53 protein-coding genes (1 of these 53 only partly in view) are annotated in these 56439 nt (G+C 63.7%); 22 read left to right on the top strand and 31 right to left on the bottom strand.

What is annotated here, in order from left to right; translation table 11 throughout:
• The 3 genes from LCL94_RS00005 to LCL94_RS00015 all read left to right on the top strand — a co-directional run.
• A partial coding sequence (locus LCL94_RS00005) for a DUF11 domain-containing protein (protein WP_224830456.1) occupies nucleotides 1-1650 on the top strand: 1650 nt, incomplete at its 5' end.
• 76 nt (nucleotides 1651-1726) lie between these two features.
• The gene (locus LCL94_RS00010) at nucleotides 1727-3457 is read left to right on the top strand and encodes a type I secretion system permease/ATPase (protein WP_224830457.1); all 1731 of its coding nucleotides are present in this window, start codon (nucleotides 1727-1729) and stop codon (nucleotides 3455-3457) included.
• The gene (locus LCL94_RS00015) at nucleotides 3454-4770 is read left to right on the top strand and encodes an HlyD family type I secretion periplasmic adaptor subunit (RefSeq protein ID WP_224830458.1); all 1317 of its coding nucleotides are present in this window, start codon (nucleotides 3454-3456) and stop codon (nucleotides 4768-4770) included. The genes LCL94_RS00010 and LCL94_RS00015 overlap by 4 nt, the downstream gene beginning before the upstream one ends.
• Before the next feature lie 100 nt (nucleotides 4771-4870).
• On the opposite strand, the gene LCL94_RS00020 is transcribed toward LCL94_RS00015, so the two are convergent.
• The 8 genes from LCL94_RS00020 to LCL94_RS00055 form a co-directional block, all read right to left on the bottom strand.
• On the bottom strand, nucleotides 4871-5599 hold the full coding sequence (locus tag LCL94_RS00020; protein ID WP_224830459.1) for a sulfotransferase: 729 nt from the start codon (nucleotides 5597-5599) through the stop codon (nucleotides 4871-4873).
• Nucleotides 5596-6534 carry an aminotransferase class IV gene (locus LCL94_RS00025; RefSeq protein ID WP_224830460.1) on the bottom strand — a complete coding sequence of 313 codons (939 nt, stop codon included), beginning with the start codon at nucleotides 6532-6534 and terminating at the stop codon, nucleotides 5596-5598. The genes LCL94_RS00020 and LCL94_RS00025 overlap by 4 nt, the downstream gene beginning before the upstream one ends.
• Nucleotides 6531-8384 (bottom strand): cation:proton antiporter, encoded by a 1854-nt coding sequence (locus tag LCL94_RS00030; RefSeq protein WP_224830461.1) that lies wholly within the window; start codon nucleotides 8382-8384, stop codon nucleotides 6531-6533. Before LCL94_RS00030 ends, LCL94_RS00025 begins: the two co-directional genes overlap by 4 nt.
• Before the next feature lie 27 nt (nucleotides 8385-8411).
• Nucleotides 8412-9596: an acyltransferase family protein gene (locus tag LCL94_RS00035; protein WP_224830462.1), complete on the bottom strand. Its 1185-nt coding sequence runs from the start codon at nucleotides 9594-9596 to the stop codon at nucleotides 8412-8414.
• Nucleotides 9597-9693: 97 nt separating this feature from the next.
• Nucleotides 9694-11106, bottom strand: a complete 1413-nt coding sequence (gene lpdA / locus LCL94_RS00040) for a dihydrolipoyl dehydrogenase (RefSeq protein WP_224830463.1) — start codon at nucleotides 11104-11106, stop codon at nucleotides 9694-9696.
• Between the two features lie 167 nt (nucleotides 11107-11273).
• Nucleotides 11274-11654, bottom strand: coding sequence for an acyl-CoA thioesterase (locus LCL94_RS00045; RefSeq protein ID WP_224830464.1), 381 nt, complete (start codon nucleotides 11652-11654; stop codon nucleotides 11274-11276).
• 1 nt (nucleotide 11655) lies between these two features.
• Complete coding sequence (locus LCL94_RS00050) at nucleotides 11656-11916, bottom strand: hypothetical protein (RefSeq protein ID WP_224830465.1); 261 nt, start codon at nucleotides 11914-11916, stop codon at nucleotides 11656-11658.
• Between the two features lie 13 nt (nucleotides 11917-11929).
• Entirely contained in the window at nucleotides 11930-13204 is a 1275-nt protein-coding gene (locus tag LCL94_RS00055; RefSeq protein WP_224830466.1) for a pyruvate dehydrogenase complex dihydrolipoamide acetyltransferase, read from the bottom strand.
• 130 nt (nucleotides 13205-13334) lie between these two features.
• Here LCL94_RS00055 and LCL94_RS00060 point away from each other — a divergent pair, with 130 nt between their 5' ends.
• Nucleotides 13335-13787, top strand: a complete 453-nt coding sequence (locus LCL94_RS00060; RefSeq protein WP_160607111.1) for a universal stress protein — start codon at nucleotides 13335-13337, stop codon at nucleotides 13785-13787.
• On the opposite strand, the gene rnr is transcribed toward LCL94_RS00060, so the two are convergent.
• The 9 genes from rnr to radA all read right to left on the bottom strand — a co-directional run bounded on the left by rnr (nucleotide 13784) and on the right by radA (nucleotide 24795).
• Nucleotides 13784-16093 (bottom strand): ribonuclease R, encoded by a 2310-nt coding sequence (gene rnr / locus LCL94_RS00065; protein WP_224830467.1) that lies wholly within the window; start codon nucleotides 16091-16093, stop codon nucleotides 13784-13786. The genes LCL94_RS00060 and rnr overlap by 4 nt on opposite strands.
• Before the next feature lie 12 nt (nucleotides 16094-16105).
• Nucleotides 16106-17488 carry a M20/M25/M40 family metallo-hydrolase gene (locus LCL94_RS00070; protein WP_224830468.1) on the bottom strand — a complete coding sequence of 461 codons (1383 nt, stop codon included), beginning with the start codon at nucleotides 17486-17488 and terminating at the stop codon, nucleotides 16106-16108.
• A gap of 37 nt (nucleotides 17489-17525) precedes the next feature.
• Nucleotides 17526-19067 (bottom strand): proline--tRNA ligase, encoded by a 1542-nt coding sequence (gene proS, locus LCL94_RS00075; RefSeq protein ID WP_224830469.1) that lies wholly within the window; start codon nucleotides 19065-19067, stop codon nucleotides 17526-17528.
• A 48-nt stretch (nucleotides 19068-19115) separates the two neighbouring features.
• On the bottom strand, nucleotides 19116-19664 hold the full coding sequence (phaR, locus tag LCL94_RS00080; RefSeq protein ID WP_222553322.1) for a polyhydroxyalkanoate synthesis repressor PhaR: 549 nt from the start codon (nucleotides 19662-19664) through the stop codon (nucleotides 19116-19118).
• Nucleotides 19665-19740: 76 nt separating this feature from the next.
• The gene (alr, locus tag LCL94_RS00085) at nucleotides 19741-20778 is read right to left on the bottom strand and encodes an alanine racemase (protein WP_224830470.1); all 1038 of its coding nucleotides are present in this window, start codon (nucleotides 20776-20778) and stop codon (nucleotides 19741-19743) included.
• The gene (locus LCL94_RS00090; protein ID WP_224830471.1) at nucleotides 20771-22408 is read right to left on the bottom strand and encodes an MFS transporter; all 1638 of its coding nucleotides are present in this window, start codon (nucleotides 22406-22408) and stop codon (nucleotides 20771-20773) included. The genes alr and LCL94_RS00090 overlap by 8 nt, the downstream gene beginning before the upstream one ends.
• Before the next feature lie 40 nt (nucleotides 22409-22448).
• Nucleotides 22449-22877, bottom strand: coding sequence for an iron-sulfur cluster assembly scaffold protein (locus LCL94_RS00095; protein WP_224830472.1), 429 nt, complete (start codon nucleotides 22875-22877; stop codon nucleotides 22449-22451).
• Entirely contained in the window at nucleotides 22874-23410 is a 537-nt protein-coding gene (locus LCL94_RS00100; RefSeq protein WP_224830473.1) for a CvpA family protein, read from the bottom strand. The genes LCL94_RS00095 and LCL94_RS00100 overlap by 4 nt, the downstream gene beginning before the upstream one ends.
• Before the next feature lie 17 nt (nucleotides 23411-23427).
• Entirely contained in the window at nucleotides 23428-24795 is a 1368-nt protein-coding gene (gene radA, locus LCL94_RS00105) for a DNA repair protein RadA (protein ID WP_224830474.1), read from the bottom strand.
• Nucleotides 24796-24866: 71 nt separating this feature from the next.
• Here radA and LCL94_RS00110 point away from each other — a divergent pair, with 71 nt between their 5' ends.
• A complete protein-coding gene (locus LCL94_RS00110) occupies nucleotides 24867-27182 on the top strand; it encodes a patatin-like protein (RefSeq protein ID WP_224830475.1) in 2316 nt (771 codons plus the stop codon).
• Between the two features lies 1 nt (nucleotide 27183).
• On the opposite strand, the gene LCL94_RS00115 is transcribed toward LCL94_RS00110, so the two are convergent.
• The 3 genes from LCL94_RS00115 to dnaK all read right to left on the bottom strand — a co-directional run bounded on the left by LCL94_RS00115 (nucleotide 27184) and on the right by dnaK (nucleotide 31250).
• A complete protein-coding gene (locus LCL94_RS00115) occupies nucleotides 27184-28071 on the bottom strand; it encodes an MBL fold metallo-hydrolase (RefSeq protein ID WP_224830476.1) in 888 nt (295 codons plus the stop codon).
• A gap of 61 nt (nucleotides 28072-28132) precedes the next feature.
• Nucleotides 28133-29257, bottom strand: coding sequence for a molecular chaperone DnaJ (gene dnaJ / locus LCL94_RS00120; protein WP_160607123.1), 1125 nt, complete (start codon nucleotides 29255-29257; stop codon nucleotides 28133-28135).
• A 67-nt stretch (nucleotides 29258-29324) separates the two neighbouring features.
• Complete coding sequence (gene dnaK, locus LCL94_RS00125) at nucleotides 29325-31250, bottom strand: molecular chaperone DnaK (RefSeq protein WP_224830477.1); 1926 nt, start codon at nucleotides 31248-31250, stop codon at nucleotides 29325-29327.
• A 179-nt stretch (nucleotides 31251-31429) separates the two neighbouring features.
• On the opposite strand from dnaK, the gene LCL94_RS00130 reads away from it, so the two are divergent.
• The 4 genes from LCL94_RS00130 to LCL94_RS00145 all read left to right on the top strand — a co-directional run bounded on the left by LCL94_RS00130 (nucleotide 31430) and on the right by LCL94_RS00145 (nucleotide 33894).
• Nucleotides 31430-31909 (top strand): copper chaperone PCu(A)C, encoded by a 480-nt coding sequence (locus LCL94_RS00130; RefSeq protein ID WP_224830478.1) that lies wholly within the window; start codon nucleotides 31430-31432, stop codon nucleotides 31907-31909.
• 59 nt (nucleotides 31910-31968) lie between these two features.
• A complete protein-coding gene (locus LCL94_RS00135) occupies nucleotides 31969-32442 on the top strand; it encodes a vgr related protein (protein ID WP_224830519.1) in 474 nt (157 codons plus the stop codon).
• The gene (locus LCL94_RS00140) at nucleotides 32439-33011 is read left to right on the top strand and encodes a hypothetical protein (RefSeq protein ID WP_224830479.1); all 573 of its coding nucleotides are present in this window, start codon (nucleotides 32439-32441) and stop codon (nucleotides 33009-33011) included. The genes LCL94_RS00135 and LCL94_RS00140 overlap by 4 nt, the downstream gene beginning before the upstream one ends.
• An 82-nt stretch (nucleotides 33012-33093) precedes the next feature.
• On the top strand, nucleotides 33094-33894 hold the full coding sequence (locus LCL94_RS00145) for a hypothetical protein (protein WP_224830480.1): 801 nt from the start codon (nucleotides 33094-33096) through the stop codon (nucleotides 33892-33894).
• A 7-nt stretch (nucleotides 33895-33901) separates the two neighbouring features.
• Here LCL94_RS00145 and LCL94_RS00150 read toward each other — a convergent pair whose 3' ends face one another.
• The 3 genes from LCL94_RS00150 to hrcA are packed head-to-tail and all read right to left on the bottom strand — an operon-like array spanning nucleotide 33902 to nucleotide 37320.
• Nucleotides 33902-35641, bottom strand: a complete 1740-nt coding sequence (locus tag LCL94_RS00150) for a DUF885 domain-containing protein (RefSeq protein ID WP_224830481.1) — start codon at nucleotides 35639-35641, stop codon at nucleotides 33902-33904.
• Nucleotides 35642-35664: 23 nt separating this feature from the next.
• On the bottom strand, nucleotides 35665-36264 hold the full coding sequence (gene grpE, locus LCL94_RS00155; protein WP_224830482.1) for a nucleotide exchange factor GrpE: 600 nt from the start codon (nucleotides 36262-36264) through the stop codon (nucleotides 35665-35667).
• A gap of 12 nt (nucleotides 36265-36276) precedes the next feature.
• A complete protein-coding gene (gene hrcA, locus LCL94_RS00160; RefSeq protein ID WP_224830483.1) occupies nucleotides 36277-37320 on the bottom strand; it encodes a heat-inducible transcriptional repressor HrcA in 1044 nt (347 codons plus the stop codon).
• A gap of 85 nt (nucleotides 37321-37405) precedes the next feature.
• Here hrcA and rph point away from each other — a divergent pair, with 85 nt between their 5' ends.
• Entirely contained in the window at nucleotides 37406-38122 is a 717-nt protein-coding gene (rph, locus tag LCL94_RS00165; protein ID WP_224830484.1) for a ribonuclease PH, read from the top strand.
• A complete protein-coding gene (gene rdgB / locus LCL94_RS00170; RefSeq protein WP_224830485.1) occupies nucleotides 38119-38745 on the top strand; it encodes an RdgB/HAM1 family non-canonical purine NTP pyrophosphatase in 627 nt (208 codons plus the stop codon). The genes rph and rdgB overlap by 4 nt, the downstream gene beginning before the upstream one ends.
• Here the strand turns inward: rdgB and LCL94_RS00175 are convergent.
• Nucleotides 38742-39311, bottom strand: coding sequence for a CAP domain-containing protein (locus LCL94_RS00175; protein WP_222553307.1), 570 nt, complete (start codon nucleotides 39309-39311; stop codon nucleotides 38742-38744). The genes rdgB and LCL94_RS00175 overlap by 4 nt on opposite strands.
• A 47-nt stretch (nucleotides 39312-39358) precedes the next feature.
• Between LCL94_RS00175 and hemW the strand changes: the two genes are divergently transcribed.
• Together hemW and LCL94_RS00185 are read left to right on the top strand one after the other, a co-directional pair.
• Complete coding sequence (gene hemW / locus LCL94_RS00180) at nucleotides 39359-40513, top strand: radical SAM family heme chaperone HemW (RefSeq protein WP_224830520.1); 1155 nt, start codon at nucleotides 39359-39361, stop codon at nucleotides 40511-40513.
• Complete coding sequence (locus LCL94_RS00185; RefSeq protein ID WP_224830486.1) at nucleotides 40510-41406, top strand: tyrosine recombinase XerC; 897 nt, start codon at nucleotides 40510-40512, stop codon at nucleotides 41404-41406. Before hemW ends, LCL94_RS00185 begins: the two co-directional genes overlap by 4 nt.
• On the opposite strand, the gene gshB is transcribed toward LCL94_RS00185, so the two are convergent.
• Genes gshB through rsmI form a run of 3 tightly spaced genes read right to left on the bottom strand, consistent with a single transcriptional unit; the run spans nucleotide 41407 to nucleotide 43590 of the window.
• On the bottom strand, nucleotides 41407-42375 hold the full coding sequence (gene gshB / locus LCL94_RS00190; protein WP_224830487.1) for a glutathione synthase: 969 nt from the start codon (nucleotides 42373-42375) through the stop codon (nucleotides 41407-41409).
• Between the two features lie 10 nt (nucleotides 42376-42385).
• The gene (locus LCL94_RS00195) at nucleotides 42386-42736 is read right to left on the bottom strand and encodes a YraN family protein (protein WP_224830488.1); all 351 of its coding nucleotides are present in this window, start codon (nucleotides 42734-42736) and stop codon (nucleotides 42386-42388) included.
• Entirely contained in the window at nucleotides 42733-43590 is an 858-nt protein-coding gene (gene rsmI / locus LCL94_RS00200; RefSeq protein ID WP_224830489.1) for a 16S rRNA (cytidine(1402)-2'-O)-methyltransferase, read from the bottom strand. Before rsmI ends, LCL94_RS00195 begins: the two co-directional genes overlap by 4 nt.
• 36 nt (nucleotides 43591-43626) lie before the next feature.
• Between rsmI and LCL94_RS00205 the strand changes: the two genes are divergently transcribed.
• From LCL94_RS00205 to LCL94_RS00215, 3 genes are all read left to right on the top strand, one after another.
• Complete coding sequence (locus tag LCL94_RS00205; protein ID WP_224830490.1) at nucleotides 43627-44769, top strand: penicillin-binding protein activator; 1143 nt, start codon at nucleotides 43627-43629, stop codon at nucleotides 44767-44769.
• A 62-nt stretch (nucleotides 44770-44831) separates the two neighbouring features.
• Nucleotides 44832-46808 carry a DNA topoisomerase IV subunit B gene (gene parE, locus LCL94_RS00210; RefSeq protein ID WP_224830491.1) on the top strand — a complete coding sequence of 659 codons (1977 nt, stop codon included), beginning with the start codon at nucleotides 44832-44834 and terminating at the stop codon, nucleotides 46806-46808.
• Complete coding sequence (locus tag LCL94_RS00215; RefSeq protein ID WP_224830492.1) at nucleotides 46801-47190, top strand: hypothetical protein; 390 nt, start codon at nucleotides 46801-46803, stop codon at nucleotides 47188-47190. The genes parE and LCL94_RS00215 overlap by 8 nt, the downstream gene beginning before the upstream one ends.
• Nucleotides 47191-47195: 5 nt before the next feature.
• Here the strand turns inward: LCL94_RS00215 and LCL94_RS00220 are convergent, their stop codons facing one another.
• Nucleotides 47196-48416 carry a bifunctional alpha/beta hydrolase/OsmC family protein gene (locus LCL94_RS00220; protein WP_224830493.1) on the bottom strand — a complete coding sequence of 407 codons (1221 nt, stop codon included), beginning with the start codon at nucleotides 48414-48416 and terminating at the stop codon, nucleotides 47196-47198.
• Nucleotides 48417-48488: 72 nt separating this feature from the next.
• Here LCL94_RS00220 and LCL94_RS00225 point away from each other — a divergent pair, with 72 nt between their 5' ends.
• The 3 genes from LCL94_RS00225 (at nucleotide 48489) to LCL94_RS00235 (ending at nucleotide 50517) form a co-directional block, all read left to right on the top strand.
• A complete protein-coding gene (locus LCL94_RS00225; protein WP_224830494.1) occupies nucleotides 48489-49016 on the top strand; it encodes an RNA polymerase sigma factor in 528 nt (175 codons plus the stop codon).
• Nucleotides 49013-49585: a hypothetical protein gene (locus tag LCL94_RS00230; protein WP_224830495.1), complete on the top strand. Its 573-nt coding sequence runs from the start codon at nucleotides 49013-49015 to the stop codon at nucleotides 49583-49585. Before LCL94_RS00225 ends, LCL94_RS00230 begins: the two co-directional genes overlap by 4 nt.
• 77 nt (nucleotides 49586-49662) lie before the next feature.
• A complete protein-coding gene (locus LCL94_RS00235; RefSeq protein WP_160607142.1) occupies nucleotides 49663-50517 on the top strand; it encodes an AAA family ATPase in 855 nt (284 codons plus the stop codon).
• 74 nt (nucleotides 50518-50591) lie between these two features.
• Here the strand turns inward: LCL94_RS00235 and LCL94_RS00240 are convergent, their stop codons facing one another.
• On the bottom strand, nucleotides 50592-51992 hold the full coding sequence (locus LCL94_RS00240; RefSeq protein ID WP_224830496.1) for a methyl-accepting chemotaxis protein: 1401 nt from the start codon (nucleotides 51990-51992) through the stop codon (nucleotides 50592-50594).
• A gap of 122 nt (nucleotides 51993-52114) precedes the next feature.
• Between LCL94_RS00240 and LCL94_RS00245 the strand changes: the two genes are divergently transcribed.
• Nucleotides 52115-53296, top strand: a complete 1182-nt coding sequence (locus LCL94_RS00245; protein WP_160607144.1) for a vWA domain-containing protein — start codon at nucleotides 52115-52117, stop codon at nucleotides 53294-53296.
• A gap of 58 nt (nucleotides 53297-53354) precedes the next feature.
• Nucleotides 53355-53687 carry a hypothetical protein gene (locus LCL94_RS00250; protein ID WP_224830497.1) on the top strand — a complete coding sequence of 111 codons (333 nt, stop codon included), beginning with the start codon at nucleotides 53355-53357 and terminating at the stop codon, nucleotides 53685-53687.
• 4 nt (nucleotides 53688-53691) lie between these two features.
• Here LCL94_RS00250 and LCL94_RS00255 read toward each other — a convergent pair whose 3' ends face one another.
• Both LCL94_RS00255 and LCL94_RS00260 read right to left on the bottom strand, forming a co-directional pair.
• On the bottom strand, nucleotides 53692-54894 hold the full coding sequence (locus tag LCL94_RS00255; protein ID WP_224830498.1) for an exo-beta-N-acetylmuramidase NamZ domain-containing protein: 1203 nt from the start codon (nucleotides 54892-54894) through the stop codon (nucleotides 53692-53694).
• Entirely contained in the window at nucleotides 54891-55433 is a 543-nt protein-coding gene (locus tag LCL94_RS00260; RefSeq protein WP_224830499.1) for a DOMON-like domain-containing protein, read from the bottom strand. Before LCL94_RS00260 ends, LCL94_RS00255 begins: the two co-directional genes overlap by 4 nt.
• Nucleotides 55434-55465: 32 nt before the next feature.
• On the opposite strand from LCL94_RS00260, the gene tyrS reads away from it, so the two are divergent.
• Nucleotides 55466-56439, top strand: partial view of a tyrosine--tRNA ligase gene (gene tyrS, locus LCL94_RS00265; RefSeq protein ID WP_224830500.1) — the 5' portion only. 256 nt of this gene lie beyond the right edge of the window; the window shows 974 of its 1230 coding nt (coding positions 1-974); its start codon is at nucleotides 55466-55468; its stop codon lies beyond the right edge, outside the window.

The following is a 56439-nucleotide window of genomic DNA, read 5'->3' on the forward strand; positions in this document are numbered from 1 at the left end:
CCCGACATCTCGATCCTGAAGGAGGTGGTGTCGGTCAACAACGAGGACGAGAGCCTCGACGAGGACGGCATCATCGACACGGCAGGCGATACGATCACCTACCGCATCACGGTTGCCAACGAAGGCAATGTGACGCTGAGCGATGTCGACGTGACCGACCTGTTCGAAGGCGCCGGCTACGACACCAGCGGCCTGGTCTATGTCGAGAGCGGCGACGAGAACGGCCTGCTCGACGTAGGCGAGACCTGGACCTGGGTGTTCACCGTCGAGGTGACCCAGCTGATGATCGACACCAACTGCTATGAAGGCGGTGACGAGAAGATCACCAACTCGGCCAGCGTCACGGCGCTGTTCGGCGAGCAGCAGGTCAGCGACGGCCCCTCCACCGTCAACACCCCGATCGACTGCAACCCCGCAATCGACGTCGAGAAGCTTGTTTCGATCAGCGGCAACACCTTCGATCCTGTACTCGACGATCACGACAGTCCGACAGGACCGCAGGCGACGACGGCCAATACGCCGATCTACTTCCTCGTATCGGTAGCCAATATCGGCAACGTCACGCTGACTGCACTCGACTTCAGCGATATCCTCTCGTCACCGGCAGGTTCCGTCTTCGCCGGAGAGCTCAACTACGCCGATCCCTCGATCGATGTGTGGGTCGATCTCAACGACAACGGATCGCGGGATGCCAATGAGGATTGGGACCTCAACGATGTCAATGCCGACGGCGTACTGGACACTGTCGAGCTCGCTCCGGGCGAGACGCTCAATGTCTACTACACCATGCCGTTCGAAGCCGGGCAGCACATCAACACGGTCACGGTTTCGACCGCGCAAGGTGTGTCCGACAGCGATGCAGCGCATTACTTCGGGCTCAACGATCCCGGATCGGGCGTCCGCACCCCAGGCTTCTGGCAGGGTCCGAACAATGGCCTTACCTTCTGGGACGGCATTGCCGACAACCAGGCACATGACGGTGAAGGATTCCCCGATGGCGATCCGTCCACACCCGGCAATCAGGACTTGCTCTACGCTGTCGACAGCAACGGCGACGGCGTAATTAACGGGGCTGACAAGCAGGGGCTGCTCGTCGGCGACTACAACGGGGATGGCCTGGGTACGGGTGAAGACGTGTTCTTCATCTCGCTGAAGGATGCTCAGGACCTGGTCGATGCATCGACTAAGAGCGGCAACGACGTAATCTCCAAGCTTGGCCGAGACGTCGTGGCAACCTGGCTGAACTTCCTTGCCGGGAACAGCCTGGGCGATGGTTCGGAAGGCACGGCAAAGCATTACCTCGATGATGCCATCGACTGGATGCAGAGCTTTGCCGACGGTAGCCCGAAGAGCCTCGAACTCGGTGAAACCTTCGACGATTACGTGGCCGGTTCGCGCATCAAGACGAGCGAGAACAGCTGGAAGTCCCCGCAAGGTGACAGCGATCATTCTGGCGCGGACATCCACAACGCACTCGCGGAATACAACGAGGGCGGCACGGTCAACGGCGTGTTTATCGCCGGCGACGGGGACAGCGCGGCATTCCAGGCAGCACTGTCCGACGCAGTGAACAGTGGGCTCTTCATGGTGGCACCGATCGGAGACGACCCGCTCGTGGTGGGAGATGGCATGACCATCGCCATCGCCTGAGGAGGAACTGTCCGGGACCGGCATCGCTGCCATCGCGGCAGCGGTGCCGGACCTTTCATTGGGGGGAGGATTGGACTTGGCAGACCTGGAACATGAATCGGATGGGCCGAAGCCGCGCATAGCGCCGTGGTTATCGGGTCCGCTGAAGAAGAACCGCCCGCTTTACATGCGGGTCCTCGTCGCGGCCTTCCTGATCAATTGCTTCGCCCTCGTCACCGCCCTGTTCACGATGACGGTCTACGATCGCATCGTCCCGAACAATGCGACCGAAAGCCTGATCGGCCTCGCCATCGGGCTCGGCATTGTACTGATCTTCGATTTTGTCCTGAAGCTCTTGCGGTCCTATTTCGTCGACATCGCCGGTGCGCGCGTAGACCGCGATATCGGGCGGGCCATTTTCGAACGCATCCTGGCCCTGCGCCTGGATCTCAGCCGGCACACAACTGGCGGGCTAGCAGGCCTCGTTCGCGAAATCGAAACGCTGCGGGACTTCTTCGCTTCCGCCACGATTACCGCGATGGTCGATGTGCCCTTCACCATCATTACGCTGCTGGTAATCGCCATGATCGGTGGTTGGCTGGTCATGGTGCCCTTGGTGATGATCCCAGTGGTTATCCTCGCAGCCCTCGCCACGCAGCCGGCCATGCGGCGGCTTTCGTCGCAGGCGCTGGACGAAGCGTTGGGGAAACAGGCCGTGCTGGTCGAGACCATCGGGAGCCTGGAAACGGTCAAGTCGTCGAACGCCGGCGACATGCTCAGCAAGCGCTGGGACGAGGCGATGAAAGGGCATGCAGGCGTATCGCTCCGCCAGCGCCTGACTGCCAATCTCGCCACTACGGTTGCAGGCAGCGCACAGACCATGGCCTATACCGGCATGGTGATCTTCGGCGTATTCGCGATTGCCGACCAGTCACTGACGATGGGCGGCCTGATCGCCTGTTCGATCCTTGCAGGACGCGCTGTCGCACCTCTCGGGGCGATTTCGGTCCTGTTGACGCGGATCCATGCCGCGCGCACCGCCTATCGCCGGATCGACGCAATGATGGAAATGCCCGCCGAAGGGCCCGAAGGCCTCGGTCTTGCTCCTGCAAAACTGGAAGGCGGGATAGAATTCCGCGACGTCGATTTCCGGTATCCGGGCGCAGCCGAAATGGCCCTGACAGGAGTCAACTTCAATATCCGGCCGGGCGAGCACGTGGCCCTGATCGGCCCGATCGGATCGGGCAAATCGACCGTCGCGCGGCTGTTGATCGGGCTTTACCCGCCCACAAGCGGCCTGGTCATGATCGACGGCACCGATATCCGGCAGCTAACGCCCAAATCGCTGCGTGCGAAAGTAGGCGCGCTGCTGCAGGACAATGCCCTGCTTACCGGCACAATCCGCGAGAACATCATGCTCGGCCGTCCTGATGCCGATGACGAGGAAATGATCAGGGCTGCCAAGCTCAGCCATGCCCACGACTTCATCTCGCGCATGCCGAATGGATACGACCTGAGGCTGGCAGACCGCGGTTCGGGGCTTTCCGGCGGGCAGCGGCAGGCCATCGCCATGGCGCGGGCACTCGTAGGGCAGCCGCCCATCCTCGTGTTCGACGAGCCGACATCGGCAGTCGATACCGAGACAGAGGCGCTGCTGATGAACAATCTGCGCCACGAGTTCCAAGGGCGGACGCTGATCCTGATTACCCACCGCCCTTCCCTGCTCGGCCTGGTTGACCGGGTCATCCTCATGTCGCGCGGGAGGGTGGCGATGGACGGCACCCCTGAAGACATCACGCGCAAGGTTACAAGGATAGCGGCACGATGAACGCCTTTTCCAAGATAACGAGCAGCCTCCTTGGCGAGGAAGAGGAATTCGAAGAGCAGGAGCTCAAGGCGAAGAAATCGTCGAACCTGATCCTGTGGTCGATCGCCGCATTCACGTTGATCGCGGTCGTCTGGGCAGCCTTCGCAACCGTCGAAAGGACAGTACGGGCGTCAGGCCGCGTCGTCCCGAGTTCCAAGCTACAGGTCGCCTCGAACCTCGAAGGCGGCGTGGTGGAAGAGATCCTGGTGACCGCAGGACAGGACGTCAGGCGTGGCCAGGTCCTCGTCCGCCTGAACCCTGCAATTACCGGCTCTGCGCTTGGCAGTTCGGAAGCCAGTGTCGACGCCTTGGAGGCGCGTATTGCGAGGCTTCGTGCCGAAGTTAGTGGCGGTGCGCCGGCATATGGCAACTTGCCCGACAGCCAGGTTACTATCGAGCGCTCGCTTCATTCTGCCCGGTCGGCGGAACTGAGCAGCCTCCGGTCGGCGGGACAGGCACGTGTCGTCCAGGCGCAGCGTTCGGTTGCGGAAGCGCAATCGATCCTCGCTGCACGCGAATCCAATCTCGTCACGGCAAACCGGGAGCTGGAAATGCTGCGGCCTTTGGCGGCTCAAAAGATCGTGCCGGAGATTGAGCTCATTCAGGCCGAGAACGCCGCCCAGATCGCCGCCAGTGAAGTCGCTGCGGCAAGGGCCTCCCTCGCCCGGTCGCAATCGAGCATCGCCGAGGCACAGGCGGCGCTGGCTCAACAGATTAGCGACTGGCGCAGCCGGGCGGGCATGGAACTCTCGCAGGCGCAGGCCGACTTGTCGGTTCAAAAGATGACTCTCCCCGGCCTCGAGGACAGGGTCGACCGTACGGTGATCCGCGCTCCCATGACCGGGCGGGTGAACCGCGTCTTTGTCACCACTGTCGGGGGAAGCGTCGGTTCGGGCGAGCCGATCGTCGAGATCGTGCCGACCGACGACGCTCTCTATATCGAGGCGATGGTGCGCCCGCAGGACATTGCCAACGTAGGTCTCGGCCAAAGAGCGTTCGTCGAAATCACCGCCTACAATCCGGCGATCTTCGGCAAGATGGCCGGAACCGTAACGTCGATTTCGCCCGATGCCGTCGTGAACGAGGAGACGGGAGAAAGCTTCTATACCGTCGAGGTCAGGACCACCGAGGTGCTGAAAGACCAAGACGGCGACCCGCTCGACATCGGACCCGGCATGGTGGCCAATGTCAGCCTGCTGGGCGAGGAGCGTTCGATCCTGTCGTACCTCTTCACGCCGATCACCTGGCTGAAGGAGAACGCCTTCAGGGAATAGGGGCGCGAATGGTCCCTGAACTGCTCGCGCGCATCGTCACCCATACTGTATTCCACGGCAGAGCTACTTTGCGCGTGGGTCGCGCAAAATTGTGCGAAACTCAGGCGGTTATGCGATAGGTCGCCAAGGCTTCGTAATCTGCCCGGCAAGCTTCGGCCACTGCTTCGAATTCCGGCGCGAGATCGGGGAGGCCACCCGGGGGGGAGCCAAACCCGGTCGAGGCATTTACCTTGTCATACCAGTGAGTGCCCCAGATCCCGTCTTCGGGATGCGGTCCTTTTGTCCAGGACAACATCGCCGGATCCCATTCGATGCCGAGCTTATCGCACAGCTTTGAAAGGAGGCCTGCGGGGTTGTCGAGGATGTCACTAGTGTCGACCACCGGCGGTGCGTAGCCCAGCCTGTCGGCCTCCATCTCGAAGTAGGATCGCTGCCTCGTGACCCCGAGATGTTCGGGCCGGATGGCAGTCCGCTTGTTGGCATAGCTTGCCGCGACGCGGCGAGGATCCCGGATGAGGAAGGCGTGCCTGGTCTCGGGGAAGTCCCGGATGTCGACCGGGCCTTCCATGTGATGAGGCATGTGCTTCTGGTACCAGATCGGACTGCCGTCCGGACTTTCGCCCCGCATCGCCTCGGCGACGGACTGCCAGTCGCAGTCCATATCGGCAATCACCGCATCGGCCATGGGTTGGGGATCGCCGGTCTTCTTCAGATAGGCGCCGTAGAAAGGCTCGTCGCTCACGAAGGTGTCCGGTCGAGCCCCGAAGCTGCGCATCATCGCCGTCGAAATGTTGCGCGGTCCCGACCACATGGCAATGCGGATGGTCACGGGCGCGCCCTGCCCTTCGTGTCCGCAGCCAGCCGCGCGAGGTACAGCTGCTGGAGGCGTTCGACCATCGGCCCGCGCTGGGTGCCAAGCACCCTGCCATCGATCTGCCCCACCGGGGCAACGCCGGCGAACGTGCCGGTCGTGAAAGCTTCGTCCGCGCCGTAGACATGCGTCAGCGAGAAGTTACGCTCATGTACGGTAATGCCTGCCTCGCGTGCGACTTCGATGACCATGCCCCGCGTGATGCCGTCGAGGCAGTAGTCGCCGCTGGAGGTCCAGATATCCCCGTTCTTCACGATGAAAAAGTGGGTGGAATTGCAGGTCGCAACGAAACCGTGCGGGTCAAGCATCAGCCCTTCGTCTGCACCTGCCTGCGCTGCCTGGATGCACGCCGTGATGCAATTGAGCTTGCTGTGCGAATTCAGCATCGGGTCCTGCACGTCGGGGTATCCGCGGCGGACATGAACCGTTGAGAGGCGCAGCATGCGCGTGGCGGTTTCGGGCGCGGGCTCCTTCCACTCGGGAATGATCACGATGGTCGCGGGCGTCACAACCACACGCGGGTCCTGGTAGGGCGTCGAGCGGATACCGCGCGTGCACATCAGGCGGACATGCACGCCATCTTCGGTCATGCCATTCGCATCGCAGACGGCGTAGAGCCGTGCTTCCAGCTCTTCCCGCGTGACGCCAAGGTCCATCAGGATTGCCTTTGCGCCCCGCCACAACCGGTCGAAATGGCGGTCGAGGAAAGCGAAGCGTCCGGCGTGCATCCGGATGCCCTCCCAGACGCCGTCACCCAGCATGAACCCGCTGTCGAATACGCTGATCTTGGCATCGGGCCGGCGGTAGTGCTCGCCGTTGATATCGATCCAGACGTTCTCGTTGCGGCTATCGGGGACGTACAGGTGCGTGCCGCGCTCTTCCTTGTCGGTCATTTGCCCCTCTTGAGGATTTCATCCATCTGCGCAGTCAGGATCGGATCCCATTCGCTGCGCAGTTCCTTGACCCGCTGCATCAGCGGCTCGTTCTCGTGATACGGAATGTCCAGCCGGTAGAGACTGGCAACCTCGGGCATGAACTTGCGGTCCATTTCCTCGAAGGCATCGGTCGCAGCCTGGGCCTGCTGGCGGTCCATGCCGAGCGCTTCGAAGGCCGAGCGACCCATGCGCAGGCTGCTGTCGTAGGTTTCGCGAATGATGTCGCGGCAGCCATAGGCCCAGAGCTCGTAGACATGGTTGCGGTCGATGGCGCGCGCGATGACGTGCAGTTTCGGATAGTGCTTGGTCGCGTATTTCACGAGCTTGTCGATCTGCTCGCGCTCATCCATCGCGACGACCAGCAGCCGTGCTTTGTCGATGCCGGCGGAATGCAGCAGGTCCGGCCTTGTCGCATCGCCGAAATAGGTGCGGAAGCCGAACTTGCGGACGATTTCCAGCTGGTGACTGTCATAGTCGATTACGGTGGTGGCATGACCCGCCGCTTGGAGCATGCGGTCGACGATGCCGCCTACCCTGCCCCTTCCCGCGATAATCACGGGGTTCTCTTCGTCGATCGTATCCGCTTCCAGTTCGTCGCCCGTGCAATAGGCATGCGCGATGAGCTTGTCGTAGAAGATGAACAGCAGCGGCGTGACCAGCATCGTGAGCGCCACGATGAGCAGCAACAGGTCCGCAAATTCAGGTGCGAAGACCGCATTGGCAACCGCAAAGGCGATCAGCACGAAAGCGAACTCGCCCGCTTGCGGAAGACTCAAACAGAAGAGCCAGAGCGCCTGCCGCCTGAGGCCGTAAAGCCGCCCCACCACAAACAGCACCGCCAGCTTCGCCACGATGGTGACGGCGGCCCAGAAGACTACGTCCTGCCAGACCTGCTGAGCCAGCACGAAGTCGATGCCCGCCCCAACCGTGATGAAGAACAGGCCGAGCAGCAGGCCCTTGAAGGGATTGATGTCGCTTTCCAGCTCGTGCCGGTATTCGCTCGTGGCGAGGACGACACCTGCCACAAAGGCGCCAAGCGCGGGCGACAGGCCAACGAGCGACATGAGCAGGGCAATCCCGATGACCACCACGAGAGCGGCCGCCGTGAACAGTTCGCGCAGGTTCGCCGCAGCGATGTAACGGAACAGCGGGCGGATGGCGTAAATGCCGATTCCGACGACCCCTGCCACCGCTGCGATGCGCGACAGGGCGGCGAGCCACACCGGCATGTTTGCCGTCAGGTCCAGGCCGCCATGTCCTCCCTCTGCGTGGCCGGCGCCGCCGGCGTAGAGCTCCGGCATGGCCAGCACGGGCAGCAGCGCCAGGATCGGGATGACCGCGACGTCCTGCACCAGCAGGACCGAAAAGCTGGCTTCCCCGCCTTCGCTTCGGAGCAGGTTCTTCTCAGTGAGCGTCTGGACGATGATCGCGGTCGAAGAGAGCGCCAGCACCATGCCGATCGCCATTGCAGTCTGCCATGGCTGCGCATCGATCAGGGCAATTCCCATTATGGCGAGCGTAGTCAGCACAACCTGCCCGCCGCCCAAACCCAACAGCTTCCCGCGCATTGCCCACAGCCGCTTCGGCTCCATCTCGAGGCCGATGATGAAAAGCATCATCACCACCCCGAATTCGGCGAAGACCTGCAAGGCCTCGACATCGACATTCAACGCGGCAAGCACCGGGCTGATCGCCATTCCGGCAAGGAGGTAGCCAAGTACCGATCCGAGGCCGAAGCGGCTCGCGAGCGGGACGGCAATGACGCCGGCAACAAGGATCAGGAAGGCGAGGACCAGAAACGATGTCATTGAGCCAGCCTTACCCCCAAGCGGTCGTCAGACCTCTGTACTTGCTGACGGACTAACATCTGTGTCCGGACTTGTCTTCCGCCGAGCGTGAAGTCGCTTTCTCAAGTTGAGGAAAGGCACCTCCAGCCAGTGATACGAGGCCGAGGAGACCGCGAAGCTCAACGCGAAATTCAGGACGATAAGCGCCGGTCGCGGCAAGTCGTCGCCGAGCGGACCAGTCAGGTAGAGAACGAGGAAATGCCACAGGTAGAGCGAGTAGCTCAGCTTCCCGATGTAAACCGGCAAGCGCATGTTCAACAAGCGCTGGACCCAGCCCAGCCGTGCCGAGAACAGCACGCTGACAAGCGCCGCGGCGATTGCGACTCCGACCAGCGAGTAGCGCCATGTCTCGCGGAAGAACGGCTCCCGGTAGAGAAGGCAGAACAGGACGATAGCTCCCGCAGCAACCAAAGTGACAGGGTTCGCAAGCCTTGCGAGGAAGCTCCTGCCCCATTCGGTTGCGCAGAGCGCCGCGACGCCAACTCCGTAGGCGATCGAATCCATGCGAAACTCGCTACGATAGTAGAAATGGTAACTGCCGATCAGTTCGGGGTGTCGGATCGCCATTCCAAGCCTGAGAGCCAGCGCTCCCACGATCACGCCGAGTACGATGAAGCCGAGACGTCTGGGGGCACCCTTCGCGAGCAGGAAGACGGTGGGAAAGAGGAGATAGAAGTGCTCCTCGACGCTCAGCGACCAGAAGATTACGAGCGGCATGACCTGCTGCGAAGGGTCGATGAAGCTCGCGAAATAGTAGTTGGAGAAGTAGAACAGGGCCGATGCCGGTTGCCACCAGTCGACCGTCTTTCCCTGTGCGAGATAGAGGGCGACGACAGTTGCAGTGAAGACCAGCGCGACGGGATAAAGCCGGAAGAAGCGCCTGAGGTAGAAGTTCGTCATACCGATCGAAGACGTAGCTTCCTGCTCGACAAAGAACTGCCGCGCGATCAGGAAGCCGCTGATCACGAAGAAGACATAGACCCCGAACCCGCCCGGGAAAATGTTGGTGACGAAATGCGACAGCATCACAATGAGGACGCTGATTGCGCGCAGACCATCGAGGCTGGGTATGTAGCGCGCCGTATTGCCGATATCTGCCCGCAATTCGGGGGCCGGGCTGGTCAGCCAGCTGCGAAGCCTGGCAAGTTTCGAGGGAGCGGTCAGATCGGACATAGTGAGGAAGCGCTGGGACCCGTTTTACGTCAGGAAACAAGCCCCTTAGCCCAGCCCCGCATAGGGGCAAAGCCGGGGCCAGCATCCTTCACAGTCCTCAGATGTGCAGCGCCCTGCCGTAGCTAGCAAGCACGCTCTCGTGCATGCTTTCGCTGATGGTGGGGTGCGGGAAGACGGTGTTCATCAGTTCCGCCTCGGTCGTTTCCAGCGTCTTGCCCACGACGAAGCCCTGGATCATCTCGGTCACTTCCGCGCCGACCATGTGTGCACCAAGCAGTTCGCCGGTCTTCGCATCGAACACGGTCTTCACGAAACCCTCCGCCTCGCCCAGCGCGATGGCCTTGCCGTTGCCGATGAACGGGAAAGTGCCTGCCTTTACCGTATAGCCCGCTTCCTTGGCTTTTTCCTCGGTCAGGCCGACGCTGGCGATCTGCGGGTGGCAATAGGTGCAGCCCGGGATGTTGCCGCGGTCGAGCGGGTGCGGATGGACATCCTTGTTGCCGAGTTCCTTGGCGATCGCCTCTGCAGTGGTGACGCCTTCATGGCTCGCCTTGTGCGCCAGCCACGGACCGGGCGTGCAGTCGCCGATGGCCCACAGGCCCTTCGACTTGGTGCGGCCATAGTCGTCGATCTGGATGAAGCCGCGGTCCATTTCGACCAGCTTTTCGAAGCCCACGTTCTCGGTATTCGGCACGATGCCGATCGCAACGATGCAGTGGCTGAACTCGGTCTCGGACACCTTGCCGTCTTTCGCCTTGATCTTGGCCTTCACGCCCTTGTCCGACACATCGAGCGCCTCGACACCCGCGCCGGTCATGATCGTCATGCCCTGCTTGGTGAGGCTCTTTTCGAGGAAGACGGAGACGTCCTTGTCTTCTACCGGCACGATGCGGTCGAGCATTTCGACCACGGTCACATCGACCCCCATGTCGTTATAGAAGCTGGCGAACTCGATGCCGATCGCGCCCGATCCGATCACGAGCAGCTTCTTGGGCATTTCGGCCGGCGTCATGGCGTGGCGATAGGTCCACACGCGCTTGCCGTCGGCAGGGGCGAAAGGCAGGTCGCGGGCACGCGCGCCGGTGGCGACGATGATGTGCTTGGCGGTGAGCTTCTCCTCGCCCTTCTCGCCCTTCACGGTGAGGCTGGTCGGGCCGGTCAGCGTGCCAGTGCCCATGTGCACCGTGATCTTGTTCTTCTTCATCAGGTGCGTGACGCCCTGGTTCAGCTGCTTGGCGACGCCGCGGCTGCGCTTCACGACCGCGTCGAGGTCCGCCTCGATCTTGCCCGCGACCTTGAGGCCGTAGGATGCGGCGTGTTCCATGTAGTGCTTGATCTCGGCCGAACGCAGCAGCGCCTTGGTCGGGATGCAACCCCAGTTGAGGCAGATACCGCCGAGCAGTTCGCGCTCGACGATGGCGGTCTTCAGGCCCAGCTGCGCACAGCGGATCGCCGCGACATAGCCGCCGGGTCCGGAGCCGAGAACGATGACGTCGTAGTTGGTAGCCATTTGGATTTAGCCTTCGGTTGGTCCGACAGGATGGAACACTTGGAACACGGTCCTGGCACTAAAAAGCCGCCCGGACGCGCGAGGGGAAACGGAATAGGTATTCGGGTGAAAATAGGGCGCGGTCATGCTGCCATTCATGCCACGCGGCGCGGTATGTAGGACAGCGCTCATGCCCACTGCCCCGACACCGCGCGGGGGCGATTGTTCTCGTCGAGCAGGACGAACTTGAACGTGCCCTGCGCCACCTTGGTTTCGGCCTCGCCATTGCGTTCGCGCGCGATGGCTTCGGCACTGATGGTGAGCGAGGTGTTTCCGGTCGCTGCGATCTCGCAATAGACCGAGAGTTCGTCCCCCAACTGCATCGCGCCGGGGAAGGCGAAATCCGTGGCCGAGACGACCACCGCCTTGCCCTTCCCCTCGCGGCTGGCGAGCGAACCTGCGCCAAGCGCCATCTGGCTCATCAGCCAGCCGCCGAACACCCCGCCATAGGGGTTGAGGTCGGTCGGCATCGCCGTGACGCGGATGAGAGGGGAGCGATCAGACGTCATTTCAGGCGAGAGTCCCTGTCTTCTTCAGTACGAGAGCGATGACCGGAACAGCCGGAATGGAAACGAACATCGAAAAGATGAGCGGCCAGCCGAACCGTTCACCCCAGTTCGATCCCCACATCAGACCGAGAAGGAGCAGCACGCCCCATAAAACTAGGAATGCGGCACCCGTCTGCAACCAGTTCGCGCCTACCAGCAGCTTGGCAAGTGCCATTGGGACCACCAGCGTCAGGGCGATGAAGTAGAGGGTGTTGCCGCTCACTCCCCGTTGAGCCTCAGACCACCAGACCCATCGGGTTCTCGCACAGCTGCTTGAAGGCCTCCATCAGCTGTGCGCCGTCGGCGCCGTCGATGGCGCGGTGATCGAAGCTGCCGGTTGCGCTCATCACGGTGGCGACGCCCAGTGCGCCGTCAATCACCCAGGGGCGCTGCTCGCCCGCACCGACCGCGAGGATCATCGCCTGCGGCGGATTGATCACCGCGTCGAACTGCTTGGTGCCGAACATGCCGAGGTTGGAGAGCGAGGCAGTGCCGCCCTGGAATTCATGCGGCTGCAGCTTGCCGTCCTTGGCCTTGCCCGCCAGTTCCTTCATCTCTGTGCTGATCTGCGCAAGGCCCTTGCGGCCCGCATCGCGGATGATCGGCGTGATCAGGCCCGAAGGCGCTGCCACGGCGACCGAGATATCCTCGCGCGTGTACTGGAACAGCTCGTCGCCCTGGAAGCTGACATTGCACTTGGGCACGCGCTGCATCGCACGGGCGAGCGCCTTGATAAGCAGGTCGTTGACCGACAGCTTCACGCCGTCCGCCTCCAGGCTCTTGTTGAGTTCGCCGCGCAGCTTGAGCAGCGCATCGAGGCGCACGTCCACGGTGAGGTAGATGTGCGGAATGGTCTGCTTCGCCTCGGTCAGGCGGCGCGCGATGACCTTGCGGACATTGTTGAGCTTCTGCGCTTCGTAAGGCGCATCGAGATCGCCGCCGAGCGTCGCAGGCTTTGCCGGAGCAGGCGCGGGAGCCGCCGCATCGGCCTTGGCCGGAGCTGCGCCGGGGCTCGCTCCCTCGACGTCCGCCTTGACGATACGGCCATTGGGGCCGCTGCCCTTCACGCCTGTAAGGTCGACGCCCTTTTGTTCGGCAATGCGCTTGGCGAGCGGCGAGGCAAGGATGCGATCGCCAGCGGCTTTGGGTGCAGCCGCGGCAGGTGCCGGAGCGGGTGCGGGCGCAGCAGCAGGAGCTTCTGCTGCCTTGGGCTCTTCCTTGGGGGAATCGCCAGCCGGGGCTGCGGATGCTGCAGCATCGACATCCTCGCCCTCTTCGGCGAGCATGGCGATGACCGTGCCGACCTTCACGCCTTCAGTGCCTTCATCGACCATGATCGAGGCGATCGTGCCTTCGTCCACGGCTTCGAATTCCATCGTCGCCTTGTCGGTCTCGATCTCGGCCATGATGTCGCCGGCTTCGACCTTGTCGCCCGGCTTCACCAGCCATTTGGCGAGCGTGCCTTCTTCCATGGTGGGCGAAAGGGCGGGCATCTTGATCGGCGTGGGCATGTGCTGACGTTACGTCCTCGCTGGAAATACTGTTGCTGCGACCTCTGGCCAAATCGCAGCCGCATCGCAAGGTCCTTGCGCAGAATACGAATTAGCGGATAACCCACGCGTGCGAGAGGGGAGCCGGGGCATGCGCGTTTATCTGGTGGTGATGGACGAGACGGAGGAAGCACAGCGGGCGCTGCGCTTTGCCTCGCTGCGGGCGCAGCAGACGGGCGGTTCGGTGCATATCCTCGCCCTCGTGCCGCAGCAGACCTTTAACGCTTTCGGAGGCGTGCAGGCGACGATCGAGCAGGAAGCGCGCGAACGTGCCGAGGTCATGGCCAACAATGCCGCCGGCAACATCTTCGCGGAAATGGGCAAGATGCCGGTCATCGCCGTGCGGCCCGGTGCGCCTGCCGATGTTATCAACAAGTACCTCGAAGAACACGGCGAAGTTGCCGCACTCGTCCTCGGCACGGCCAAGGCCGGCGGCAAGGATCCGCTGGTACAGCATTTCTCCGCCCGGGCGAGCGAACTGCCCTGCCCGCTCTATATCGTGCCCGGATCGCTGACGCGCGAACAGATCGACGCGCTGGGTTAGCGCTTCTTGCCGCGCCCCTGGTGGCGGATGTTATTGGGCCGCCCGCGCTGGCCCTGCGAATGCTTCTGGCGCGGGGCACCCTGCCCCTTCACGAACGGCTTCTTCTTGGGCGCAGGACGTTCGCCGCGCCGTTCGATCGGCGCACCGTCGCTGTCGGGCACTTCGAACTTGAGCGCGCCGGTCAGCGCGTTAGCCTCCGCCAGCTTGAGCTTCAGCCTGTCGCCCACGGCATAGGTCGTGCCCGAGCTTTCGCCGGTCAGCTTCTGCGCGGCTTCGTCATAGCTGAAATATTCGCGGCCAAGCGTTGAAACGGGCACGAGCCCGTCGCCGCCCAGCTTTTCGATCGTGGCGAAGAAGCCGAAGCCCTGCACGCCGGTGATGCGGGTGTCGAATACCTCGCCCACGCGGCCTGACAGCCATGCCGCAACATAGCGGTCGATGGTATCGCGCTCTGCCTCCATCGCACGGCGCTCGGTCTGGCTGATCGCATCGGTGATCTGGCTCAGCGCAGTCCGGTCGCGATCCGACAGGCCGGAGCTTTCCGGGATGTCGTGGTTCTCGGGGCGCGGCTGTTCCAGCTTGTAGGCATCGACCAGCGCGCGGTGGACCAGCAGGTCGGCATAGCGGCGGATGGGCGAGGTGAAATGCGCATAGCTGCCCAGCGCCAAGCCGAAGTGGCCCGCATTGGCCGGCCCGTAATAAGCCTGCGTCTGGCTGCGCAAGACGGCCTCCATGATAAGCGCCTTTTCGGCCGGATCGGCAATGTCCTTGAGCATGCGGTTGAACAGGCCGGGCGTGATCACCTGACCCAGCGCGAAACTCCGGCCCTGCGTGGCAAGGTAGTCCTTGAACGCGGTCAGCTTCTCGCGGCTCGGGGTTTCGTGGATGCGGTAGACGACAGGCGCCTTCTTCGCTTCCAGCGCCTTGGCCGCAGCCACGTTCGCGGCGATCATGAAGTCTTCCACCACGCGGTGCGCATCGAGCCGTTCGCGCACGGCGATTTCCTCGATCTGGCCGGCATCGTTGAGGCGCACCTGCCGCTCGGGCAGTTCGAGGTCGAGCGGGTCGCGTGCCACGCGTGCCCGGTGGAGCAATTTCCACGCGCCCCACAGGTTCTTCAGCACATCGTCGGCGCTGCCATCGTCGATCGCCTTCTGCGCGTCCTCGTAGGCGATGTTGCCCGAAATGCGGACGATGGCGCGGGTAAAGCGCCAATCGGTGACCTTGCCGTCCTTGTCGATGCGCATGTGGCAGGCCATCGCCGCGCGGTCCTCGCCCTCGACCAGCGAACAGACGTTGGCGCTGAGGATTTCGGGGAGCATCGGCACAACGCGGTCGGGGAAGTAGACCGAGTTGCCGCGCTTCCTCGCCTCGCGGTCGAGCGCGCCGCCGGGGCGGACATAGAAGCTGACATCGGCAATAGCGACGATGGCGCGGTAGCCGCCCTTGTCGTCGGGTTCCGCCCAGATGGCGTCATCGTGGTCGCGCGCGTCTGCGGGGTCGATGGCGACGATCGGCACGTCGCGAAGGTCCTCGCGCTGCTCCACGCTCAGCGGCAGGTCGGAGACGGCGTTCGCCTCTTCCAGCGCGCCATCGGGGAAGATGTGCGGGATGCCGTGCTTGGCAATGGCGATGAGGCTGAAGCTCTTAGGCGCCAGCGGGTCTCCGATGACCTCGATCACCTTAACCTTGGCGCGAGGGCTCTTGCCCATGCGCTCGGCAAGGACGAGCTCGCCTTCCTTCGCTTCGCCAAGGTCGCCGATGGGCGCGCTTTCACGCACGCGCTTGTCGACCGGGGCGAGCCACGGCTTGCCGCCGCCGTCCATCTCGACCACGCCCATTAGCCCTTCGGTGCGGGCCGGGAGCTTCTTCATCGGATGGGCGATCCAGCCGCGCTCTGTCTCTTCCGTTCGCGCAAGGAAACGGTCGCCGCGCTTCAATGCGGCAAGCTTCTTGCTTTCCTTGACCACGAGGCGCGGCGGTTTCTGGCCGCCGTCGGTCTCCCAGTTCTCGGGCACGGCGACGGGCGCGCCGTCCTCGATCTCGACGACCTTGAGCACGGTGACCTTCGGCACACCGCCCATGCGGTGATAGGCGGTGCGCTTGCCGTCGATCAGGCCTTCTTCGGCCATGTCCTTGAGACGCTTTTTCAGCGCGATCTTTTCCTGGCCCTTGAGGCCGAATGCCTTGGCGATTTCGCGCTTCCCCGCCGGTGTCGGCGAGCCCTGGATGAATTCGAGTATCTGAGTCTTGGAGGGCAGCCCCTGCGGGCGCCCTGTCCTGTTATGTTTTTTCATGCGCGCCATATGGGGACGCGCTTACTCGGTTTCACCCTCTGCCGCAGCAATTGGTGCGAATTGTCCGGCGGGCACGGCGCTGGCGAAGGGGCTGCAGGCTCCGCCGGAAGAGCAGGCGGCCACGCCGAAGATCCAGTCGTCGCCGCGCACCGGCTCGACATGGCTGAGCTTGCGGCCTTCCATGGACGTGCCTTCCCCGACAGGGGTTTCGAAAGACATGATCGCAACCTGGTCCTCGCGCCATGCGGGCTCGTCTGTCCGGCGCTTGCCGACGAGGTAGTAGCTCGCGCCCTTTACGCCCTGCCATTCGATCAGCGTGTCGGTGCGGACCGCAGCATTGGCAGTCACGACCGGCGGCTTGGGGGTGCTCGCCAACTTGTCGAGCGCACGGATGTTGAACTGCGTCACCTTGGCGAGATAGGGAAAATCCATCTCGTCGGGCGTGTCGCCGTAGACCGTGCCATCCTCGGTGCGCAGGTCCTGGTGCTGGTGCTCGTAATCCTCGACCGCGACGGTGATGCGCACGGCGGGATAGCCCTTTTCGAGGAAGGGGATCTGGTCGCCGCCCCGCCCCATGCGGTCGGTCCGCCAGATCTGGCGCACGTCGAGGCCGCCTTCGGCCTTGTCGGCAAGGCCATCGAGCCAGCGGGAAAGGTTGCGGCTCGGCGTATCGTTCTCGCCGCCTTCACGCCGCTGGGCAGCGCGCAGCTCCTCGGTCAGGTCGGCACGCGGGCCTTCGGAGAACACGCGCACGTGCTCGTCGTCGCAATATCCGTCACTGCCGCAGGACCCGCCGACGATATCGTTGTTGAGCACCGCCTTCACGTCCCAGCCTTGCTCTGCGGCATAATCCGCCATCAGGCGACCGCCGTAGAGGCCCTGTTCTTCGCCCGAGAGCAGCGCATAGACGATGGTGACGGGATAGCTGCGCTGCGACAGCTGCCGCGCCGCCTCAAGGACGAGCACGGTACCCGACCCGTCGTCGTTCGCGCCCGGCGCATCGACCTTCCAGTCGAGCGGATCGGAACCGCGGCTGTCGATATGGCCCTGGACGATCACGACCTCGTTGGGCCGTTCGGTCCCGCGCTGGATGGCGACTGCATTGCGCAGGCGCGTGGGCTGCGGAATGCGGCGGCCCTCGACCACGGTTTCAGGCGCCACGACTTCGAGGCAATCGCCGCAGGCAGCGCCGATCCGGCGGAATTCGGCAAGGCCCCAATCCACGGCAGCGCCGATGCCGCGCTTGGGATTGTCCTGTTCGGACAAGGTGTGGCGCGTCCCGAAACCGACCAGCGTGTCGATATCGGCACGAAGGCGCGCTTCGGAGACATCGGCAGCAGGATCGGTGTCCTGTGCAGCAATCGGGGAGGCAACGAGTGCGGCGAGAAGGGCGAGCTTTTTCATGCCCGCCTGTCTTCCGCAGAAGCGCGCTCAGATCAAGCTAGTATGCCTTGGCGAGCAGCACGCGCTCCACAGCCGGCTTGCCGGTGAAGATACACGCGCCGTCTGCGGGGCCCGAACCGATCGGGACATTGCGCATGGTCAGCTTGAGCGCCTTGAGGCGTTCGACGACCTGTTCCAGTTCCGCGCCGGTGGGCTTCGACCACTGGACCTCGACCCATCCCGGATAGCGGGACGCGGCGAAGAACTTCTCGACCTCGGCGAAATCGGTCACGCCGCGCGTGATGTTCGCCTCGCGGCGCTCCTGCGCTTCGGAGAAAATCGCCTCCTGCATATCGGCAAGAATGGCGGGGATGGTTTGCCCTGCTTCTTCGCGCGTCGGGGTCTGGAAATCGGGCTTGCCGGTCGCTTCGTCCCACAACCGGTCGCGGCGCAACAGGCTGACGACGCCGTTTTCCATGTCGCGGCCACCGACTTCGACGATGATCGGAGCACCCTTGCGCACCCAGTCCCAGCGCTTGGCGGCAGCCTTGCCCGGACGGGTGTCGAGCAGCACGCGCACCGGCTCACCAACGGCGAACTGGGCGGCGAGCGTTGCGCGCAGCGCTTCGCAGTATTCCACGAGCGCATCGTCTTCGGGCTTGTCGCGCAGCATGGGCAGGATAACGACCTGTTGCGGCGCGATCTTGGGCGGCAGGCGCAGGCCGTCATCATCGCCATGCGTCATGATGACGCCGCCCACCATGCGGGTCGAAACGCCCCAGCTGGTGGTGTGGCACAGGCTCTCGCCGCCTTCCTTGTTCTGGTACTTGATGCCGCTGGCATGAGCGAAGTTGGTGCCGAGATAGTGGCTGGTGCCAGCCTGCAGCGCCTTGCCGTCCTGCATCATGGCCTCGATCGACCAGGTCTCGACCGCGCCCGGGAAACGCTCGTTCTCGGGCTTTTCGCCGGCGATGACGGGCAGCGACAGGTCTTCTTCCGCAAAGGCGCGGTAGACTTCGAGCATGGTCAGCGTGTGTTCGCGCGCCTCGGCCTCGTCGGCATGAGCGGTGTGGCCTTCCTGCCAGAGGAATTCGCTGGTGCGCAGGAACATGCGGGTGCGCATTTCCCAGCGCACGACGTTGGCCCACTGGTTGAGCTTCAGCGGCAGGTCGCGCCAGCTCTGCACCCAGCGCGCCATGGCATCGCCGATGATCGTTTCCGAAGTCGGGCGAACGACCAGCGGCTCTTCCAGCTTCGCTTCGGGATCGGGGATCAGCCCACCTTCCGGCCCGGCAATCAGGCGGTGGTGCGTGACGACCGCCATCTCCTTGGCGAAACCTTCGACGTGTTCTGCCTCGCGCTCGAAATTCGACAGCGGAATGAAGATCGGGAAATAGGCGTTGGAATGGCCCGTCGCCTTGATGCGGTCATCCAGCAGGCGCTGCATGCGTTCCCAAATGCCGTAGCCCCACGGCCGGATGACCATGCAGCCGCGCACCCCCGATTCCTCGGCCATTTCGGCGGCGGAGATGACTTCCTGGTACCAGGCGGCGAAGTCGTCGGCGCGCTTGGTGTTCAAGGCATGGCGGATCTGGGCCACGGGGCAATTCCTGTATCTGGGTGGGTGTCGGCGCGCGGGCCGATGCAATTATTTGCCGAGTTCGTCCAGCTTCTTCTGCATGGCGGCCATCTGCTTGCGCATCTCGGCCAGTTCGTCGGCCTGGTCGGGCTTGGCCGGAGACTTGCGCGCCCCCGGGATCAGCGCCTCGGCGGCGTTCTGCATCATCTTGAAGTTCGCTTCCGCCATCTTGGCGAGCGGATTGGCCTCGATACCCTTGGCGAAGGCGGCTTGCAGCTGTTCGCGGTTCTTGCGGAAATTCGCCATGCTGGCTTCGAGATAGCTCGGCATCATCGACTGCATCGAATTGCCGTACATCGAAATGAGGTCGCGCAGGAAGCTGACCGGCAGCATCTGCTGCGATCCGTGGCTTTCCTCTTCCACGATGATCTGGGTCAGGATCGTATGGGTGATGTCGTCGCCGCTCTTGGCGTCGAGCACCTGGAAGTCGACATTCTCGCGGACCATCTTCGCCAGGTCGTCGAGCGTGATGTAGCTGGACGTGTCTGTGTTGTAGAGCCGACGGTTGGCGTACTTTTTGATCGTGATCGGTTCGCCTTCGGCGGTCCGCTTTGCCATGGATTGCTTCCCCCAATCTATTGTGCAGTGCAGCCCTGCTTAGCAGCCGCACAATGTGCAGCGCAACACGCGAGATTCATCGGGCGAAGCGGTGTCCCAGAATGGTCAGCAGTTCGTATTGGGAAACAGCGGTTTGCTGCGCAGCATCGGGCAGATAGTAGGGCAGTTCGACCCAGTCACCCTCCCCGATTTCGGGAGCTGTGCCGAGGTCGATGACGATCATGTCCATCGACACCTTGCCGAGGATGGGGAGCCTGCGTCCCTCGTGTTCGAACGCCGCCCCGCCCCATGCGCGCAATATGCCGTCGGCATAGCCGAGCGAAACGACGCCGGTGCGCATTGTGGCTTGCGCCGTGAAGGTGGCGTTGTAGCCCACCGTCTCGCCTGCTTCGATCGTCCGGGACTGGATGATCGCTGCTCGCGGAGTGGCGACCTGCCTGATCTGGCCTGCAAGCTCCTCGCGCGGGACCCCGCCATAGAGCGAGAGGCCCGGGCGGGTCAGGTCGAAATGATAGTCCGTCCCAAGGGCAATGCCGGCGCTGTTGGCAAGGCTCTTCGCCTTGTGCGGGATCCGCTGCGCCACGGCGTCGAACCGGTCGCGCTGGGCCGCGTTCATCGGGCTGTCCTCGTCCGCGCAGGCGAGATGGCTCATGAGGACCTCGACCTGCAACGAACGGATCACCGGGTCGGCAGCCTCGGCAGCGCTGATGCCGAGCCGGTTGATGCCCGTGTCCACCATGAGATGGCAGGCACCGCCGCCGCTCTCGCTCCACAGCCTCGCCTGCCTGAGGGAATCGATCACCGGCCTCACGCCCGTTTGCCTTGCGAAGGCCGCATCGGCGGCGCTCTGGGGGCCGTGCAGCACGGCAACCTGTTCGGGCGGCACGTGAGCGATGACCGCAGGAACTTCGGACCAGTGTGCTACGAAGAAGTCGCGGCAACCCGCATCGCGCAGGACCGGCACACAGTGTTCGACGCCCAGGCCGTAGCAATTTGCCTTAACTGCCGCCCCGGCACGCGCGGCCCCGCTCAACCGGTCGAGCGTGCACCAGTTGTGCGCCAGCGCCTCGCGATCGATATCGAGCCGGAGTGTGGGCGGCGGAAGCTCAGCCATTGGCCTCTTCAAAGTCCTTCGGCGGGCCGTCCGGAATGCCCCACCACGCGACCACCAGGCCGAAAGCGACAATGGCGATCGTGTACCACAGGCCCGAATAGACATCGCCCGTCATGGCCACGATGTAGCCGGCAATCAGCGGCAGGAACCCGCCGAGGTAGCCTGCGCCGATGTGGTAGGGGATGGACATGGAACTGTAGCGGATGCGCGCGGGGAACATCTCGCACAGCTGAGCCGCGACCGAGCCATAGGTCAGGGCCGACAGCATTCCGCAGACCAGGAGCAGGCCGATGATGCCGAGAATGCTGGACATCGGCGGGGACTGCCGTTCGAAACTGTAGCCGCCCTCTTCCAGCCAACCCTGGATTGTCGCGCGCCGGTCTGCATCGACCAGCGGGGCATAGCTGTGGCGCGTTTCGCCAACGCCGATCTCGGCAGCCACTTCGTCCGTCGCCGACGCGCCGGTGTCGATCGTATAGGGCACGCCCAGCGCCGTCAGGTCTTGCAGCACGCGGCCGCAGGCGCTCGCCTGCACTTCTGCAAAAGGATCGTAGTCGCACTCGAGGCCGCTGACCGTGACCGGTGCCGCCTTGGCGCTGGCCGACAGGCCCGGGTTCGCAAGCGCTCCCATCCCCCAGAACACGGGGAACAGCAGCACGAGCGAGGCAATCGCGCCGATGATGATCGGCTTCTTGCGCCCCACGCGGTCGGACCATTTGCCGACCATGATGTAGAACGCCATCGAGATGGTGCCAGCGATCAGCAGCATCCATTCGACGATGCCTTCCTCGACCCGCATCGGGCCACGCAGGAACGACAGGCCCGAGAAGAACGCCGTGTACCAGATCGTCGTCAGGATGCCCGTGATGCCGAACAGCGCGACGAAGATGCGCTTCGGATTACCCGGATAGGTCATGCTTTCCTTGAACGGGTTGGCCGAAGTCTCGCCCGCTTCCTTCATCGCCTGGAACACCGGGCTTTCGGACAGCTTCAAGCGCATCCACAAGGAGATGCCGAGCAGGATGATCGAGAGCAGGAAGGGGATACGCCAGCCCCATGCCGCGAAATCTTCCGCCGGGATCAGCGCCCGGCAGGCGAGGACCACGATGATCGACAGGACGAAACCGCCGACCACGCTTGCCTGGATGAAGCTGGTGTAGAAGCCGCGCTTTTCCGGCGGGGCATGTTCGGCAACGTAGATCGCCGCGCCGCCATATTCACCGCCCAGCGCCAGCCCTTGCAGGATGCGCAGTCCGATGACGATGATCGGGGCGGCAATACCGATGCTCGCGGCGCTGGGGATCAAGCCCACGCCCGCGGTCGCGATGCCCATCAGCGTTACGGTGACGAGGAAGGTATATTTGCGCCCGAGCCTGTCGCCAAGGAAGCCGAACAGGATCGCGCCAAGCGGGCGGAAACCGAAACCGACGGCGAAACCTGCCCAGACCAGCAGGACCTGCAGCGTCTCGTTGTCGCTCGGGAAAAAGGCAGCGCCGATCAGGCCGGCCAGCGTTCCGTAGATGAAGAAATCATACCATTCGAAAATCGTGCCGGCGCTGCTGGCGGCGATGACGAGACGGATTTCCTTTTCGGTCGGCTCCCTTTGCAGAGCCCCCTCACCTGCGGACATGCTTGCGCTCCCCTTCCAGTTCTCTCGAGCGAAGCGCGGTTTAGCGGGCGTCGCCAGCCTTGCCTAGCGCGTCCACCGCCGCTCTCCACGGCAGCAGGATCGCGCCATGGCGACCGGGATACTCTTTTGCCGGAACCAGCATCTCCAAGTCGGGCCACTCCGGCAGCGGCCCGTTGCCCGAAAGCCAGTCCTCGATATCGGACGGCATGGCCATCAACCGGTCGCGGCCCGCATCGCCGCAATGCCGTGCGAATATCGCACAGGCTGCCTGCCCCACGGCACAGGCCGTTACCTTCAGGCCGGGAGCGGTGAATGCGGGGTCGGCGGAAAGCGAAAGCGTGCTGCCGCAGCTGCGCGAGCGGCTCTCACCCTGCAGCGGCGCATCGGGATTGTAGGGGTATCGCGCCAGCTCGACCGCGAGAGACAGAAGAGCGGGTGAATAGAGTGCCCCGCCCGCTGCGGCGCTCACTCTTCCGTGACCTCTTCCGCGGCCCGTTCTTCGCCGAGCAGGCGGGCGCGGCGTTCGGCGAGTACTTCGACGAGCGTACGCGAGCCGCCGTCGACCAGTTCATAGCTGCGCGCGGTCGTGATCCATGCCGGACGGCCGCGATAATCCCACACGCTATCATAGCCGAGCACCAGCAGCGAGAAGGCGATGACGACGATAACCACGCCCTTCAGCGCGCCGAAACCGAAGCCGAGCACGCGGTCGATCGGGCCGAGGACGGAACCGCGCGAGGCCTTGCCGACGTTGTTGGCGATGACCTTCATCGCGGCATAGGGGATCAGCAGCAGCAGTGCGAAGGCGAGGACCGAGGTCGCAATCCCCTGCCCCAGGAAGTCCTGCATGGCGAGCGTCAGCGGCGTGTGCAGGAAACGGATCGCAAATGCGGCAAGGACCCAGGCGGCGAGCGACAGGACTTCCTGCATGAAACCACGCATGAAGCCGCCCACTGCGGCCACTCCCACGATCAGGAGAACGATGAAGTCAAAACCCGTCATAGACCCGAGGGCAGTGCTTATTGCGTCCCTATAATCCGGTCAACGAGGTTGGAGAGTTGTCCCAAGCCCGAGTAATCGAGTTCTGCCGAGCCGGTCTTTGCATCGGACGGACCGAAACCGCGCCCGAAGCCGAGCTTGGCAGCTTCGCGCAAGCGGACATTGCCATGCGCGACGGGCCGCACTTCGCCCGCAAGACTTACCTCGCCCAGCCAGACGCTGCGATCGGGTAGCGGCTTGTCTGCCAGCGCGCTGACGAGGGCGGCGGCAACGGCAAGGTCGGCGGCAGGGTCCGACAGGCGATACCCGCCCGCGACATTGAGATAGACTTCCGCCGAGCTGAAATTTAGCCCGCAGCGCGATTCCAGCACGGCCAGCAGCATGGCAAGGCGGCCATTGTCCCATCCGACTACCGCGCGGCGCGGCGTAGCGCCCGATTGCAGGCGCACGATAAGGGCCTGGATTTCTACCAGGACCGGCCGTGTTCCCTCCATCGCCGGAAACACCGCGCTGCCCGCCATGGGCCGGTCGCGTTCCGACAGGAACAGCATCGAGGGATTCTCGACCTCTTCCAGCCCCTCGCTCGCCATGGAGAAGACGCCGATTTCGTCGACTGCGCCGAAGCGGTTCTTGAGCGCACGCAGGATGCGGTACTGGTGCGAGCGTTCGCCTTCGAAGCTCATCACCACGTCGACCATGTGTTCGAGCACGCGCGGGCCGGCGATACTGCCATCCTTGGTCACGTGCCCGACGAGCACCAGCGCCACGCCGTTCTCCTTGGCGTAGCGGATCAGTTCGAACGCGCACCCCCGCACCTGGCTGACCGTTCCGGGCGCACCCTCGATCGTGTCGGAATGCATCGTCTGGATGGAATCGATCACGAGGAACTTGGGCGGGGCCATCGTGCCAAGCGTAGTCAGGATGTCGCGCACGCCGGTCGCCGCGGCCAGTTTCACGGGTGCATCGGACAGGCCGAGCCGCGATGCGCGCATCCGTACCTGTCCGGCCGCTTCTTCGCCGCTCACATAGACGACGCCGTGCCCTTCCCGCGCGACCTTTGCCGCGGCCTGCAAAAGCAGTGTCGATTTGCCGATGCCGGGATCGCCGCCCATCAGGATCGCGCTGCCCGGCACGAGGCCGCCGCCAAGGGCCCGGTCGAATTCGGCAAGGCCGGTCTTCTGGCGAACGGGCATTTCGCCCGGTTTGTCGAGGTCGACGAATTCCACCGCGCGACCGCCGCTCGACAGATCGTGCTTCAGCGAGAAGACCGTCGCGGGCGCATCTTCGACCAGCGTGTTCCATTCCGCGCAATCGGCGCACTGGCCCTGCCAGCGGTGCGAAACACCGCCACAGGCCTGACAGACATAGCGTTTCTTGGGTTTAGCCATCCACAAGAGCTAGCCGGAACATTTGAGGAACGCAATTGCCAATCCATGCGATGATGTGCACAAGGATGGCGATGCGGCAGAAGGAACTGAGGATCGCGCTCGTCTGCTACGGCGGGGTCAGCCTGGCGGTCTATATGCACGGCGTCACGCGGGAGCTGTGGCACCTCGCCCGTGCGAGCCGCGATTACCATTCCGGCGTAGCGCCGCGCAGAGGAGTGGACGGGGTCTACACCGAACTGCTGGCCGCCATCGAAGACAAGCACGCCCTGCGGCTGCGCGTCGTGCCCGACATCATGAGCGGGGCCAGTGCGGGCGGCATCAACGCGGTGTTCCTCGCGCAGGCTATCCATTCGGGGCAGAGCCTGGAGCCGCTGACCGACCTGTGGCTGGAAGTCGCCGATGTCGACATCCTCACCGATCCCGATGCCAAGCTGCGCTGGCGCGGCGGCAAGATCTGGGCGCAGCCGGTCGCCAGCTTCATCCTTAGCCGTCCGGGTACCGAACTGGCCGAGCAGGTCGCGCCGGAAACCCGCGCAGAGGTGCGGCGCAAGGTATCGCACCTAATCCGTGGCCGCTGGTTCGAGCCGCCCTTTTCGGGGCTCGGCTTTTCCAAGCTGTTGGAGCGTGCATTCACCGCCATGGCGGCCGCGCCGCACGAGGCACCGCTCCTGCCGCCGGGCCACCCGCTCGACCTCTTCGTTACGACGACGGACTTCCACGGCTATCGCGAACTGCTGCGGCTCAACAGCCCCGCGGTGGTGGAGGATACGGAGCACCGCCTGCCCATTGCGCTGAGGGCCAAGACCCCGCTCGAAGGCGGGCACGATCTGGCCAACCCGCTGGAACTGGTCTTTGCCGCCCGCGCGACGGCGAGTTTCCCCGGCGCCTTCCCTCCGCTGAGGGTCAAGGAAATCGACCTGCTAGCCGCCGAAACCGGCAGGCACTGGCCGGGCAAGGCGGAATTCCTCGACCGGATCATGCCGGTCCATGTGATGCGCGGGGAGACGCAGAATGTCTCGCTGATTGACGGGTCGGTGCTCGTCAACAAGCCTTTCGCCGGGGCGATGACGGCGCTGCGTGGCCGTCCTGCCCAGCGCGAGGTCGATCGCCGCTTCGTCTATGTCGATCCGCGTCCCGAGGGCTTGAACCCTCGTGATGAAAGGCTGGCGCGCGATGTCGGTTTCTTCTCCGCCATCTTCGGCTCGCTATCCACGATCCCGCGCGAACAGCCGATCCGCGACAACCTCGAACAGCTGCAGGAACAGAGCCGGGAGGCGGAACGGCTCGGTCGTATTGTCGCAGCGCTCCGGCCCGAGGTCGACGCCACGGTCGAGCGCCTGTTCGGACGGACCCTGTTCCTCGACCGTCCGACGCCAAAGCGGCTCAAGGCATGGCGGCAGAAGGCCCAGCAGGCAGCCGCGCAGCAGGCGGGGTATGCCTTCCACTCCTATGCGCAGGCCAAGTTCAGCGGGATCGTGACGCGGCTTGCGCGGCTCGCTTATGAGGTGGCGCCTTCGCTCCACCTGCCCGATCCCCTTGCAGTCGAGGAAGTGCTGCGGGAAGAACTGGGCCGCCGCGGCCTGGTGAAATTGTCGGAAGGCACTTCCGGTGCAACGCCCGAGGCAATCGGCTTCTTCCGCGAGCACGACATCGGTTTCCGCATCCGCCGCCTGCGTTTGCTGGCTCGCCGGCTCGCCCGCGACTGGGAGGCCGATCCCGACATCCCGGACGATGCGCTGGAGAAAGGTCGCGACGCGATCTACGCGATCCTCGCGCTCTATTTCGAGAAGGAAGGTGTTGCCTCGCTCGGCGACGATTTCGGGGACGTGGCGCAGCATGTCCTCGCCGATCCGGGGCGGCTGCTCGACACGCTGGATGCCAAGCGCCACCTGATCGAAACAGACGATGAGGCGGAAGTCATGCTGGCCGATGCACTCGAACTGATGCCGGCAAACCTCAAGCGGCGCATGCTGTTCGCCTATCTCGGCTTCCCGTTTTACGACGTTGCCACCTTGCCGCTGCTGCGCAACGAAGGGCTGACCGAATTCGATCCGGTCAAGGTGGACCGCATCAGCCCAGACGATGCGCGCAGCATACGCGACGGTGGCACCTCGGCCACCCTGCGCGGCATCGAGTTCTACAATTTCGGCGCGTTCTTCAGCCGCTCCTATCGCGAAAACGATTACCTGTGGGGCCGCCTCCATGGAGCGGAACGGATGATCGATCTTGTATGCTCCACCATGGAGCACGAGCATGACGAACCGCTGCTGCGCGCCTTCAAGCGCAAGGCGTTTCTCGCCATCCTCGACGAGGAATATGCCTCCGGACGATGTGCGCGCAGCCTGCTCGACGAAGTTCGCGCCGAGGTGCTGGAACGGGTCGTCTGACCTATTCCGCCTCGAGGCTCTGGTAGATCGCGCTGACGAAGGCATCGGGGCCGATGAACCCCTCGCCCCGGTTGAACCCGGCCAGAGGCTTGGCAGCGACCGCTTCTTCCACGCTGGCACCGCCATCCTTCAGCGTGCGAACCAGCGCGACTGCTTCGCCGATCATCGCGCGGTAGGCGACGAGGCCCGCCTTGTCGCTCATCGGGCCGTGGCCCGGAATGACCTGCGTCTTGTCGTCGATCGCCCTGATGACCGTGTCGAGCGAGGTTATGGCATGGAGCACGTTGCCGCCCGATTCCAGGTCGATGAAGGGATAGCCCGGGCTGTTGAAATAGAGATCGCCCATGTGGACGATGTTGTCTTCCTTCCAGAACACCACGCTGTCGCCATCGGTGTGCCCGCCGCCGACGAACATTACGTCGATCGTGTCGCCGTTGCGATGCATGCGTACGCCCTGTTCATAGGTCACCACGGGTAGCGCCGCAGCGGGTGCGGGCGGGACCTCGAAGCGCCCGGAGCTTCCCTCAATCATGCGCGCGCGCACGTTGTGATGCGCGAAGATGAGCGCGCCCTTCTCGCCGAAATTCTCGTTCCCGCCGGTATGGTCGAAATGCCAGTGCGTGTTGATGACGAAGGCCGGGGGCGATGCACCGAGCGCCGTAACTGCCGCCTCGATCTTCTCGCTGAGCGGGGCGAACTGGTCGTCGATCAGGATGGTGCCGTCCTCGCCATGGCTGACCCCGATATTGCCGCCTGCGCCGAACAGCACTGCGATGCCGGGCGCGAGCTGCTGCGCCTTGATTTCCACTTGGCTGAAATCGCGCTGGGCATGAACGGGCGAGGCAAGGAGCACGGCTGCCCCTGCCAGAATGATGGCTTTGCTGTTCATGAAGTCTCCCCTTTCGCAGCGACGCTAGAGGGGAGCAATCAACCTGTCGAGCCTGCGCGGATCAACCGCCGAAAGCGTCCTTCAGCTTGTCGAAGAAGCTGCGACTTTCCGGGCATTCGTCGCCGGTTTCCAGTTCGCGGAACTGTTCGAGCAGCGCGCGCTGTTCCTTGGTCAGCTTCGTCGGAGTTTCGACCGCGATTTCCACGACCATGTCGCCGCGCCCGCGTCCCTGGAGGACCGGCATGCCTGCACCGCGCTGGCGCAGCTGCTTGCCCGACTGGATGCCCGCCGGGATTTCCAGCGTGAGTTCTTCACCGTCGAGGCCGGGTATCTCGATCGAACCGCCGAGGGCCGCCTTGGTGAAGCTGATCGGCACGCGGGTCGCCAGCGTGGTCCCTTCGCGCACGAAGATCGGGTGCTGCTTTACATGGACGAAGATGTAGAGGTCGCCGGGGGCCGCACCGCGCGGACCGGCCTCGCCCTTGCCCGACAGGCGGATGCGGGTACCGGTATCGACGCCGGGCGGAATGTCGATCTGCAGCTTCTGCGGACGGTCGACCTGCCCTTCCCCGCGGCAATCGCGGCAGGGGCTGGTGATAATCTCGCCCGCACCGTGACAGTTGGGACAGGGCCGTTCGACGACGAAGAAGCCCTGCTTTGCGCGGACCTTGCCCTGGCCGGCGCACAGATTGCAGGTGCGCTTCTGCGTGCCCGGCGTAGCGCCCGAACCCTGGCAGGTGTCGCAGGTCTGGCTGACCTCGATCTCGATTTCGGAAGACTTGCCGTGGAAGGCCTCTTCCAGCGTGACTTCCATGTCGTAGCGCAGGTCTGCGCCGCGGCGTGCCTGGGCACGGCCACCGCCACCGAATGCGCTGCCGAAAATGGTCTCGAAGATATCGCCGATGTCGCCGAAATCGGCACCCGGATGGCCGCCGCCACCGCCGTTCATGCCTTGCGTGAAGGCGGCATGGCCGAAGCGGTCGTAGGCCGCTCGCTTCTGCGGGTCCTTGAGGCAGTCGTAAGCTTCGGAGACGGCCTTGAACTTGGCCTCGTTCTCCTTGCAGCCCTGGTTACGGTCGGGATGGTATTTCATCGCGAGCTTGCGATAGGCGGACTTGATCGTCGCCCCGTCGGCATCGCGGCTCACCCCGAGCTGCTCGTAATAGTCGATATCGGTCGCTGACATGGTTCAAATGCCTAGCCGCCACCGGGGCCAAAGGGCACCGGCGGCGACGAGGCTTTCATCAACAGTCTCAGTTCTTCGCGTCTTCGTCGACTTCGGAGAATTCGGCATCGACGACGTCTTCGTCGCTGCCTGCATCGCCGCTGTCGCCGGCCGGAGCTTCGGAGGAAGCTTTGGCCTGCTCCTGCTCGTAGATGGACTGGCCCATCTTCATGGCCGACTGCGAAAGCTCCTGCGCCTTGGCATTGATGTCTGCTGCATCATCGCCTTCGAGCGCGGTCTTGAGCGCTGCGACCTTTTCTTCGACTTCGCTCTTCAGCGAAGCGTCGATCTTGTCGCCGTGCTCTTCGAGCTGCTTTTCGGTTGCGTGGACGAGGCTGTCGGCCTGGTTGCGGGCTTCGGCACCTTCGCGGCGCTTCTTGTCCTCGTCGGCGAACTTCTCTGCGTCCTGCACCATCTGCTCGATATCGGCGTCGGTGAGACCACCGGAGGCCTGGATGCGGATCTGCTGTTCCTTGCCGGTACCCTTGTCCTTGGCCGACACGTTGACGATGCCGTTGGCGTCGATGTCGAAAGTGACCTCGACCTGCGGAACGCCGCGCGGCGCGGGCGGGATGCCGACCAGGTCGAACTGGCCGAGCAGCTTGTTGTCCGCGGCCATTTCACGTTCGCCCTGAAACACGCGGATCGTCACGGCCTGCTGGTTGTCTTCAGCGGTCGAGTAAGTCTGCGTCTTCTTGGTCGGGATCGTGGTGTTGCGGTCGATCATGCGGGTGAACACGCCGCCCAGCGTCTCGATGCCGAGTGACAGCGGGGTCACGTCGAGCAGCAGCACATCCTTGACGTCGCCCTGAAGGACGCCGGCCTGGATGGCGGCACCCATGGCCACCACTTCATCGGGGTTCACGCCGGTGTGCGGCTTGGAACCGAAGAAGCCTTCGACCACTTCGCGCACCTTGGGCATGCGGGTCATCCCGCCGACCATGATGACTTCGTCGATCTCGTCCTTCGTGACGCCGGCATCGGCCAGTGCCTTCTTGCACGGTTCGAGCGTGCGCTGGATGAGGTCGCCGACCATCTTTTCGAGGTCCGAACGGCTGATCGTTTCGACCAGGTGCAGCGGGGTGGACGAGCCACCTTCCATGCGGGCGGTGATGAAGGGCAGGTTGACTTCGGTGGTCTGGGCCGAGCTCAGCTCGATCTTGGCCTTTTCCGCCGCTTCCTTCAGGCGCTGCAGAGCGAGCTTGTCGCTCTTCAGGTCCATGTTTTCCTTCTTCTTGAACTGGTCGGCCAGCCATTCGACGATCGCGCTGTCGAAGTCTTCGCCGCCCAGAAATGTGTCGCCATTGGTCGACTTCACTTCGAAGACGCCGTCACCGATCTCGAGGATCGAGACGTCGAAGGTGCCGCCGCCGAGGTCGTAGACGGCAATCGTCTTGCCATCGTCCTTCTCGAGGCCATAGGCCAGCGCGGCCGCGGTCGGCTCGTTGATGATGCGCAGCACTTCGAGACCGGCGATCTGGCCGGCGTCCTTGGTCGCCTGGCGCTGCGCGTCGTTGAAGTATGCCGGAACGGTAATGACGGCCTGCGTCACGGTTTCGCCGAGATAGCTTTCGGCGGTTTCCTTCATCTTCTGCAGGATGAAGGCCGAGATCTGCGAGGGGCTGTAGTCTTCGCCGCCGGCCTTGACCCATGCGTCGCCGTTCTTGCCCTTGACGATGTCATAGGGGACCAGCTCGGTGTCCTTCTTGGTCACCGGGTCGTCGAAGCGGCGGCCGATCAGGCGCTTGACCGCGAAAACCGTGTTGTCGGGATTGGTGACCGCCTGGCGCTTGGCAGGCTGGCCGATCAGGCGCTCGCCATCCTTGGTGAAGGCGACGATCGAGGGCGTCGTGCGCGCGCCTTCGGAATTCTCGATGACCTTGGGCTTTCCGCCGTCCATCACGGCAACGCAGCTGTTGGTGGTGCCGAGGTCGATACCGATTACTTTAGCCATGGTTTCCCCATAAGTTTCACATTGTTGGACACCGCGCGATTGGATCCCCACGAAGGGCGGAACCGGTCGGCGGCTCGTTCGGGTGGTGTGTTACTCAGGCGATATAGGTGCGGTTTCGCTTGGCACAAGGGAGGTCCCCCGCTAGTTTTTTCGGTCTCAGACAGGAGGGAAAATTACCGATGATGAAACCCGTTTTTGCCGCCATGATGCTCGCCGGGACCAGCCTGGGCCTCGCCGCCTGCGGTGGTGCAGAGACCGAAGCGCCCGCCGCAACCGATGATGCCGCCGGCCTCGAAATCGCCAATGCACGCATGGTCCTGCCTGCTGTCGCCGGCAATCCTGCCGCGATCTATTTCGACCTCAAGAACAATGGCGAGCGCGGCGTGGCCGTGCGCAAGGCCGAAGTCGCCGGTGCCGGCAAGACCGAAGTCCACGGCACGATGGAATGGGACGGCAAGATGGAAATGAGCGAGACGGGACCGCAGGCCGTGCAGCCCGGCGAAACGCTCAAGTTCGAACCCGGCGGCCTGCACGTCATGGTGTTCGATCTCTCGCCCGATCTCGTCTCGGGCAGTGAAACCGCGATGACCCTGACCGTCGCCGGCGGCAAGGCCGCGACCTTCAACGTTCCGATCCAGGAAGCCGGGGACGATCGCTGAACGACTTGCGCGACACGCTCGGGGTCGAAAGCCACACCGCCGCTTCCGCGACTTGCGAGATCGGCGGGCAGCGGGCGCTGACCCCGGGCGAAGTCGCGCTTGCCCGCAGCGTGTTCGGGGATGCCATAGACTATGCCCGCGTGACCGTGCGCCGGCGCAAGTGGTTCCCCTTCCAGCCACGCCGCGTCACCATGGCGCCGCGCGGGCATCTGCATTTCCATCCACGCTCGGAAAACTACTGCGACGATTTCTCGCACGCCAATGTGCTGCGCCAGGGCCTTTTCATCCACGAGATGGTGCATGTCTGGCAGGTCCAGACCCTCGGCCAGTGGTATCTCGTGACAAGGCGGATGCCCTGGGCGCGCTATGACTACAGCCTCAAGCCGGGATGGAAGCTGGAACGCTATGGCATCGAACAACAGGCCGAAATCGTGAAGCACGCCTTCTGGCTGCGGAATGGCATCAAGGTCGCCGGTGTCGCCGATGCGGCCCCTTACGAAATGCTCGTTAGATTTGCCGGGGCGGACGCATGACCGAGTTCGAATTCGTCTTCCTGCTTTATGCCCTGCTGCTGGGCCTTTCGCTGATCGAATTGCTGGCCGGCATGGGCCGCGCGCTGGAACTCAAGTTCGCCAGCGACGCCGGAGGCCAGAGCTTCAAGATTGGGTGGTTGACCCCGGCCCTTGCGGTTTTCGTGATGCTGGACCTGTTGAGCTTCTGGATCTTCGCATGGCGCGTGCGTGACCTCATGACGGTCAGTGCATTCTCGCTCCTTGCGGTAATGATGTTCGCCTCGTCCTATTACCTTGCCGCGCGGCTCGTTTTCCCGAGCGAACCCGACCGCTTCGCCGATCTCGATACGCATTACCAGAGGGTGAAAGGTGTGGTCATGGCTATCCTGATCGCCCTGGTCGGGGTGCAATGGCTCTACCTGCTTTCTATCGAGAGCATCCGCGCCGGCCTGCTGACACCGCTCGCCGCGGGCATGACGCTGTTACTGGTCGGACTGATGGCGGCGATGATCTTCGTCCGCTCTCCTCGCTGGAGCCTGATACTGCTCCTCTTGCTGGTGGCGCGGTACCTCGTCATTTACGCGATCTGATCCTCGACAGGCACTGCGCGTTCATTCAGGTGCAAGGTCTCAGGGGCAAAAGTGCCCGGGCCCGGCAAGGTGGGAGGCATTCTTGGACAAACGGTACCTGTTTTCGGTCGCAGCAGTCTTCGCACTAGGAGTGCATCCCCTTCCTGCCGCTGCCCAGGACGGACCGGATTCCGCAGCCCTCGTGGAGCAAGCCCTCGCCGAAGCCCGTCGTGCGCAACCGAACATCGAGGTGCAGGCGCTCACCTGCGCGGAAAACCAGCGCCAGATCGCGATAAGCGACGGCGTGACGATCCTTTACCCCTGCGGCCTCAGGGACGTGGTCGAGGACAGATTTGACGCGACCATGCTCGTCACACTGTTGCTCGCAGAGCCTGCCGCGATCGTGCCAACCTTCGACAAGGGCGTTCCCCTGCCCGAAGCCGTTGCAGCGATCGGTGCGGCAGCGCTTGGAGCGGGGCTCGATCCGGAAACAGGTGTCGAGAAAATACAGCGCAATGCTGCAGCGCGCTCAGGCGAGCCCAGTCCGCCTCTTTCCGCCTATCTCGCCCGCGATTCCAAGGCTTACAAGCAAGAGGTCGCCCGCGCCGAGAGCGAGGATAACCTGCGCCGGACCTCCGAACGCAGCGAGGAACGTCGCCGTGAACGCGCTGCGGAAGAACGGGCCGAGGAGCAGGCACAGGAAGCCCGTTACCGCTCGGTCACCGATTTCCTCAATCTGGCCCATGCGCAGGGCTTCTGTCCGGCCGACGGTCGCGCCTTCCTGAAGCGTGCGACGGCCTATTCGACCAGTCCGTTACAGAACGACCGGCCGATGGGCCTGTGGGCGGACGACCGCCGCCATGCGCTGGAGCCCTATCTCAACGACATGACCCGCTGCCGCTGAGGCAGCCTCAGTCGTAGTTCACGCCGGGCAGCCCCTGCCCGCCATCGGCGATGAAGGCGTCGATCCGCTCTTCCAGCACCGGAAGCGGGACGGACCCGAGCGAAAGCACAACATCGTGGAACTTGCGGATGTCGAACGCGGGCCCAAGCTCGCTTTCGGCTTTCGCACGCACGCGGCGGATGGTCATTTCGCCGAGCTTGTAGGCCAGCGCCTGGCCCGGCCAGCTGATGTAGCGATCGACCTCGGTCCCGACCTCGTGCTGCGACAGGGCGGTGCGCGAGGCGAGGTATTCCATCGCCTGTTCGCGGGTCCAGCCATAGTGGTGGATTCCCGTGTCGATGACGAGGCGCACCGCGCGCCACATCTCGTAGCTCAGCTGGCCGAAGCGTTCGTAGGGCGTGCGGTAGATGCCCATCTCGTTGCCAAGATACTCGGTATAGAGGCCCCAGCCCTCACCAAAACCCGAGAAATAGACCTGTCGGCGAAAGGGAGGCGCTTCTTCGCGTTCGAGTGCGATGGCGGCCTGGAAGGAATGGCCGGGCGCGCATTCGTGCATCGTCAGAGCCGGGATATTGTATACCGGCCGCGACGGCAGGTCGTAGGTGTTGATCTGGCAGTAATCGAGCCCGCCCCGCCCTGCGGTATAGAAAGGCGCGATGGCAGGGTCGACGGGTCGCAGGCCGTTCCGGTAGCGCGGCAGGAAACCGAAATATTCGTCGAGGCGATCGTCCACGCGTTTTGCCGCATAGGCCGCAACGCCCATTAGCTCGTCGGGAGTCCTCGCCACGAACTGCGGGTCAGTGCGAAGGAAGGCGACGAATTCCGCCAAGGTGCCCTCGAACCCTGCCTCGGCTTTCACCTTCTCCATTTCGTCAGTGATCCGCGCGACCTCTGCCAAGCCGATCCGATGGATTTCCTCCGCCGTCAGGTCGAGCGTGGTGTATTCGCGAATCTGCTGCGCATAATATTCACTGCCTTCCGGGAATTCGCGGGCCCCAAGTGTCTCGCGGGTTGCAGGCACATATTCCTCGCGGAAGAAGGCGAGGAAATCACGGTAGGCGGGCGTCACGCCTTGCGTGATAGCCGCCCTCCCTTCGGCCAGCAGGCGTGCTTTTTCAGCCTCTGAGAATCGCTCGGGCATCTGAGCGAATGCGCCCCAGAATGGGCTCTGTTCCGGGTCATCGACGACATAAGCGACGAGCGAAGCATCGCGCCCCTCCAGCGTCACCCTTGGCACGCTGAAGCCTCGCGACAGACCGGCGCGGGCATTGGCCTTCTGTTCAGAGAAATAGCGCGGGATGTCGCGTAGGCGGCCAATGTAGCGCTCGTATTGCTCCACCGTGGCAAAGCCCCGGCGTGCCGCAAGATAGCTCCAGAAATTGTTGTCGCTGTCGAAGGGCATTTCCCACTCGCGGAAGCGGGCATCGCCGATTTCCGTTTCGAGCAGGTGGCGGAAAACCGCCGCATCGATCCGCCCCCGTGCCGATAGGGTCGCCGCGTCGATCGCGTCGAGCCGGGCAAGCATCTCTTCGGCATAACCGGCACGGGCCATGTTGGCTTCCGGCGTGACCGACCACAGCTGCGCGCCTTGCGAGGTAGACCCGTCGGCCTCCACGACCTGCCCGTAATCGGCAAGGCGCTGCTTGTGCCAGCTGTCGGCCAGCGCCAGCACCGCCGCGTCGTCGGCCAGCGCGGGAGATGCACACAGGGCGGCAAGGACCGCCATCGATTTGAAAGCGGTCCTCATGCTCAACCCCTCGTCAGGCAAAATCAGTCGGGTTTCTTGGCGACGCCGACCATGGCCGGGCGCAGCAGGCGATCCTTGATCTTGTAACCTGCCTGCATCTCCTGGACGATGGTGCCCGGCTCGACCTCGTCGGTCGGGATTTCCATCATCGCCTGGTGCTCGTTCGGGTCGAGCGGCATGCCCATCGCGGCGACGCGGGTGATGCCGTTCTGCGTGAACACCTTGTCCAGCTCGCGGCGGGTCGCCTCGATACCCGCGATGAAGCCTTTCAGCTTCTCGTCTTCGCGCTGTTCTGCCGGAATGGCATCGAGCGCACGGCCGAGGTTGTCGGCCACGCTCAGGATATCGCGGGCGAAACCGGTTGCGGCATAGTTGCGGGCGTCCTGGATGTCCTTTTCCATGCGGCGGCGCACGTTCTGCGTTTCGGCGCGGGCATAGAGCGCATCCTGCTTGGCAGCTTCGAGATCGCTGCGCAGGCTGGCGAGCGCGTCTTCGAGCGAATCCGCTCCGCCTTCATCGTCCTCGCCATTGTCGCGCAGGTGTTCCGGCACGCCTTCCATCTCGCGCGCCACTTCCTCGTCGACCGCACTGTCCTGCGGTTCGTTGTTGTTTCCGTTGCTCACTGATTAACCCTGTCAGCCAATTCTCTTGCCCAATGATCGGGCCGTGAAATCCACCATGGGGACGACGCGCGCGTAATTCAACCGAGTCGGGCCGATCACGCCCAGCACGCCGACCACCTTTCCGTCGCGGTCGCGGTAGGGCGCGGCGATGACGGAGGAGCCGGAAAGCGCGAACAGGCGGTTCTCGCTGCCGATGAAAATCCGCAAGGCTTCTGCCTCGCGCGCATTCTCCAGCAGGGCGGCGACCGACTGCTTGTTTTCGAGGTCGTCGAGGAGGGAGCGCACCCGCTCGATATCGGAGAGCGCGGTCTCGTCGAGCAGGTTCGCCTGTCCTCGCACAATCAGGACAGGCCGGTCGGCAGTATCCTGCGTCCAGGTGGCAAGCCCCCGCGCAACCAGATCGCGGCTTGCCTCGTCGAGCGCGCTACGCCCGCTCGCGATCTCCTGTTCAACCATGCGCGCAGCCTCGGCCAGCGTGCGGCCGGAACTGCGAGCGGTGAGGTAATTGCTAGCCTGTTCGAGTGATACGCCAAGTGCGCCGGACGGCACGGCGAGGATGCGATTTTCTACATGGCCATCCTCGCCCACCAGCACGGCCAGTACGCGGTTCGCATCGAGCGGTGTGAGCGATATTTGCGACAGGCGTGGTTCGCGCCGGGGGACCATGACCATGCCCGCTGCCCCGGAAAGATCGGACAACAGGGCGCTGGTTTCCTCCAGTGCGCGCTCGATCGGGCCGGGCTCGCCGAGGCGCTGCTCGATAGCTGCACGTTCTTCCCGTGTTGGCTCGGCCACCTGCATCATCGCGTCCACGAACAGGCGCAGGCCGCTTTCGGTGGGCATCCGTCCGGCGCTGGTATGCGGAGCCGCGAGGAGGCCGCGATGTTCAAGCTCCGCCAGCACCGAGCGGATCGAGGCCGGTGAAAGGTTCACCCCGCCCTCGCCCGCAAGCGCCTTCGACCCAACGGGCGTACCCGTGTCGAGATAGCCCTCGACCACGAGGCGGAAGATTTCGCGGGCGCGGTCAGACAGGTCGGTGAGCGGAGGGCCGTTCATACCCCCCTATCTAGCCGCTCCCCTTGCGGCCTCAAGGGGCTTGCTCCAAAGCCGTGCACGAGATTCGACTGCATTGGAGACACAAATGCGACCTTCCGGACGCGCGCCCGACGAGATGCGCGCTATCACCATCGAAACCGGCTACACCAAGCACGCCGAAGGCAGTTGCCTCATCAGTTTCGGTGAAACGAAGGTGCTGTGCACCGCCAGCGTGGAGCGGAACGTGCCGCCGTGGATGCGCGGCAAGGGCGAAGGTTGGGTCACGGGTGAATATTCAATGCTCCCCCGCGCGACCCACACGCGTGGCCAGCGCGAAGCGGCCAAGGGCAAGCAGAGCGGAAGAACGCAGGAAATACAGCGTCTTATCGGACGTAGCTTGCGCGCTGTCGTGGACCTGCGGAAGCTCGGCGAACGCCAGATCACCCTCGATTGCGACGTGATCCAGGCCGACGGCGGCACGCGGACGGCCTCGATCTCGGGCGCATGGGTGGCCCTGCGCCTTGCAGTGGACGGCTTGATGAAAAGCGGCGACATCGTCGAGGATCCGATCGGAGCCAAGGTCGCCGCGATTTCCTGCGGCATCTACAACGGCACACCGGTGCTCGACCTCGATTATCCCGAAGACAGCTCGGCCGATGCCGATGCAAACTTCGTGCTGATCGAAGGCGGCAAGATCGCCGAGGCACAGGCCACGGCCGAAGGTGCGCCCTATGACGAGGAAGCGTTCCTGCGCCTCCTGCGCCTCGCCCAGATGGGCTGCGCTCAGGTCTTCCGCGCCCAGGACGAGGCGACGCGCAAGTGACCCGCCGGATCGGTTCGGGAAGCCTCGTGATTGCCACGCACAATGCGGGCAAGCTGAAGGAGATTTCCGCCCTCCTCGCGCCGCATGGCGTGAAGTGCATCTCGGCGGGATCACTGGGCCTGCCCGAACCGGCCGAAACCGGCACGACTTTCGTGCAGAATGCCCTGTTGAAGGCGCGGGCTGCGGCAGAGGCTTCGGGCCTTCCCGCGCTGGCCGACGACAGCGGGTTGTCAGTCGAGGCGCTGGACGGCCGTCCGGGTGTCTATACCGCCGACTGGGCGGAGCGGCAGTGGTTCGAAGGCGATCCGGGGCGCGACTGGTACATGGCCATGGGCAAGGTCGAAGGGATGCTGCAGCAGAAGGGCGACGGTGTGGACCGTTCCTGCGCCTTCCACTGCGTGCTGGCAATCGCATGGCCCGACGGCGAGATGGCGGTTTACGAAGGCACTGCGCCGGGCACGCTAACCTGGCCTCCGCGGGGGACGCTGGGCTTCGGTTACGACCCCGTGTTTGTGCCGCGGGGCATGGAGCAGACTTTCGCGGAGATCGATCCGGAAGAAAAGCACCGCATCAGCCACCGCGCCGATGCCTTTGCCAAGCTCGTCGCCGAGCAGTTCGCCTAGTAGGCTTTACGGCCCCAGACATTGCCAGCGGGCCAGTACCGGCACACCAGCACGTCCCATCCGTGGTCGTTCACGACCGAGCAGCCGACTTCCTGCGTGTCGCGCCAGATGACCTGCGTGTAGTGGGCGACATCCGCCCATTTGCCGGTGCGCGAGATTTCGGGGAAGTTGCCGTGCCGGTAGTGCCGCTTTTCGTCGATGAACATGTTGACCATGGTTTCGACCGGCCATTGTCCGGCCGTACCCATCCAAAGGTTCTCGCCCGTGCCGTTACGCACCGCGTTGTCCGCATGCTGGAGCCTGCCCATGCTGGCGAGCTCGTGCCCCCACTGCTTGGCCTCGCGTTCCAGCGCGCGGTTCCATTTGAGCTTCGGCAAGCCCAGCGCCTCGCGCTCGCGGTTGTGAAGCGCTAGGATGTGCGACGCCTGGCGATCGCTCATCCGGTTGTCATATCGCGCTTCGGGCAGCCCCGAGGCACTGCGCGCGCTTGCAGCAACGCTCGCACCCGTGGCACAGAGCATTCCGAGAGATGCCAGTACGGCAGCAAGAAGTTTCGACCCGTCCATTGCCCGCGATTAAACAGCGCGCACCTTAAAGATCAATGAAGGCACACTTGGCCAAAGCCCTCTACATTCACTGGCCCTTCTGCCTCGCAAAGTGCCCTTATTGCGACTTCAACAGCCATGTGCGCGAACGCACCGACATGGCGGTTTGGGAAGCGGCACTTCTGTCCGACATGCGCCGCGAAGCAGGTCAGGCCGGATCACAGGAACGGCTCGCAAGTATCTTTTTTGGTGGGGGAACTCCGTCACTCATGCCTCCTGCACTGGTGGGAAGACTGCTTGAGGAAGCGGAGCATTTGTGGGGCTTCGAGGACGGGATCGAGATCACGCTGGAAGGCAATCCGTCGTCCGTCGAAGCGGCGAATTTCGCATCGCTGGCGAGCGTCGGAGTGAACCGCGTATCGCTGGGCGTTCAGTCATTGCGCGACGAAACGCTCCGTTTTCTGGGCAGGTTGCACGGCGCGCAGGAAGCGCTCGACGCGCTGGAGACTGCTCAGAGCCATTTCGAGCGGGTTTCGATCGACCTCATCTATGCTCGCCCCGACCAGTCGATGGCAGATTGGGAGAAAGAGCTGGCGCAGGCGCTGGCGCTCGGAACCGATCATCTCTCGCTCTACCAGCTGACGATAGAGCCCACGACGCGCTTTGCGACAGATGTGCGGCGAGGCGTGTTCACGCCGCTCGAGGACGATCCCGCAGCCGACCTCTTCGCCCTGACCCGCGAGATGACCGCCGCTGCAGGCCTTCCGGCCTACGAGATCAGCAATCACGCGCGGACCGGCCAGGAAAGTCGGCACAATCTCACATACTGGCGATACCAGGACTATTGCGGAATCGGACCCGGCGCGCACGGAAGGCGTGGCGGCGTAGCGACGACGCGGCACAAGAAACCGGAGAATTACCTCGCCGCGGTGGAGGCGCAGGGGGACGGCATTGCTGAAGCGCGCACACTGACCTTGCGTGAACAGGCATCAGAGGCCCTGCTGATGGGTTTGCGCCTCAACGAAGGCGTCGACCTCGACGATATGTCCCGCCGCTTCGGCGTCGTGAAGGAAGACCTCGTGGATGACGCCAAGCTGGCGCTCTATCGCGACCTCGGCCTCGCATGGTCGAAGGACGAGCGGATCGGCGTCACCGAGGCAGGAATGCCGCTGCTCGATGCCTTGCTAGGCGAGCTTGTTCCCGCAGAACTGGTCGAGGGGTGAGCAGCCCCGAATGCCTCGAGGCGTGGCAGAGCCACCTTGCCCTGGCCCAGAGACGCTCGGCACACACGGTGCGTGCCTATGCCGCGGCCGCACGGCGACTGATGGTGCGTCTCGACCTCGAAACTTTCGAGGATGTAGCGACCCTGTCGGCGCAGGAAGTCAGGGCACATCTGGCGTCGCGGCGCAGCGACGGGCTGGCGAACGCATCGGCGGCGCGGGAGCTGTCCGCGCTGAAGGGCTTCATCGCCTTTGCCAAGGCGCAGGCCGGGCATGACGTCACGCAGCCCCCGCGTCTTCGCGGGCCGCGCTTGAAGAAGGGCCTGCCCCGCCCGGTGTCGCCCGACGACGCGCAAGGCTTGGCCGAAACCGTAGATGCGCTTGCTGCTGAAGAATGGATCGGCGCGCGCGACCGGGCTGTCCTGCTGCTGCTATATGGTGCCGGCCTGCGCATTTCGGAGGCGCTTTCCCTGACCGGAGCAGACCTGCCGCTGGGAGAGCGGCTGACCGTGACCGGCAAGGGCTCGAAACAACGCGTGGTGCCGATCCTGCCGATCGTGCGTGAGGCGGTCGAGGAATATTGCCACCTCAACCCCTGGCCGACCGGGCGCGAAGATCCGGTCTTCCGCGGTGCGAAAGGTGGCCCGCTGTCGCAGGGCGTCGTCCAGAAAGCGACAGCACAAGCCCGCCGCGCGCTCGGCCTCCCCGATACGGCGACGCCCCATGCCTTGCGGCATAGCTTTGCCACCCATCTGCTTGGTGCAGGTGCGGACTTGCGTAGCCTTCAGGAACTGCTCGGTCATGCGAGTTTGGGGTCAACGCAGATCTATACGAAAGTCGACGCAGCCAGCCTGCTCGACACCTATCGCAACGCCCATCCGCGCGACCGCGACTGATTACATCGCGGCGTGGCGACGCTCGATGGCGTCCCAGATAAGTGCGGGCGTATCGGTGCCGTTGAACTTGTCGATAGCCACGATCCCCGTGGGCGAGGTGACGTTTATTTCGGTCAGGTATTTGCCGCCAATGACGTCGATACCGACGAACACGAGCCCGCGCCGCTTCAGTTCAGGGCCCATAGCCGCGCAAATCTCTTCCTCCCGCTCCGACAATTTGGTGGCCTCGGCATAGCCGCCTTGTGCAAGGTTCGAACGGAACTCACCTTCGCCCGGGAAGCGATTGATCGCGCCAGCGAATTCACCGTCAATGATGACGATACGCTTGTCGCCTTCGGCCACCTCGGGAAGGAAGGGCTGGACCATGTGCGGTTCGGGCCAGGTCTGGTTGAACACCTCGCTCAGGGCAGACAGGTTGGTGCCATCCGCATCGATCCGGAAGATCGCCTTGCCGCCATTGCCATGCAGTGGTTTCACGACGACCGAGCCGTGCTTCTTCTGGAATTCGCGAATGTCCTCCAGCTTCCGCGCAACCAGCGTCGGCGGCATGAAGCGGGCGTAATCGAGCACGAACATCTTTTCTGGTGCGTTCACCACTTCGCGCGGGTCGTTGACAACCAGCGTCGTGCCTTTCAGCCGGTCGAGCAGCAGGGCCGAGCTGATGTAGCCGAGGTGGAACGGCGGGTCCTGCCGCATCAGCACCACGTCGATGTCCCGTGCAAGGTCGATGCGGCGCCGCTCACCCGCCTTGAAGTGGTCGCCAGCCACGCGCTGGACAGTAACCGGCGCGGCATGGGCCGTGATGCGCCCGGCAGGCGTGCCGTCGCTTTCATAGGCCAGCGTAGTGACGTCGTAATGCCAGACCTCGTGGCCGCGTGCCTGGGCGGCCAGCATCAGGGCAAAACTGCTGTCGCCCGCGATATTGATGCTTTCGAGCGGGTCCATCTGGACGGCGACGCGTAAGGGCATGGATTATCCTTCAGGGTTGCCAGGCATTGGCGATGTGGCGAGGGAATGCGCCGGGCGCAAGGAGGATGACGTCAATGCGGATATCCTCACCTTGCGTGGCATAGCGATGGGCGACCGCTTCGGCTGCCGCCGCGACACGGGCAAGGCGCCTTTCGTCAATTGCGAGGTCGAGATCATCGCGGCGCGTGCGCCATTTCACCTCGACGAAGGCGATAGTCCCGCCGCGCTTCGCCACCAGATCGATTTCGCCAGCGGGCGTTTTGACGCGCGTGTCGAGGATGCGCCAGCCCTTCGCCCTCAGCCACAGGCCCGCCCTCGCCTCTGCGTCGCGGCCGCTTCTTTCGGCTATCTGCCGCTTCATCCCGGCTTGAGATCCATCGCCCTTGCGTAAAGCGCCTTGCGGTCGAGCCCCGTCGCCTTGGCTACATGGCCTGCCGCCTGTGAAGGCTTCATCGTGGCCAGCGCCTCGATCAGCATGTCGTCGGCATCTGCTTCATTGGCCTGCTGTGCTTCCGGAGGTCCGATCAGCAGGACGATCTCGCCCTTGGGGGGATTGGCATCGTAATAGGCCATTAGTCCGGCAGAGAAGCCGCGCCGGCATTCCTCGTGGAGCTTGGTCAGCTCGCGCGCGACGGCGATTTCCCGCTTGGGCATCACATCCTCGATCGCGGCGAGCGACTTGAGCAGGCGCGGCGCGGTTTCGTAGAAGATCAGCGTTGCGTCGATGGCCGCCATTTCGGCCAGCAGCTCGCGGCGGGCCTTTTCCTTTGTCGGCAGGAAACCGGCGAACAGGAACCGGTCGTTGGGCAAGCCGGACAGCGTCAGTCCCACCACCGCCGCGCATGGTCCGGGGATGCTGGTCACGGGAATGCCCTGCTCGCGGCAGTCGTTGACCAGCCTGTAGCCCGGATCGCTCACCATCGGGGTTCCGGCATCGCTGACCAGTGCCACGGCGCGGGTCCACATCGAGTCCAGCAGGCGCGAGCGGTCGCGGTGCTCGCTATGGTCGTCGTAGCGCCACAGGGGCTTGGAGATACCGAGATGCTTCAACAGCTTGCCGGTGACGCGCGTATCTTCGCAAGCAACACCGTCGCAGCGTGACAGTATGTCCACGGCTCGCAAGGTGATGTCGCCCAAATTCCCGATGGGGGTGGCAACAAGGTAGAGCCCCGGTGTAAGGCTCTGGTCGGAAGTCTGGGGGGCGGGATCGCTCACACCCCTTCATGAACACCGACAAGGGACGCGGCAAGCATGGCATTTGCATTTATGAACCGGCGAAACCTCATCATGGCGACGGGTGCCGTGTTGCTGGGAGGCTGCTCGATCATTCCCAAGAGCGGCCAGCCGACGACCCCCACGCCGACGCCCGAGCCGAGCGCGACTGCCCTGCCAGAAGACTCGAAGCGCCACCGCGTTGCCCTGCTGGTTCCCCTGTCGGGAGAGAACGGAGAAGTCGGTCAGTCGATCGCCAATGCGACGACGATGGCGATCCTCGACACCAATGCCGACAACCTCCGGATCACGACCTACGACACCTCGCGCGGTGCACAGGCGGCCGCGCGGCAGGCGCTGGCGGACGGGAACAAGTTGATCCTTGGCCCGCTGCTGGGCAGCAATGCAGCCGTGGTCCGCGGTGTGGTCGCCAATTCGGGCGTGCCGATCATCAGCTTTTCCAACGACACTTCCGTCGCGGCCCCCGGCGTTTTCGTCATGGGCCACATCCCCGAACAATCGGTGGACCGGGGCGTCGAATACGCACGCACGATCGGTGCGCGCAATTTCGCCGTCCTTGCGCCCGACAGTGACTATGGTCGGAGGGCAGAAGCGGCCATGCAAAGCGCTCTTGCAAGCCATGGCGGTACGCTTGTCGCAACCGAGCGATATGCGCGTTCGAACACCTCGGTGGTGAGCGCTGGGGGCCGCCTCAAGGCCAAGGGCGGTTTCGATACCGTGCTGATCGCCGATGGCGGCACTCCCTCGATCCGCGGTGCGGAGGCTGTAGCGGGGTCATCGGTTCGCCTTCTGGGCACCGAGCGCTGGGCGGGTGAGAGTGAACTGCTCGGCTCCCCGGCCCTGTCGGGAGCCTTGTTCTCGGCAGTCACGGACAAGCGCTATCCCGATTTCGTCACCTCGTACCAGGCGCGGTTCGGAGGTCAGCCTTACCGGATCGCGACACTGGGCTATGACGGTGTTCTCCTCACCTTGCGAGCAGCGCGCGAGTGGAAGGTGGGACAGCCTTTCCCCGTCAACGTGCTGTTCCAGGACGGCGGCTTCGACGGCATGGACGGCCCCTTTCGTTTCCGCCGCAACGGCGTGATCGAACGGGCGATGGAAGTCCGCAAGGTCCAGGGTGGCAGCTTCACGACGGTATCGGCAGCACCGACGGGCTTCTGACAGGCGGATAACGTAAGCGGAGCGCTTGTGCGGGCGGATTCGCGCGCGATATAGCCACCACCATGTCCGACGATCTTTTCGAGAATACGCCCACTTCCAGCGGCGACTATGACGCATCCTCCATCGAGGTCCTCGAAGGCCTCGAACCGGTGCGCCGTCGCCCGGGCATGTATATCGGCGGCACGGACGACCGCGCGCTTCACCACCTTGTCGCCGAAGTGCTCGACAACGCAATGGACGAGGCCGTCGCCGGCCATGCCACGCGCATCGAGATGCGGCTCGACGAGGGCAACCGGGTCACCATAAGCGACAACGGACGCGGGATTCCGGTTGGGGAGCATCCGAAGTATCCGGGCAAGTCCACGCTCGAGGTGATCCTTACGACGCTGCACTCGGGCGGCAAGTTTTCGGGCAAAGCCTACGCCACCAGCGGCGGCCTCCACGGTGTCGGCGTCTCCGTAGTGAACGCATTGTCGAGCCTGACGCGGGTCGAGGTCGCCCGAGACAAGCAGCTCTACGCGCAGGAATTCTCCAAGGGGCATCCAGTGGGCAAGATCGAGGAACTCGGCCCCACGCCCAACCGCCGCGGCACGACGGTCACCTTCATCCCCGACACCGAGATTTTCGGCGACCGCAAGTTCAATCCCAAGCGGTTGTTCAAGCTGGCGCGCTCCAAGGCCTATCTCTTCGCCGGCGTCGAGATCCGCTGGCGCTGCGCGGATAGTCTGGCAAGCGACGACGTTCCCGCAGAGGCAGTCTTCAAGTTTCCCGGCGGCCTTGCCGACCATCTCGCCGAACAGATTGGCGGGCGCGAATGCGTCACCACCCAGCCTTTTGCGGGTAGCCAGGACTTTCCCGACGACCAGGGCCGCGTGGAATGGGCAATCGCATGGCCGCTGTTCTCCGACGGTTCGTTCAGCTGGTACTGTAACACTGTGCCGACGCCCGATGGCGGTACGCACGAACAGGGCCTGCGTGCCGCACTGACCAAGGGCCTGCGCGCTTTCGGCGAACTGACCGGCGTGAAGAAGGCCAAGGACATCAGCGCGGACGACGTGATGAACGGGGCCGAGGTCATGCTCAGCGTCTTCATCCGCGACCCGCAGTTCCAGAGCCAGACCAAGGACCGCCTGACCAGCCCGGAAGCTGCACGCTACGTCGAAAACGCGGTCCGCGACCACTTCGACCACTTCCTCTCCGACAACATGGACCGGGGCAAGGCGCTGCTCGGACAGGTCATGGAGCGCATGGACGAGCGCCTGCGCCGCAAGGCCGAACGCGAAATCAAGCGCAAGACCGCGACCAACGCCAAGAAGCTGCGCCTCCCCGGCAAGCTCACCGATTGTTCGGGCGAAGGCGATGGCGATACGGAACTGTTCATCGTCGAAGGCGACAGCGCAGGCGGCAGCGCCAAGCAGGCGCGCAACCGCAAGACACAGGCCATCCTGCCCATCCGCGGCAAGATCCTGAATGTCGCCTCGGCCACCGCCGACAAGATCCGCGCGAACAGCGAAATCGCCGACCTGGTGCTCGCCATGGGTTGCGGGACGCGCAAGGACTGCGATCCTGAAAACCTGCGTTACGACCGCATCATCATCATGACCGACGCGGACGTCGACGGCGCACATATCGCGACGCTTTTGATGACCTTCTTCTTCCAGGAAATGCCGGAAGTTGTCCGGAACGGGCACCTCTACCTCGCCCAGCCCCCGCTCTATCGACTGACGTCCGGCAAAGAGAGCCGCTACGCCCGCGACGATGCGCACCGCAAGGAGCTGGAAGAAACGGTCTTCAAGGGCAAGAAGGTCGAGGTCGGCCGCTTCAAGGGTCTTGGCGAAATGAACCCGCAGCAGCTTCGCGAAACCACCATGGATCCCGAAAGCCGCAGCCTGATCCGCATCACCCTGCCGCAGGAATTCGAACAGCGCGCCGTGGTCAAGGAACTGGTCGACCAGCTCATGGGCCGCAACCCGGAACACCGGTTCAATTTCATCCAGAACAACGCCGGCGAATTCGACCGCGAAATGATCGATGCCTGATCCTCAGGGCGAGGACATCGAAGACTTCGACGAGCCCGAAGAGGGCGACATCATGGCTGGCGACCGGCGCATTGCCCGGGCCGACACTGCCCTGCCCGACTGGTATGCCTCGGACACGCATTACCGGCCGATTCCCATCGTCTGGTTTGCCGGAGCTCTCCTGCTCCAAGTCATCACGCAACCGGTGGTCGTTTTTCTCGGACTGGGCTTGCTCGGCCTATCGCCGCTTGTGGTGCTGGCCTTGGCATTGCTCACGACAGGCCTGATCTGGCATCACACCTGGGAACGAGGAATGTCAGTTGCCAGCGGTGTGTGGAAAGCAGCAACGTTCGCGATGCTCGCTTTCTTCCTCGGGATTACCGCGCTCGGACTGGCCAGCTAGCGCGCCTATTCGCCAGCCCGCGTGTGGATGTGCAGTTCGCCCTCCAGCGTGCGGTGCACCGGGCACTTGTCGGCGATTTCCATTAGTTTCGCGCGCTGCTCATCGTCCAGTTCTTCTCCGCGGATCGTGATGCTGCGGTTGAGCGCCTGCATCTGCATGCCTTCCGCCATGGCCTCGGCGTGCGAGCAGGACTTCGTGTGATCGCGCTCGTGTGTCACGTGGACGCGAACACCTTCGAGCGGCCATCCTTTCCGATCGGCGTACATTTTCATCGTCATGGCGGTGCAAGTGCCCAGCGCAGCGTTGAGCAGGTCGTATGGCGTCGGTCCGCTGTCGTCTCCGCCATAGCTCTTGGGTTCGTCGGCGATAAACTGGTGCGAGACGGTGTGGACCTCGGTTCCGAACTTGCCGTGGCCGGTGCAGGCAACGATCCCTTCTTCCGGCATGGGCCAATCGGCGGAAAGCGGCATGTAACGATGCGCCCAGGCTGCAATTACGCTGGCGGCAAAGCGGGCATCTTCCTCGTCCAGCAATAGGTGGTCTGCGCCTTCCAGACTTACGAAGCTCTTTGGATGTTTGGCGGCTTGGAACAGTGCGCTGGCATGTTCGATTCCGACCACCGCATCGGTGGGTGAATGGAGGAAGAGCAGCGGCTTTCGCAGCCGGGCTACCTCAGCAAGCAGGTCGACGTTCTCTACCTTTTCGATGAATTCGCGCCCCAGAGTGAACTCGCGTCCGCCGATGCGCACCGCTCCCTCGCCGTGCTCCCGGATCGCATCGATGTCGCCGTCGATATTTCCCAGGACATGGGGAACGTCGGACGGGGCACCGATGGTCGCAATCGCGGCAATCCGGTCGAAGCCGATCTCGTCTGCCGCCGCCAAAACGGCTGCCCCGCCGAGGCTGTGGCCGACCAGCAGGATCGGCCGTCTAAAACGCTCCAGCAGTTGGTCTGCCGCCTCGACCAGGTCGGACACGTCGGCCGCAAATCCGGCGCGTCCGAAGTCGCCGCCGCTGCCGCCGAGGCCGGTAAAGTCGAACCGCAAGGTCGCGATCCCCTCGCTCGCCAGTGCGCGGGCCACGGCAATCGCCGCCTTGCTTTGCTTTGTGCAAGTGAAGCAGTGCGCGAACAGCGCCACACCGCGCACGAGGCCGGTCGGCAGCTCGAGCGAGCCGGTCAATTCATGGCCTGCCTGCGTGGCAATGGTCAGGTTCTCGGTCGGCATCGGTGCTCCTTCGACTGGCGCTTTTTTTCGGCGGGCGTGTAAGAAATACGCGTGGGGGCGGACTAAGGATACATGACCGAGGAAAAGCAACACGCATACTATCGCGAGGCAGGGGCGCAATTCGCCCCGGCCATCGCCCGCCTCGCCCGCGCGATGGAGCGCGATGGCGACAAGGCACGCGACCTGGAACAGGACATCCACTGCGAGCTCTTCCGCAGCTTCGCCCGGTTCGAAGGACAATGTGCGCTCAAGACCTGGGTGTACCGCGTGGCTCACAACGTGGCTGCCGAACACCGCCTTCGCGAAAGCCGACGCATGCCTACCGTGTCGCTGGACGAGACAGATGACCTGCCAAGCATGGGCAGCGGAGAAATTGCTGCTGCGGAAGGCCACGCCGTTGCCCGCGCGCAGGAACTGATCCGCCAGCTGCCGACGCTGGATGCGCAGGTCATGCTGCTGTGGCTCGAAGGCGAAAGCGCCCGCGACATCTCCGAAGTCACCGGCCTCGCTTCCGGCACGGTCGCCACCCGCATCCACCGGCTCAAGACTGCCCTTGCCGACCAGTTCGGCACCCCCGTTCACCAGGAGACAATTCGATGACCCAGGACCCGTTCAACTTCTGGACCCGTGAAAATTCCGACGCGAATTTCAGCGAACCGGGCGCGTGCCGGGCACGCAGCACTCGGTTCGAAAAGAGCATCCGTCGCCGCAACCTGCTGGAATATGCCGCCGGTGCGCTGGTGATCGGAGTGTTCGGCGCTCTCGCAGTATTTTTCGCCGGCGAAGGCGAGTGGGCGCTTTCCGGGACCGTCGCCATGACCGTTACCGCTGCAATCTTTGTGGTGGGCAAGCTCCACCGCGACGGCAGCGCGCAAGCACGTTCCCCCGAAGCAAGCTGCAAGGATCACCTGCGCAGCCAGCTCGTCCGGCAGCGCGACCTGCTGCGCGGGGTTCCGACCTGGTATCTCGCGCCCTTCGTGCCCGGCCTCGTCGGCTTTTACCTCGTCGTCACGGCCAATGTGGCCGAGGTCCAGGGTTGGGCTGCCGCGCTGGAAGGCGTCTGGTTCAAGTTTGTCGCGACGGCCGTGTTCTTCGTCTTCGTTGGTTGGCTCAACCTGCACACCGCCCGCAAGCTCGACCGGGAAATCGCCGCGCTCGACCGGGCGTAAGCACCGGAGCGCCGGACCGCTCTTGCACGGTCCGGCGCTTGCCCCTAACGCACACGTAAAGTTGCAAGGAAAAACCGATGTCAGACCAGACCCGTTTCGAAGGCACCAGTTCGTATATCGCGACCGACGATCTGAAGGTCGCCGTCAATGCCGCGGTCACGCTGCGCCGTCCGCTGCTGGTCAAGGGCGAACCGGGCACGGGCAAGACCGTGCTCGCCCATGAAATCTCCAAGGCGCTCGATGCCCCGCTGATCGAATGGAACGTCAAGTCGACCACCAAGGCGCAGCAGGGCCTCTACGAATATGACGCGGTCGCCCGCCTGCGCGACGGCCAGCTGGGTGACGAACGCGTCCACGACATCTCGAACTACATCAAGAAGGGCAAGCTGTGGGAGGCGTTCACCAGCCCCGAACTGCCCGTCCTGCTAATCGACGAGATCGACAAGGCCGACATCGAGTTTCCGAATGACCTGCTGCAGGAACTCGACCGGATGAGTTTCGACGTCTACGAGACGCACACGCGGATCGAGGCGAAGGAACGTCCGATCGTCGTCATCACCTCGAACAACGAGAAGGAATTGCCCGACGCATTCCTGCGCCGCTGCTTCTTCCATTACATCAAGTTCCCCGACCGCGAGACGATGCGAGACATCATCGAGGTCCACTACCCGGGCATCCAGAAAAACCTGGTCAGCAAGGCAATGGATATCTTCTACGAACTGCGCGACGTGCCGGGCCTGAAGAAAAAGCCTTCGACGAGCGAGCTGCTCGACTGGCTGAAGCTGCTGCTGAACGAGGACATGCCGCTGGAAGTGCTGCAGGACAGCAATCCCAATAGCGCCATTCCGCCGCTGCACGGGGCCCTGCTCAAGAACGAGCAGGACGTGATGATGTTCGAACGCCTTGCCTTCATGGCACGCCGCCAGCCCTGATAAAGGCCGGACCGGACGAGAAAAGGGCGCGCTCCGCTTGCGGAACGCGCCCTTTTTCCTTGGGGTGAACTTGATCAGCCGAAGCTGTAGGCGAGCTCGAAATCGCCCCAGCGGCGACCGTTGATGTAGACCGGCACGTAGACATTGCGGACCACAACGTAATTCCGGCCATCGCCTTCCTGGCGGTAGACCGCCATCGTGTAGGGATCCTTGGTCGATTTCGCGACGAGATCCACGCCTTCGAGGATGATGCGGCCGTTGCGGCAGTATTTCGTGTCGTGCGCCAGTTCGCCGATAGGCTTGCGCGAATGTTCGGTGACATGGGTCGGCAGGAAGCCGTTCATGTCGGCCTGCGAACACATGATGACATGGCCGCCTTCGCCGACGACTGCATCATTGATCGGACGCCAGTTGGCATCCGCCCAATCGCTGAGGCTGGTGCGGTAGAGCTGCGGGTTGGTGCCCGGCTGCGGGCGATAGTTCTGGTCGAAGAGCTGCTCGGCCGTGAGTTCGCCATTGGCGATGGCTTCTTCGGCGCGGGCGACGATCTTCTTGGCGTGCTCCTGAGCGCGCTCGACCATCGCACTGTCTTCAGGCGAAAGGCCCGCCTTGACCAGCTTGTCGAACATGTCGCTGGCCGTCAGCTCCAGCTCCTCGATGCGGTCGTGAGCGGTGGCGAGGCGCTGCTCGTTCTCGCTGGCGGCACGGTCGAAACTTTCGATCACGGACGAAACCCGGTCGACGTGCTCGGTCATCATGCCGGTTGCACGGGCGATCTGGTCGTTCTGCTGGTCGACTTCCTCGACCAGCTGCGACACGCCGGAAATGGTGGAATCGATGCTGGCGACCGAGGTCTTGGCCTCGTTCGATGCCCGGGCACCAGCCTCGATACGCTCGATCACGGTGGCTGCTTCCGCACCCAGCGTTTCGATCACGTCCGATATCTCGTCGGTCGCCTTGCGGGTTTCACCGGCGAGCGACTTCACCTCGTTGGCGACCACGGCGAAGGTGCGACCCGCATCGCCTGCACGCATCGCTTCGATGGTGGCATTGAGGGCGAGGATGTTGGTCGTCTCGGCGATCTGTTCGATATCCTGCGAACAGCGCTTCACCTGGTCCATGGCCGCCGCGAAGCCGGTCACGTGCGTTGCCAGCGTCTCCACGAGGTCGAGCAGGCTGGTGATCTGGCTAAGGGAGGACTGGATCTGCTTGGTCCCCTGCCCCAGGCGCTCGATGGCGCGGGCGGACAGCAGGCGGGCCTCGTCGGATGCCTCGGCGACCTTGCGCTGGTCCTTTTCGAGTTCATGGACCGTGCCCTGCAGTTCCGCATGTTCCGCACGCAGGATGCCCGAACTGTCGATCACGGCCTGCACGATACCGGCGACGTCGGTGCAGCCGACCGTGACCTTGCCGCAGGCTTCCGGAATTGATTCCAGGCTCGACGCCTTCGCAGCATCAATCGCGGTGAGTTCCATGTGTGACGATCCCTTTGTCCCTGTTCGCCGGATCATCTAAACGGAAGTGGTTATTGTCCGGTTAAGGGCAATCCACGATTTCCCTCTTCCACCGCCCTGCGGATGCAGGCTAGGAAGCGCGGATGTTCTTCAATTTCGTCGACGAGCTTCGGGCCGCGGGTATCCCCGCCAGCTTCAAGGAACACCTCACGCTGCTGGAGGCGCTCGACAAGGACGTGATCGAGCAGACACCCGAGGCGTTCTATTACCTCTCCCGCGCGACCTTCGTGAAGGACGAAGGCCTGATCGACCGCTTCGACCAGGTGTTCAGCCGCGTGTTCAAGGGCATCATGTCCGATTATGGGCAGAACCCGGTCGACATCCCGGAAGACTGGCTGAAGGCAGTCGCAGAGAAATTCCTCTCCGAGGAAGAGATGGCCAAGATCAAGTCGCTGGGCGACTGGGACGAGATCATGGAGACGCTGAAGAAGCGGCTCGAAGAGCAGGAAAAGCGCCACCAGGGCGGCAACAAGTGGATCGGCACCGGCGGTACCAGCCCCTTCGGCAACTCGGGCTACAATCCCGAAGGCGTGCGGATCGGCGGCGAGAGCAAGCACAAGCGCGCCCTGAAGGTCTGGGACAAGCGCGAGTTCAAGAACCTCGACAACACCAAGGAACTGGGCACCCGCAACATCAAGATGGCGCTACGCCGCTTGCGCCGTTTCGCCCGCGAAGGCGCCGCGGACGAGCTGGACCTCGATGCGACGATCGAGGGCACGGCCAAGCAGGGCTGGCTCGACATCCATATGCGGCCCGAGCGGCACAATGCCGTCAAGCTGCTGCTGTTTCTCGACGTGGGCGGATCGATGGACCCGTTCATCAAGGTGACCGAAGAGCTGTTCAGCGCCGCGACGAGCGAGTTCAAGAACCTCGAATTCTTCTACTTCCACAACTGCCTCTACGAAGGTGTGTGGAAGGACAACAAGCGCCGCTGGCAGGAGCGTACCAAGACTTGGGACGTGCTCCACAAATACGGCCACGACTACAAGATCGTCTTCGTCGGCGATGCCGCGATGAGTCCCTATGAAATCACCCATCCGGGCGGCAGTGTCGAGCACATGAACGACGAGGCTGGCGCGGTGTGGATGCAGCGTGTCACCAACACCTATCCCGCCACGGTCTGGCTGAACCCGGTGCCGGAAAAGCAATGGGGCTATTCCCAGTCGACCAAGATCATGAAGCAGCTGGTCAACGACCGGATGTATCCGCTGACGCTGGACGGTCTCGACGATGCTATGCGCGAACTGAGCCGCAAGCAGGGCTAAGCCACCGGTTTGCCAAGGTTTTTCGTTTGCGGTATCTTGCGCCGCGAAAGGAAGGCTGATGCACTACCTTGCCCTTACCTGCCTGCCGCTAGCCGGACTGGTGCTTAGCGCGCAATCTCTGCCGCGCGTCGTGGAACCCGAAGGCCAGATCCTCAATCTGCGCGAGCCGCAATCGGCACGATGCAACGAGGTAATTCGCGAAGTTCGCGTAACCGGCGGGCTACCTGCCTTGCAGCGAGGGCCTGCGACCGGCGAGGACGGCTATATGATCGCGGCCGTGGACAAACGGGTCGATGGCTGTGCCGTCATGCAGATGCATGGCGACGTGAACGACTTGCGGCCGCTGCCCGAACCGACGGACGAATATCTCCTCCGTCCCGCAAGCGACTAGGCACTCAGCTATAAATGAGGTGCGGCGCGATGGTTTCGCGCCATGCTGCCTCGTCGCGGGAAGCGATCTCGTCGAGATCACCCGCCTCGGCCTCGCTATCGTCCACCCATTCGCGAAGTGACGGCCCGCCGTTGATCACGTCGATCGCGAGCCGGTCGAACTCGTATTCATAGGGAAAGTTGCGCCAGATCTCGTAGTCCGGGTACAGCGTGCGGATGGCCTTGAAGGCCAGTGCCTGAAGCCGCCAGGGCTTGAATTCATGATGGTCGTAGAACGGACCTTCTGCGTGGATCATCAGACCGTTACACAGCTTTCCTGCGTGCTTGTGGAAGGTCGGTTCGAACCAGCATTCGCGCAAGGCGCAGCCGCGTAGCCAGCTCGGCGCCTGCCGGCGCATTTCTGCCAGGACTGAGGGTGCATCGATATCGGGCGCGCCGAACAGGACCTCCAGCGGGCGGGTGGTGCCCCTGCCCTCGCTCAGCGTGGTGCCTTCCAGCATGACAGTGCCGGCATAGGCGCGGGCCATGTTGACGTTGGCGGCATTAGGGCTGGGGTTGATCCACACCCGGTCATCCGGCCAACCGTAACCGGGTGCCTTGCCGGGCTTCCAGCCTTCCATCTCGATCACGCGATAGTCCACGTCGAGCTTGAAATGGTCGACGAACCAGCGCCCCATCTCGCCCATGGTCATGCCGTGGCGCATTGTCATGGGCGCTGCGCCGACGAAACTCTCCTGCCCCGGCACCAGCAGCGTGCCCTCGACTGGTCCCCCAGCGGGATTGGGGCGGTCGAGAACCCAGACTTCCTTCCCGCCCTTGGCCGCTTCCTCGAGCAGGTAAAGCAAGGTCGTCACGAAGGTGTAGATGCGGCAGCCGAGGTCTTGCAGATCGAACAGGAAGACGTCCGCCGTGCTCATCATCTGGCCGGTCGGACGGCGCACCTCGCCGTAGAGGCTGAAAACGGGGATGCCGTGGCGCGGATCGGTTTCGTCCGCGGTTTCGACCATGTTGTCCTGCTTGTCACCCTTGAGTCCGTGCTGCGGTCCGAAGGCGGAGGTGACATTGATACCGCGCGCAATCAGCGCGTCGAGCGAATGGTCGAGCTGCGCCGTGACCGACGCCGGATGCGCGACAAGCGAGACACGCTTGCCTTCGAGGGGAGCGCGAAGTTCGGCCTGTGTGAGCAGGCGATCGATACCGAATTTCATGCCGCGTTGGGTGGCCCAAGCTCCGCCTTGAAGCAAGACGCATCGTGGAAATCCGGCTGATCTTTCCCATGATCCATCGCCCAGAAGCTCTTGATGCCGCCCTCTTCCTCGATGACGCAGGTCAGGCCCATCGCGCTGGGGGCGTCAGGCAGGGCAGAGTTGGGAAGCGCAGCATCGAAAATCGCGAAACTGCTGCCGAGCCGCATGGTGCACGCGGGCTCCCGGGGAACGGGCCGTTCGGACATGCCGTCTCGGTAGCCGGAAAAGTCGTAAGCGTTCCATCGCTCGGACGGCGAGAGATTCCATTCCGAGTAAGCTTCGCCCTCCATGGGGTTGAGAAACATCTCGAAACAGGTGGTTTTCCAAAGCTCGTCGGCCCTGCCCCTGCCCGCGAACTGTGGCACGATGAGGCGCGAAGAACCCTCCACCCGCCAGCGAAGTCTCAGCCAATCGGCATCCCGGCCGATGATCCGTGCCTGCACGCTTGTGACCTCGAGAGGTGGAAAGGCGGGATGCGCGATCAGTTCATGCGTTTGCACGGGGCCTCGTTCCTGCTAGCGGGCGGCCTGTCATGAGCAGTCACCAATCCGAACTCCTGCGCGTGCTCGAAGAGCGCGGCTACATCCACCAGGTCACCGATGTGGAGGGACTCGATGCCCTCGCCGCCAGCCAAGTGGTGCCCGGCTATATCGGCTTCGATGCCACCGCGCCAAGCCTGCATGTCGGCAGCCTCGTCCAGATCATGATGCTGCGCCGCCTCCAGCAGGCCGGACACAAGCCCATCGTCGTGATGGGCGGCGGCACGACCAAGGTGGGCGATCCATCCGGCAAGGACGAAAGCCGCAAGATGCTCACCAACGAAGATATCGACGCAAACATCGCCGGTATCCGCAAGGTGTTCGAACGCCTGCTGACCTTTGGCGGCGGGCCGACCGATGCGGTCATGGTCAACAATGACGAATGGCTGAGCCAGCTCGGCTACATCGAGTTGCTGCGCGACGTCGGGCCGCATTTCACGATCAACCGGATGCTCACATTCGATTCGGTCAAGCTGCGGCTCGAGCGCGAACAGCCGCTGACATTCCTCGAATTCAATTACATGATCCTGCAGGCCTACGATTTCCGCGAGCTGGCGCAGCGTTACGGCTGCCGTTTGCAAATGGGCGGCAGCGACCAGTGGGGCAATATCGTCAACGGCATGGAACTGGCGCGCCGGATGGACGGCAGCGACCTGTTCGGCCTGACCACCCCGCTGCTGACCACTGCGGACGGGTCCAAGATGGGCAAGACCGCCGCCGGCGCCGTGTGGCTCAACGAGGAGCAGCTGCCGAGCTACGATTTCTGGCAGTACTGGCGCAATGTCGACGACCGCGACGTGGGCCGTTTCCTGCGCCTGTTCACCGATCTTCCGCTGGACGAGATCTCTCGTCTCGAGGCGCTGGAAGGAGCCGAGATCAACAGCGCCAAGACCGTCCTCGCCAACGAAGTGACCAAACTTGTGCGCGGCGCGGAAGCTGCCGCACTGGCGGAAAAAACCGCCTCCGA

The organism is Qipengyuania gaetbuli (genome assembly GCF_020171365.1).
Lineage (GTDB): Bacteria > Pseudomonadota > Alphaproteobacteria > Sphingomonadales > Sphingomonadaceae > Qipengyuania > Qipengyuania gaetbuli_B.

Coding starts and splice junctions, on each gene's coding strand:
- LCL94_RS00015 (WP_224830458.1), top strand. CDS start 3,454: ATGAACGCCTTTTCCAAGATAACGAGCAGCCTCCTTGGCGAGGAAGAG.
- LCL94_RS00025 (WP_224830460.1), bottom strand. CDS start 6,534: ATGACCGACAAGGAAGAGCGCGGCACGCACCTGTACGTCCCCGATAGC.
- LCL94_RS00030 (WP_224830461.1), bottom strand. CDS start 8,384: ATGACATCGTTTCTGGTCCTCGCCTTCCTGATCCTTGTTGCCGGCGTC.
- LCL94_RS00035 (WP_224830462.1), bottom strand. CDS start 9,596: ATGTCCGATCTGACCGCTCCCTCGAAACTTGCCAGGCTTCGCAGCTGG.
- lpdA (WP_224830463.1), bottom strand. CDS start 11,106: ATGGCTACCAACTACGACGTCATCGTTCTCGGCTCCGGACCCGGCGGC.
- LCL94_RS00045 (WP_224830464.1), bottom strand. CDS start 11,654: ATGACGTCTGATCGCTCCCCTCTCATCCGCGTCACGGCGATGCCGACC.
- LCL94_RS00055 (WP_224830466.1), bottom strand. CDS start 13,204: ATGCCCACGCCGATCAAGATGCCCGCCCTTTCGCCCACCATGGAAGAA.
- LCL94_RS00060 (WP_160607111.1), top strand. CDS start 13,335: ATGCGCGTTTATCTGGTGGTGATGGACGAGACGGAGGAAGCACAGCGG.
- rnr (WP_224830467.1), bottom strand. CDS start 16,093: ATGGCGCGCATGAAAAAACATAACAGGACAGGGCGCCCGCAGGGGCTG.
- LCL94_RS00070 (WP_224830468.1), bottom strand. CDS start 17,488: ATGAAAAAGCTCGCCCTTCTCGCCGCACTCGTTGCCTCCCCGATTGCT.
- phaR (WP_222553322.1), bottom strand. CDS start 19,664: ATGGCAAAGCGGACCGCCGAAGGCGAACCGATCACGATCAAAAAGTAC.
- alr (WP_224830470.1), bottom strand. CDS start 20,778: ATGGCTGAGCTTCCGCCGCCCACACTCCGGCTCGATATCGATCGCGAG.
- LCL94_RS00090 (WP_224830471.1), bottom strand. CDS start 22,408: ATGTCCGCAGGTGAGGGGGCTCTGCAAAGGGAGCCGACCGAAAAGGAA.
- LCL94_RS00100 (WP_224830473.1), bottom strand. CDS start 23,410: ATGACGGGTTTTGACTTCATCGTTCTCCTGATCGTGGGAGTGGCCGCA.
- radA (WP_224830474.1), bottom strand. CDS start 24,795: ATGGCTAAACCCAAGAAACGCTATGTCTGTCAGGCCTGTGGCGGTGTT.
- LCL94_RS00110 (WP_224830475.1), top strand. CDS start 24,867: ATGCGGCAGAAGGAACTGAGGATCGCGCTCGTCTGCTACGGCGGGGTC.
- LCL94_RS00115 (WP_224830476.1), bottom strand. CDS start 28,071: ATGAACAGCAAAGCCATCATTCTGGCAGGGGCAGCCGTGCTCCTTGCC.
- dnaJ (WP_160607123.1), bottom strand. CDS start 29,257: ATGTCAGCGACCGATATCGACTATTACGAGCAGCTCGGGGTGAGCCGC.
- dnaK (WP_224830477.1), bottom strand. CDS start 31,250: ATGGCTAAAGTAATCGGTATCGACCTCGGCACCACCAACAGCTGCGTT.
- LCL94_RS00130 (WP_224830478.1), top strand. CDS start 31,430: ATGATGAAACCCGTTTTTGCCGCCATGATGCTCGCCGGGACCAGCCTG.
- LCL94_RS00140 (WP_224830479.1), top strand. CDS start 32,439: ATGACCGAGTTCGAATTCGTCTTCCTGCTTTATGCCCTGCTGCTGGGC.
- LCL94_RS00150 (WP_224830481.1), bottom strand. CDS start 35,641: ATGAGGACCGCTTTCAAATCGATGGCGGTCCTTGCCGCCCTGTGTGCA.
- hrcA (WP_224830483.1), bottom strand. CDS start 37,320: ATGAACGGCCCTCCGCTCACCGACCTGTCTGACCGCGCCCGCGAAATC.
- rph (WP_224830484.1), top strand. CDS start 37,406: ATGCGACCTTCCGGACGCGCGCCCGACGAGATGCGCGCTATCACCATC.
- LCL94_RS00175 (WP_222553307.1), bottom strand. CDS start 39,311: ATGGACGGGTCGAAACTTCTTGCTGCCGTACTGGCATCTCTCGGAATG.
- gshB (WP_224830487.1), bottom strand. CDS start 42,375: ATGCCCTTACGCGTCGCCGTCCAGATGGACCCGCTCGAAAGCATCAAT.
- LCL94_RS00195 (WP_224830488.1), bottom strand. CDS start 42,736: ATGAAGCGGCAGATAGCCGAAAGAAGCGGCCGCGACGCAGAGGCGAGG.
- LCL94_RS00205 (WP_224830490.1), top strand. CDS start 43,627: ATGGCATTTGCATTTATGAACCGGCGAAACCTCATCATGGCGACGGGT.
- parE (WP_224830491.1), top strand. CDS start 44,832: ATGTCCGACGATCTTTTCGAGAATACGCCCACTTCCAGCGGCGACTAT.
- LCL94_RS00215 (WP_224830492.1), top strand. CDS start 46,801: ATGCCTGATCCTCAGGGCGAGGACATCGAAGACTTCGACGAGCCCGAA.
- LCL94_RS00220 (WP_224830493.1), bottom strand. CDS start 48,416: ATGCCGACCGAGAACCTGACCATTGCCACGCAGGCAGGCCATGAATTG.
- LCL94_RS00225 (WP_224830494.1), top strand. CDS start 48,489: ATGACCGAGGAAAAGCAACACGCATACTATCGCGAGGCAGGGGCGCAA.
- LCL94_RS00230 (WP_224830495.1), top strand. CDS start 49,013: ATGACCCAGGACCCGTTCAACTTCTGGACCCGTGAAAATTCCGACGCG.
- LCL94_RS00235 (WP_160607142.1), top strand. CDS start 49,663: ATGTCAGACCAGACCCGTTTCGAAGGCACCAGTTCGTATATCGCGACC.
- LCL94_RS00240 (WP_224830496.1), bottom strand. CDS start 51,992: ATGGAACTCACCGCGATTGATGCTGCGAAGGCGTCGAGCCTGGAATCA.
- LCL94_RS00245 (WP_160607144.1), top strand. CDS start 52,115: ATGTTCTTCAATTTCGTCGACGAGCTTCGGGCCGCGGGTATCCCCGCC.
- LCL94_RS00250 (WP_224830497.1), top strand. CDS start 53,355: ATGCACTACCTTGCCCTTACCTGCCTGCCGCTAGCCGGACTGGTGCTT.
- LCL94_RS00255 (WP_224830498.1), bottom strand. CDS start 54,894: ATGAAATTCGGTATCGATCGCCTGCTCACACAGGCCGAACTTCGCGCT.